Source organism: Haloarcula sp. K1 (assembly GCF_001647155.1).
Classification (GTDB): domain Archaea; phylum Halobacteriota; class Halobacteria; order Halobacteriales; family Haloarculaceae; genus Haloarcula; species Haloarcula hispanica.
Window position 1 is genome coordinate 223,779 of record NZ_LRHL01000023.1, and the last position, 49,013, is coordinate 272,791.

Sequence of the window (49,013 nt, forward strand, 5' to 3'; positions counted from 1 at the left end):
CCACTCACGTCGTACAGGTCGTCAGTGTCGGTGGCGAGCACTGCGTTGACGACGACGCCGACCATCAGGACAATCGCGGCCACGTACGTGCTCGTGAGGATGAGGATGAGCCCGCTGAGAACGCCGTAGATGGCGTACTGTCCGGCGTTGGCGGCAAAGAACTGGATTGCCGCGTGGAGAGCGGTCCAGCCCATTGCGGTCGTCATCGCGCCGGGGAGGGCATCTTGTGGCGAACTCGCGACGCGTGACGGGACGAAATACAGGGGCAGCAGCGTGACGGTCAGCGCGACGAACAGGACGGCGAACCCGACGAGTACGCTCAGCGGGCCGGTAGCAAAGAGAGCCAAGAACACGCTCTGGACAAGTATCACCAGAACGGCGGCCGTAAGCGTCCCGAGGACAGTTGCGGCGTCACACACCTGCCGCGCGAGTGGCTGCTCTGTCACCGCCTCGATACGCTCGACGACGGTCAGGACGCCGACGGCGACGTTGGCACCGCTCCACGCCAGCACGACCACGGAGAGGACAGTCGCCGCTGTCCGGCCCGTCGCCGCCGTCAATCCCTCGTACAGTAGTTGCTGTGTGTCAGGGGTGAGAAACTGCGCGCCCGTGACTGAAACCACGCCGGCCAGTTGCCGGCCGAAGACGATGAAAACGAGCAACAGCACCGGCATGAGCGAGATGAACGCGTAGTACGCCAGCGACGTCGCGATGTACCTGATGTCGCTCTCGTACGCGATGCTGGCGACTGTCTTCGCAGTTGCCACCCACTCGGCTCGTCGCACCATATCCCGAAAAGGGTGGAAGCAGGGAAACATGGTTGTGCTGAGATAACTGTGGTCGAGGGACAGCTACGACTGGTCGTCCGCAGACCGTCCTCAGCCCTCACGACGTACTGCGCCTGCAGGGCCACGTATGGTTAGCTCAGCCGTCCAATCGCTTTCGCATCTCGACGTGTGGGATGCCGGCTTCCTCGAATTCGTCGCTAACCGTTTCGTAGCCGAGTTGCCCGTAAAACGACTCGACGTGGGTCTGTGCGTGGAGTGTGAGCGTAGTCGCGCCGTCGTCGCGAGCGGCGTCTTCGACGGCTCGCATCAGCGCTGCGCCGACGCCGTCGCCCCGATAGGGCTTGCGGACCGCGACCCGTTCGACCTTGCCGACCGTTGACTCGGGGAACCGGAGTCGGGCGGTCCCGACAGGATACTCGCCGTCACGGGCCAGAAACTGGACGGCGTCCGAGTCGTTCCCGTCGAGTTCTTCGTCCTCGGAGACGCCCTGTTCCTCGACGAACACCGCTGTTCGGACGGCTGTTGCCGCGTCTTTGAACGCATCCCAGGTGCCGACACTGACTTCTAAGTCGCTCATGACCACAACTTCGAGCGGGTCCCCTGTATGTGCTGTTACTGGGAATCGCCGAAACCATCAACACAGACCCGGGTGTAGCGGGCATGCATGACGTACGACTACGCTCGCGACCACGAGCACGAACTGTCGGCGGAGTATCTGTACGCCTCTGACGCAGAGGTTCTGGGAATCTACGACTCCGATGACTCTCTACAGGTCGACGTGGCCGTCATCTGCCCCGAATGCAGCGAGACACTCTGCCTGGAAACGACCGTCGACAAAGTCACGTCGTCCGGGACGGATCTGCCACTGGACGAAGACTACTACGACTAATCGACGTATCCGCAATAATTTTTTCCGCGGCGCGAGTACGGCCGTCCGCTATGTCCGACTTCGACACGTTCGAGTGTTCGAGCTGTGGTGAGTCGTTCAAAGCGTACCCCGACGCGAATGCAGCACGGAAAGAAGCGTGTAGTCCGACCTGCGAAACCGCGGTATAATCAGCTGCGGCTTTTTACATCCCCTTCGGTTGTCAGCGTTAGCTGTCGGGGCTGTAGTTGGGCGCTTCGTCCGTAATCATCACGTCGTGCGGGTGGCTCTCCTGCTGTCCCGCGGCGGAGACACGCACGAACTCGGCGCGCTGCTTGAACTCGGGAATCGTCTCGGCCCCGACGTAGCCCATCCCGGACTGCATCCCGCCGACGAGCTGGTGGAGTTCGGAGGCCAGCGAACCCTTGTACGGCGTCGCGGCTTCGACGCCCTCGGGGACGAACTCCTCGCCCTCCTCGTCGTCCTTGAGGTAGCGCTCGCCGCCACCCTCGTTCATCGCGCCGACGCTGCCCATCCCGCGGTACTGCTTGTACTTCTTGCCGTTCATCGTGATGACGCGGCCCGGAGCCTCGTCGGTCCCGGCGAAGTACGAGCCAAGCATCACCGCGTCCGCACCCGCGGCGATGGCCTTGATGGCGTCCCCGGAGTATCGGATGCCGCCGTCGGCGATGACCGGCACGTCGTGCTGGCTCGCTACGTCAGCGACCTGCGCGACGGCGGTGATCTGGGGCATTCCCGCACCGGTGACCACGCGGGTCGTACAGATGGAACCGGGACCGATACCGACCTTGACGCCGTCGGCGAAGTCGACGACGGCCTCGGCGGCTTCCCGGGTGCCGATGTTCCCGACGACCACGTCGGCGTCTACTTCGGCCTTGATCTCGCGGGCGCTCTCGATGACGTTCGCGTTGTGGGCGTGCGCGCAGTCGATGAACAGGATGTCGACGCCGGCCTCGTCTGCGACCTGCGCGCGGTCCATCTCGAAGGGACCGACGGCGGCACCACAGCGGAGCGAGCCGTCGTCCGCGCGGGCGGCCTGGTCGTACTCGCGGCGCTGGAGGATGCCCTGCATCGTGACCAGCCCGACGAGCCGGTTCTCGTCGTCGACGATGGGGACGCGCTCGATCTTGTGGTCGTACATCAGTTCCAGCGCCTCACGGGGCGTCACGTCCTCGGGGGCGGTGACGACTTCGTCGGTCATCGCGTCCGTGACGGCGTCGTCCTCGCCGACCTCCAGATACGGCCGGATGTCCGTCCCGGAGATGATGCCCAGCACTGCGCCGTTGTCGTCGTCGACGACCGGCGCGCCGGAGACACCCTCGTGTTCCATCATCTCGTCGACCTCACTGACGGTCTGGTTCGGGCTGGCCGTCACGACGTCGCGGATGATGAGCTCGTCGGCGCGTTTGACTCGCTCGATCTCGGTCGCCATCTCGTCGGCGTTCATGTTGCGGTGGAGGACGCCGATACCACCCTGTCGCGCCATCGCGATCGCCATGTCGCTCTCGGTGACGGTGTCCATCGCCGCGGAGAGGACGGGAACGGTCAGCTCGACGGATTTCGAGACCCGCGTCGTCGTGTCTGCCTCGTCTGGTTCGACCCGGGACTCCTTGGGTCTGAGGAGTACGTCGTCGAACGTCAGCGCCTCCGGCACTCGGAGCTTCTCTGAGAAAGGCTCGGAATCGTTCGCCATGTAAATCGTCCACGACGGCCCGGCAAAAACGTTGCGAGACTCGGCGCTACGTGGGGTTCGATGCCACACTTGTCTCGGGAAGCCCGTTCCAGAAATACGCCCGTGATGCCGCACTTGTCATTCCCTGCTCTCGAAGGTGAGACATTCGTCCACAAACATCGAGGTATTTCGGAGAATCGGTGGCGTATGTGCGCAGTTCTCACGCAACGGTTATGTGGGAATGAAGGATAATTAAAAACATGCGACTCACCGAACCCGCACGGAACGGTACTGCCCGCCAGATGACGCCTACAGCGTCGGGCAACACAGCGTTCGCGTGGTTCGGTACCAAGTTCTGGCAGTTCTGTCGTGTTTGTCAGGACCGAGTGAGAACCTCCCGACGGGAGTTGGGTCACGCTCGACCGTAACACGACATGAGTATCTCCAGACACCCGATTGCACTCGACATCGAGCAGCAGGTCGGCCGCGGTGGCCGGCTTCTAGCGACAGTCATGGGTCTGCCGCTCGTCGACGGCATCTTCCCGGTGCTCGTCCTCGCGGGGGCACTCTCGACCTGGATGGGCGTCCTCGAAGTAGGCTTGCTGGTCTTCGGCGGGTCGGCCACCGTCGCCGTCGTGCTGGCCGAGCTCGAAGGCGGTCCCCGCCAGCAGGCCCGCGCGGTACTCATCATCGGAGCCGTATTGATGCCGATTGCGCTCATCGAAGCAGCGCTCGCACCGACGATTGCGGGGGTTGTCAAACTGGGCACCCTCGAACGATTCGCCGGCCTCGTCATCCTCGCCATCGCCGCACAGACCGCAAGCGCCCGGATCGGCGAGTACCTGCCGCGTCCAGCCGTCATCGTCGTGCTCGGCCTGCTGGCCAGCCTCGACCCCGCCGGCGCGACGCTGGTCACCGCCATCGAACCCGGCGTCTTGCTCCGGGCGGCCGCTACCACTGGCGTCGGTATCGGCTTCGCCCTCGCCGTCGCGCTGGCGAGCCCGTGGCTCCGCAACGCCGTCGACATAGACCGGTTCCGCTTCGGCAGCGCTGTCGCGCTCGGCGTGCTCGCCCTCTCCGTCCTCGGCGTGATGCCGACCGACGCACCAGTCGCGCTGGCCGTGCTCGCCGTCACGGCGCTGCTGTCGTTCGATCCGGAGAACGCCCGCACGCGCCACACGGAATACCGCCCCGACGCTGTGGACCTCACCGCCGCCTTCGCCGACGGCGGCGCGTCCCAGGGCGTCGCAGCCGACGAACAGACCGACGAAGGGGCCGCGGTCGAGTACGAACCGGATCAGGAACGCGCCCCGTGGCTGTGACGAGGGAGAACTTTTAGGCCTCTCAGGCCCGGTCGTCCGGTATGAGCGACAATCGCGTGGTCCAGGGCCGGATGCAGACTCCCGAGAGCCTGGCCGAACTCATCGAAGGCGAGGACGTCATGGACGCAGAACCCATCGAAGACGCCGACGACGACTGCCCGGAATGTGGTGAGAACGTCATTTCAGTGGGGTATATGCCCTCTGCGCTGGAGTTTGTTACTGGATACAAGTGCCAAGAGTGCGACTGGTCCGACACCGACCGCGACTGAGCGCCGTCTGCCAATCGAAATCCCTTTAATGCGAGTCGGCTTACGCCGGAGTGCGGGGTCGTGGCCTAGTCCGGGAAGGCGGCTGACTCCAGAGGCCACGCGCCTGGGACGACACTTCGAGGGCTGATATACTGAGCGGCCGGCTGATCACCGGTTCGCGACGATGACCCTCTGGAGTTCCGAGGCGCAGGACGGAGATATCAGCCGATCGGGGGTTCAAATCCCTCCGACCCCATTTCCTGCCGCGAGCTATAACGCGAGCGGCAGAACTGTTGAGAGGTGGATTTGAGCCACGCGAGACGAACGAAGTGAGTCTCGCAGTCAGGTAAATAATCTCCGATCCCATACTGTTACTCTTCCAGATCCGTCTGTTCGTTTGTTTTCGCCGTAGTCGTACGTCTAAGCCCCTTCAGTCTCGGTTTTCACCCTCTCGACGCAGCCAGAGCGTTCCGAACACGGCTCCGAGTCGGCGTCAGGTTTGGGAGGGCAACACTGCCCCAGTCCAATGAGTTTACTTCATGGCGGCTATCTGCCCACGCATGAGCCAGTTATTACGCGATTTACTTGCCGGAAACGCCGACCACGCGGCGGAGTTCCGGGACCGGTTCGACCAGGTCCAGAACTCGCAAACGCCCGACGCTGTCACGGTCTGTTGCTCCGATTCGCGGGTGCTCCAGGACCATATGTGGGGCAACAGCGAGCCGGGGCATCTCTTCACCTGTAGCAATATCGGAAACCGAGTCATCCAGCGGACCGCGTCCGGCGAGGCGGTCTCGGGTGACGTGTTGTACCCCATCGAGCACACGATGACCGAAACCGCCATCGTCGTCGGCCACACCGGCTGTGGAGCGGTGACGGCGACCTACGACGACCTGACGGACGGCCTCGATGAGCCGGCCGGTATCGAGCACTGTCTCGGCGTTCTCAAACCGCATCTCGAGCCCGCGCTGGAACACCTTCCCGAAGACATCGAGCGAGCGGCGGCTGTCAACCGACTCGTCGAGTACAACGTCGACAGGCAAGTCGAGTTCCTCCGCAGCAGCGACGACGTTCCCGACGCTGTGGACGTGTTCGGCGTCGTCTACGACTTTCAGGACGTGTACGGCGGCCGACGGGGCGCAGTCCACGTCATCAACGTCGACGGTGAAACCGATGTCGACGCACTCCGAGCGGCCCATCCCGATATCGACTCGCGGATTACCCGCCTCTGGGAGTACTAGTCCCGCTATCGACTCTCTCTTTGTTCGACCTTGTTCAGTTCGATCAGGAGTCGGAAAATCGCTTTCACGAGGTTCTCGTCAACGTCGAACTGCTCCGCGTTGTCGCCGGCGCGGTCCATGACGGCTTGCTCCTGTTGCTCGTCGGTCGTCGGCAGCCCCTTCTCGTCTTTGACCTGTGCGATGGTGTCGGCCACGTAGGTTCGCTGTGCGATCTTCTCGACGATCTCCTGGTCGATAGTCCGGATTTCGTCGCGCAGTTCGTCCAGCGACATGTCCTCTGGGTTCGGGTTCGTGCTCATACTGTGTGTGTTCCCTTGGTCTGTGTCGTCGTCAGCCAGGTCGCTCCGGGTCGCTCGTCCCAGGCGTCCTGTACGGCTTCGAGTGCGGCCCGCTCGCCAACGGCAGTGAACGACGGGCCCGTCCCGGACAGCGAGACACCCTCGACGTGCCCGAGCGCGTCGAGTACCGGGTCCGTCTCGAAATCTAGCGCGGCCGAGAACGCGAGGCCGTTGACCGTCATGGCCCGCTGATAGTCGCCGTCGAGCGCGAGGTCCTCGACGAGGCGGGCCATCGGTGCGATCTGGCGGCATCGCTCGACATCCGCGTCAGCACTGAACGACTGTTCCGGCGGCGTCCAGACAAGCACGTCCCAGTCGATTTCCTCGCGGGCAAGGAGCGCGTCGTCCTCGTTGTCGGTGACGGTGACACCGCCGAGCATCGACGCCGACGCGTCGTCGAAGGCCCCGGTGACGGTGACGCCCACGTCGCGGGCGGCCATGACGCCGAGGCGGGCCATGTCCTCGCGGCTCATCCGCTCAGTCGCGTCGAGTGCGTCGAGCGTCGCCATGACGGTCGCGTTTGCGGCCGCACTGGAGCTTTTGAGCCCCGACGCCATCGGGACCTCGCTCTCTGTGCGGACAGTCCCGCCGGAGACCGCCGGGACGCCCACGTTCTGTGGGCCGCCGTGGGCGTCGATGACGTACTCGACACAGCGTTCGATGAGCCGCGTGTCGGCGTCCGGAGCACCATCCACCTCGCCAGTGACACCGTCGGTCTCAGTCGAGAGCGTGACGGTCGCTGTCGTGTACTCGTCGATAGCAAACGCCGCACCGCGGCCGGTCGCGAGCGCGTTGAGGACCGTCCCTGCTGCGGGCGCTGCTGCCTTCCCTTCCATCGACGTGTACTCCCTCGCGGACCTATTTACTAACTGCGATACCCCTGTAGCGGCACGTTGACCGCAGTACGAAGCAGTAGCGTCGCAGTAAGACGGACAACACTATACCGATCAGTTCGAAGGGAACCAGCAACGGGAAATGAGCATCGGGAACGCACTCCGGGGAGTCACGGCAGGCATCGCGGTTCTGGGCTACGTCAGCCTGTTTCTGTTGTTGCAGGTCCGGGCGGCCTCAGTGTCAGTGCTGGCGGGAATTGCGGTACTCGCTACTGCTGCACTCGCCGTCGCTGGCGGCCGGCCCGCAGTTCGCCAGGTTCTGGGTCGCGGGTCGTCATCTCAGGAGGACGCGACCGGGTGGTGGCTCGCTCGCGTCGAACCCGCGCTCGAAGACGCCTGGAACACGTATGCGGACCTCGTGCTAACGGTCGGCCTGTGGGGCATCAGTATCGGCTCCTTCGGCGGACTCGTAACCTATCCCGGCGACGAACCGCCGTTTGGCCTCGCTATGACCGGGTTCCTGTCGATGGTCTGTGGACTCATCTCGCTCGGATTTCTCATCGATTCGAGGTACGAGTAGCGGCCGGTGGGACGGCTTCGACGCATACGGATTGTTTGCGCGATGTCCCGGTCTGTTCCGACGCCGGGAGCTACCCGGAAATAATCTACACCGTCCCGTCTCAGGCCGGGAAGAGGAGGTACGGGACGATGAACAGTAACAGAAACATGAACAGAAGGATGAGGCCGTAGCCGGCGAGTGTCCCGGCGGCTGTCAGCCAGGCCGGATGGTCGAACTGCTCGGTGATGTTTGCCATACCGAGCAGTTCAATCGGGGACAGTATAGTGGTTTGGGAGGAGAAGGCACTGACAGACCGAACTACCCGCAATGTCCTGCTTGTGATTGATAACGGTAGTCTTTCAACCATCGGTTCAGTACACTGGCAAAAATGTATATCGTCATCGTCGGCGCCGGTGATATCGGGTCGCCGTTGCTTGAAATCGCGACAGCAGGCGGCAACGAGGTCGTTGCCATCGAAAGGGACGAGGAGCGAGCGGAACGTGCGTCGAGACAGTACGACTGTCTCGTTATCAACGACGATGCGACGTCGAAAGACACGCTAGAGGACGCCGGTGCGGACCGTGCCGATGCGCTCATATCGACGACCGATCAGGACGCGACGAACATCATGGTCTGTCTGCTGGCACAGGAACTGGAAGTGCCGGACATCGTCTCGGTCGTCCACAACCCCGAGCACATGAACGTGTTCCGCCAGATCGGCGTCAACACGATGCAGAACCCACAGCGGCTCATCGCCGAGTACCTCTATCGGGCCGTCAAACGGCCGTCTATCGTCGACTTCATGCGCATCGGCGACCAGGCGGAAGTGTTCGAGATCACTGTCACACCCGGCGCACCGATTGCGGGTAAGACGTTGCAGGAGGCCAATACGGAAGGCCTCATCGGCGGCCAGACGCTCATCGTGGCCATCGAGCGCAACGGCGAGGGCGACCCGATAACACCCCGCGGCAATACACGTATCGAGGCCGACGACTTGCTAACGGTCTACTCGGGCGAGGGGGCGACACCGGAGGTAACCGACATCTTCGGTCACTCCGAGGACCACAACTGACATGTCGCGACGGAACGGCGGGCTACTCCCGACGGACCTGAAAACAATCGCCCGTGATATCGGCTCGCTCCTGCTGATGGAGGCCGGGCTGATGACGATTACGGCCGCCATTGCGCTCGGCTTTCAGGAGTTTCACGCCGCTCTCGGGTTCTTCACCGCGGCCGGGGTGACCGCCGCCGTCGGCGGTCTCGCGAACCGTGGGTTCACCGACGCGCCGGCCCCCCAGATGAAACACGGCATGGTCATCGCCGCCGGCGGGTGGCTGCTGGTCGCCACGTTCGGCTCGCTGCCGTTCCTGTTGACCGCGTGGTTCACGCCCCCCGCCGTCATGGATACGTTCGTTCCAGTCGGAGCGGACACGAGTACGTGGGAGCCGATCAGGGTCGGCGGGACGACGACGCTCTCCAGTCTGGCGTACTTCCGGAACCCGCTTCACGCCTTCTTCGAGAGCATGAGCGGATGGACCGGGAGCGGCCTGACGATGGCGATTCACGAGCCCTCGCTCCCCCGCGCAGTTCAGTGGTGGCGGTCGTTCATCCAGTACGTCGGCGGCGTCGGCGTCATCGTCCTGACCGTCTCCATCCTCTCGCGTCCCGGCAGCGGCAGTTACGCGCTCTACCAGAGCGAGGCCCGCGAGGAGAAGATTCACCCGAGCGTCGTCTCCACCGTCCGAACGGTCTGGAAACTCGTCGTCGGCTACACGGTGCTCTCGTTCGCGCTCCTGTTCGGTGCCATCCTCGCCAGCGATAGCGAGTACGCCGAGTCGCTCCCCCTGTGGGAGGTCGCCTGGCAGGCGCTCAACCACGCCATGACCGGGCTCACGACTGGCGGGTTCTCGGTCACGGACAACTCGATTGCGACGTACAACTCGCCGCTCGTCGAAACCGTTCTGTTGCCGATCATGATTCTCGGTGCGGTCGCGTTCCCGGTCCACTACGTCGTCTTGCACGACAGGCAGATTCGCGAACTGGTGTCGGACTTACAGACTCGCTGGCTGTTCATCCTGCTCGCGCTCGGCGTCGTCGCGCTCTCGGCACAGAACGTATGGTCCGTGCCCGCGACGACTGAGGCGTTTGCCACCCAGTCGTTCCTGCCGTTTTCGGTGCCGATGCTCGACGCCGCACAGCTTGATGCGGTCCGGGACTCGACGTTCCAGTGGGTCAGCGCCCTCAGCTGTACCGGGTTCCAGTCGGCCCCGATCGGCCGCTGGCTCGCTGGCGGGAAAGTGCTCGTGGTCGGCGCGATGGTGCTCGGCGGCGCTGCCGGGTCCACCGTCGGCGGCATCAAGATCATCCGTGGCTACACCATCGCTCGCGGCATCATCTGGCAGTTCTCGCGGGTGTTCCTCCCGACGAACGCGGTGATTACGGCCCGCATCGGGGACCGGACGCTCGACCGCGAGTCGATGGAACGGGAGTTCAGCGAAGCGGCCATCGTCACGCTGCTGTGGCTCATCATTCTGGTGACCAGCAGCGTCGTCCTCACCAACGTCGCGGGACCGGAGTTCGGCTACGCCGATGCCCTGTTTGAAGTCGCCAGCGCGCAGGGGAACGTCGGCCTCTCCTCGGGCATCACCGGCCCGTCGATGTCCCCGCTCGCGGAGGGGATGTTCGTGCTGAATATGTGGGTCGGCCGGCTGGAAATCATCCCGATACTCGTGTTCATCCGCGCTGGACTGTACGGGCTGGAACCGTAGTTGAGCGGGCGGCCCCTTACTCTCCGTCGTCGGGATAGACCTCGCCGAGGAACATCCAGCGTGCCTTCGTTCCACCCTCGGGCCGGGATTCCTGTTTGACGTGGTAGAGATACGGACCGTGGGGACAGTCGTCACAGCCCTGAGCACAGGAAGCCAGCTTTACCACCTCAGTGTAGCCGTCGCGTTCGGTTGCCCGGATGATGTCTTCGTTGGGACCCGGTTCTATCGGCGACGCCGTCTCGTCGTGGAACTGCAGCAGTTCCTGCGCGTAGATGATCGTGTTGCGGAGTTCTTCAGGCGTCAACTCCGGTAGGTCCGTCGCCACCCGGTCCGGAACCCCCTCAGGTGGTGTCGGTTCGTCTGCAGGACTGGTCATACCGAAGTCTCCGTCGGGTAGGTACATAACTGAACTGCCAGCTAGAACTGCCGACGGAACGAGTCTCCCGGACTCACTCGTTCCAGAACGCGCCGGTGAATATAACGAACACCGGGATGATCTCCAGTCGACCGATCCACATCAGGAATATCATCAGCAGTTTGCTGGTCTCCGGGAAGAGTTCGTAGGTCCCGAACGGCCCCAGAAACCCGAACCCGGGACCGATGTTCCCGATGGTCGCCAGGCTTGCGCTGATGGCTTCGAAGACAGTCAGGTCGAGCCCGACACGGCCCGCATCGAGGAGGAGAAACACTGTCGCGACACCGAACGTGAGCAGGTACAACAGCGTGAACCCGTATATCGCGTTGATGACGTCCTCGTCGATGACCTGCCCGCCGAGCCGAACTGGTTTGACAGCGCTGGGATGAGCTGTCGTGAACAGTTGGCGTCGGATGCTCTTGAGCACGACCAGCCATCGGACTATCTTGACACCGCCACCGGTCGACCCTGCGGAGCCACCGATGAACATCGCGAACAACAGGACTCCCTTTGCGGTGTTACCCCATTCGGCGAAGTTACTGGTCGCGTACCCGGTCGAGTTCAGCAGCGAGGCGACCTGGAATGTGGCTTGCCGGAGCGAGTTCTCCAGTGCTCCCTGTGTCACACCGCCGAGTTCGAGCGGCGGCGCGGACCCGGTAAAGAGCAGTCCCCAGAGGATGACGGCCACGCCGGCGTTCGCACCGAGGTACGCCTGGAGTTCGCGGTCCTGAAGGAAGGCGGCGTACTCGTCCTGTAACAGGAGGTAAAACAGCGCGAAGTTCATCCCGGCGATGAGCATGAACGGGATGACGACCCACTGGACGGCCGGTGAGAAGTAGGCGATGCTCTCGGCCTGGGGGGAGAACCCGCCGGTGGGCAGCGTCGTGAACCCGTGTGCGACGGCATTATACGCATCCATGTTCGGTGCGTAGCCCGTGTAATGGAGGCCGAGCAGAATGAGGATATACAGAACGGTAAAGCCCAGATAGAACAGCCAGAGGAGCCGTGCGGTTTCGGCTATCTTCGGCGTCAGCTTCTGGAGTTCGGGGCCGGGCGCTTCGGATTCGATCAACTGCGCCCCGTTGACGGCCGCTTCCGGAAGAATGGCGACCATCAGAACGATGATACCCATCCCGCCGAGCCACTGGGTGAGCTGTCGCCACATCAACAGCGCATGCGAGTGGCGGGCAAACGAGATTTCGTTGGTGACAGTCGCCCCGGTCGTCGTGAAGCCGGACATCGACTCGAACAGCGCGTTCACGGGTTCACCGAGCGCTGATTCGGTCCCGTACCCGGCGATAACGTAGGGGATCGCGCCGATAACCGCGACAGCACCCCAGGAGAGGCCGACGAACAGCAGCGCCTCGCGTGGCCCGAGTTCGTGACTGTCGCTGGCTTGCTCCAGCGCTATGCCGAGCGTGATGGCGATCGCGATAGAAATCAGGAAGACGACGGTATCTTCTCCGTACAGAAAACTGATCCCGAGCGGGACCAGCATTGCGACGGCGAGATACTTGATTACTGTGCCGGTCAGGGCGACACTCTGTCGCCAGTCGACGCGAACCGACATCACTGATCACCGACCATTAACTGACGCTCACACTCCCGATATGAAAAAGCCCCACGTTCCAACAGCGCTGCTTCTGACGGAGATACTCGGGAACAGCGCTGCTGTAGGGTTTTCCCTTCCGCCACGGAACTCGCTATATACTGACAGGTACCGATCCGAGTGTTCCGTTGACGACGATTGGTTTTCCGAATTCGAATATCTATATTTAAATAAGGTTCGAATATACGATATAAGTAGACACATTCTTACCGACCTATCTACTCCGTCTGTGTATGAACAGTAGCACCAACGAGACAACCACGGACATTCTTGCACATGTCTTGCTACCGGTTGCCAACGAGGACGACGGGCTTACGACGGCGACTGCGCTCGAACCGTACGAGCCGGAGCAGGTGACGGCGTTACACGTCGTCGAAAAAGGCGAGGGTGTTCCGGACAAGACGCCAGTCGAGCAGTCAGAAGAGCTGGCGGCAGAGTCGTATGCGGCCGTCAGGACGGTGTTCCCTGACGCCGACGACCACACCGCGTACGCTCGGGACGTCGTCGAGGCTATCTTCGATGTCGCCGAGGAAGTCGAGGCGAGCGCCATCGCATACCGGTCCCGCGGTGGTGGTCGCCTCATGCAGTTCCTCTCCGGTGATCTCTCGTTGAAGCTTGTGACGAACGCGGAGGTACCGGTGATTGCACTTCCACAGGCGGACTCGAAGGAATGAGCGACGAAGAACTGGCGAAAGACCTCGGGCTGGTGTCGGCGATGACCATCGGCATCGGGACGATGATCGGTGCCGGTATCTTCGTCCTGCCCGGCGTGGCCGCGAACGCGGCCGGTCCCATCGTCGTCGTCTCGTTCGTCGTTGGTGGACTGATTGCGATGGTGAACGCGCTATCGGTTTCGGAACTCGGCACGGCGATGCCGAAGGCGGGCGGCGGGTACTACTACATCAACAAGTCACTCGGGCCACTGTTTGGCTCGATAGCCGGAATGGGTGACTGGATGGGCTTGGCCTTCGCCTCGGCGTTCTACTGTATCGGGTTCGGCCAGTATCTCGCCGTCTTCGTCCCACTCCCTGAAATCGCCTTTCTCAATCCCATTCAGATAGGGGCGCTCATCGCTGGGGCGATATTCGTCGCCGTCAACTACATCGGCGCAAAGGAAACCGGTGGCATCCAGACGGTGATTGTCTTTATCCTGCTCTCTATTCTCACCGTCTTTGCCATTGCGGGCTTCTTTTCATTCGACTACGCGACCCTCGCCGGCGAGGACGGGCTCGCCCCGTTCGGGACCGGCGCGATTCTCCCGGCGACGGCGCTCGTATTCGTCTCTTTCCTGGGGTACGCAAAGATTGCGACCGTCGCTGAGGAACTCAAAAATCCGGGTCGGAACCTGCCGATTGCTATCATCGGAAGCGTCGGCATCGTGACCGTCATCTACGCCATCCTCGTGTCGATGATGCTCGGCGTCGTTCCGTGGCCGGACCTCAGTCAGGATGCCCCGGTCGCACAGGCCGCGGAGGTCGCGTTCCCGGCATCTATCGGACCGATAGGCGGCGTGGCCGCCGGTGCCGCGGCGATTATGACCGTCGGCGCACTGCTGGCGACAGCGTCCTCCGCGAACGCGTCGATTCTCGCCTCGGCCCGGATCAACTTCGCAATGGGCCGGGACAAGATCGTCACGAACTGGCTCAACGAGATCCATCCCAACTACGCCACGCCCTATCGCTCGATTCTGGTCACCGGCGGGCTCATCATCGTCTTTATCGCGTTCCTCGGACGGGACATCGAGGTGCTGGCGAAGGCGGCCAGCGTCCTCCACCTCATCGTCTACGCCCTGATGAACGTGGGACTCATCGTCTTCCGCGAGGCCGACGTGCCGGAGTACGACCCGGATTTCACCGTGCCGCTGTACCCCATCACGCCGATACTCGGTGCGGTACTCTCGCTCGGCCTCGTCGCGTTCATGGACAGTATCGAGATTGCGCTGTCGGCCGGATTCGTCCTTGTCGCGGTCGCATGGTATTTCGTCTACGCGCGCGGCAAAACCACACAGCAGGGTGTGCTCTCCGACTACATCAGCAACCGCGAGGAGCAGCTCCCGGACCAGGTGGTGAACGCCGCCGACGCGGTCGCACCGAACGGAACCGGGGGACCGACGATCATGGTGGCACTTGCAAATCCCCGCACCGAGAGCGCGCTCATCACCCTCGCAGGTGCGCTGGCGAAACACGAAGGCGGACGGGTGCTCGCGACCCACATCGCGACGGTGCCGGACCAGACCGCGCTCGAAACCGCCGCCGCGAACCGGAACCAGATAGACGCTACCTCGGAAAGCCTTCTGGACGCCGCCAAGGCCGACGCGGAGGCCTTCGACGTGCCGATAGAGACGAAGACGATCCTCTCACACCGCGGCATCGGGGAGGTGTTCGACGCGGCCCGGACGAACAACGCCGACACCGTCGTGATGGGCTACGGCGGCACCCAGTTCGCCGGCGGTCGCGCCGAAGGCACGCTGGACGAACTGGCCCACGACTTGCCGTGTGACTTCCTCGTGCTGGACGGGCAGGACCTCGACCTCAGTGACGTCCTGGTTCCGACCGCTGGCGGTCTCTCGTCGGACCTTTCCGCGGAGGTCGCCAAAGCGCTCCAAGAAACTGTCGACGTAGCCGTCGACCTGCTCCACGTCGTCGACCCCGGTGCAGAAGAGAGCGGTCGCACGTTCCTGCGCGAGTGGGCGGCGGAACACGACTTGACCGACGCCGAGATACGCATTGAAACCGGTGACATCGAGAGGACCATCGAACGGATCGGCCGCGACTACAGCCTCGTCATCGTCGGCGCGACGGAACGAGGCCTGCTATCACGCATCGTTCGCGGCTCGCTGGTGTTCGACGTCATCGAGACGCTCGATACGCCGGTCCTGCTGACCGAGCGCCCGTCGTCGCGTTCCCTCCGAGAGCGGCTGTTCGGTCGGGAGTAGCCACACGGCGTGTCAGGCGTGGCCCCGTTCTTTCGCCCCTTCGCGGATTTTCTTCGACCGCTTGCGGACGCGTGAGACGTACCGTTCGATTTTCTCCGGTTTCTCGCCGTAGAACGACGCGGCCCAGTGAACGTCGACGCCGTCCTGCGTGAGGAAGTACGCCACGAGCGTATCACGGCCAGCCTGTATGACTGTCGGCGGCACGCCGCGGTCGCCGGTCCCGGCCTCCTGGAAGCCGTTCACGTCGAAGTACACGTCGGCGTACAGCGTCGCCATCTCGGGGTCGGCGAACTCGATCCCCTGGTGGTCCGGGGCCTCGAATCGGTAGCGCGTGTCGCCGTCGCCTGTCGTTCGCTCGACGATACGTACGTCGAGGATGTACTCGCGGTAGGTCGAGCTATCCGTCGGTGCAGCGGTGGTGTCTGGTTGTGGCATGGATAGGTTGGACTGGTCTACGGTCGTCGGCTCGTTCTGGCTGCGAGCGCCGCCACCGCGGCGAGTGCGGCAATGGCCAGCGCTATCGGGAGTGAACCGTTCGCGCCGGTCGTCGACTGGTCGCCGCCGCCCGCGGAGTCGCCCTCTGTGGCACCTGCGGCGCTCGCGGTGCCGGCTGACTCGGCTGTGGACTCGCTGGCGGGTGACGATGCTTCGGTCACGGCGGCCACTGTCTCCGTCGTCGCGCCCGGTGACACTGCGAGCGCCGCCGGTTCGGTCGCTGGCTCGACTGCGCCGCCGCCGTCGGCGTCGACCTGGTTCGATGCGACGGTCACCTGCGTCTCACCGCCGTCGACGCCGGTAAGCGAGACCGTCGCGAGTACCACGTCGCTGGCTCCGGGCTCGATCTGTCCGTCGAGGTCCGCCGCTTCGAGCGTGACCGTCCCGCCGTCTGAACTGACAACGGGGTCGGTCGTGAGTCCGAACCGGTCGGGGTAGCTCGCGTTCTCGAACCGGGCGACAGCGGGGTCGTCGACGGCGAGTTCGAGCTGGTAGCCGGCCAGTCCGTCCGGCGCGCTGGTGAGGACCACCGGCACGGCCGTCGTTTCGCCGGCAGCGACGGAGCCGGCCTCGATGCTGATTGTCGGCGTGCTCTGCCCTGTGGCGAGCGCGGGGACCGTCCCCGCGAGGAGGACGAGCGCGACGAGCGCGAGGGGGCGACTGGCGGTTCGGACGCGACCGCGTATCGAACAGGTGGTGTCGTCGGTCATTGTGTTGCTGTATCGAAAGATGGGAGGATGGCTCGGTCGCGGCAGTCAGTTGACCTCTTCGTAGAGCGCTGTCACGTCCGCGAAATCGATCTTGCCGTTCTCGTTGAAGTCATACGCGCCGGTGTTCAACTGGATGCTGTCGGAGTCCATGTTCGAGAACAGCACCTGCACGTCCTCGTAGTCGAGACGGCCATTACCGTTGAGGTCCTCGAAGTGGCCGTCGCCGTCGGGATCGGTCGGCGCGGCGTCGCCGACGACCGTCTTCGGGCCGCCCACGACGATGCCGTTTCGGACCTCTGCCTCGATGGCGTTGCCGTTCTCGTCGTCCATCTGCTCGATGGAGACGGTCAGGTCGGTCGTGCCACCGCCGTTGGCGCGGACGTCGAGCGTTGCGAGTGGCACGTCCATCGCGCCGGACTGGACGTTCGTGTTGACGTCGGCAACCCGGATTGTCGCCGACGAGCCGTCGTCGCTGATGGAACTCTCGGTGAGTCCGAGCGCGTCGGGGAAGGAGACACCGGTGATAGACGCGATTTCGGGGTTCGAGACGCTGACGGTGAGCCGAGCGCCGGAGAAGCCAGCGGGGAGCGACGAGGCGGTCAGCGGGACGCTACCCGTCGACCCGCTGCCGACCGCGGCGGAGTTGGCGCTGACGACGACGTTGGGCTGGTAGACATAGAGGCCATCGTTCGGATACGAGCGGGCGGGGCCGCCGAAGCCGTCTTCACAGCAGATGACGCGGCCGTCGCGCATCGTGTAGACGTTGTCGATGTTCCGGAGCGCGTCGTTTGCGTCTTCCGGCGAGTCGGTGAAGTCGGGGCCGGTGATGACCGGTTCGAGCGTCGAGACGTTGTAGTCCGATTCCAGCACCCCGCGGTAGACAACGCCGCCGTCGACGCGGTCCATCTGGATGTCGCCCTCGTCGTCCGCGAGCGCGTCGTTGAACTCCGAAATGCCGAAGTAGATGAAATCGCCGGGCTGGGAGTCGTCGACGCTGTCGACGCCCTCGGCCTTGTTGAACTCGATTGACGCGCCGATTTCCTTGGCGGCCGCGCGGGTCTCCAAGAACGGGACGCGCCGGAGGTCCTCGTCGACGCCGTCGGGACCGTTGGCCTCGTACTGCTCGGCCCACTCGACGATGTCCTCGTTCGTGATGTAGTTCTGATTCCCGTTCTCGATGACGGAGAGATCGGCTTCCTTGATGGCCGCTTCGGTCACCTCGTCGCCGTCTTCCCAGTCAGCGTGTGCGCTGAGGTAGTCGGCCTGGGTCACGTCGTCGTACTCGGCGACCCAGGACTCGACCTCGCCGTTCGTGGCGTGGCCGAGTTCTATCCACTCGATTTCGAGCGGGGTCTGTGCAGGGGAGTTCCGCTCCCCGGCTTCGGCGGCGTTGGCCGCGTCGTTCGTGATCTTCGGTGCGTACAGCGTCCCGGCGACGTCCATTGGGTCGTCGTACTCCGGAATCGGCTCGTCGGCAACGAACTTGTAGATGCCCTTGCTGTCGCCGTCGGAACAGCCGTAGACGGTCCGCTGGTCGCCTTCGATGTCGGGTGCCTCCCACGAGGCCCGCCCCATCACGTAGTACTTGACCGCTTCGGGTTCGTCAGCGGTCGGTTCGCGGAAGTCGACGAAGTACCCGTACCGGTACGGGTTCGGATACACGTCGTCGAGCAGCGTCGTTGCGAGGTTCTCGCCGTCGCCCTGGTCATCGCGCTCCGCGCCGAGGTAGTACGCGAGGAACTCGACGCCGGTCAGCGCCCAGTAGCCCTGCGGGCCGAAGTTCTCGTCGAGGTCGCCGCTCTCGGCGTAGGACTCGATCGCGCCCGATATCTCGCTCGGATTCGGCCGGTTCCAGAACTGACATCCGCCGATGAGTCCCTCGCCCGACCCCGCCTCGACGATGTCGCTCACCGTCGCCGTCAGACTGACGCGGGGGTGTGCGTAGTTCTCTTCGGCGGAAATCATCGTCTCCCACGGACTGAGGTCCCCGTAGCAGTTGATCCGCGTCCCGCCGTGTTCACGGAGGGAGTCGGTGTTGGTCAAGTTCATTGCGTTCCCGGTGTCCGCACTCCACTCGCCGTTTTCGTCCTGGCTAAGGGGGACCCGCGAGACGCATCCGGGGCTGTTCTCCCAGTTCGTGAACAGGTATCCCTCGGTCCCCTCGTCGTTGGTCGGGACGAACTGATTACAGTCGGGGTTCGTCGCCGCACCGCCGTACTGGGTGCCAGCGAAGTTCTCCTGGGTGATATCCGTCCCGTCGGGCGTCTGGACTACACCGAGCCGTTCCGCCCCACCGTTGATGGGTTCGCGTCCCTGCACGAGGATTTCGTAGTCGCCGGCTGCGGACCGGACCTGACGCTGTTTCTCCTCGGTGTCCGGAACCCCCACCTCCGGGAAATCGTCGTTACTCCCGTCGAACTCGAACTGGAAGCCGCTGAAATAGCCCACCGCAGCCCGTCCAAACGGTTCGGGGTTCTCCCCTTCCGGGTGCTGGAGACTGTACAGTAGTGACCCGTCTTCGAAGACGAACGGGCCGGTCACCTCCGCACCGAACGCCGTCGTCGAGAAGCGTTTGAGACTCCCGGCGACGCTCGGAGCGCCCGGTGTGTCTGTCTCTTCGACCTCTTCCCCACTTGCCACGCCGATGACGCTGGCCCCAAGCGCAGCAGCCACCGACTGTGAAAGCACCTGCCGTCGAGTGAAATCGACCATGCGAGTGAGGGGTAGCAGTGATTATTAAAGCAAGTTTATAATATTCGTATGATGTTTTTAGAGCGGTCATATTGCCTCGGTTCGATACGTACTGCTAATGAATTAGACGTATCAGAAATAGTGCTATTTTGTCGGGATGGGTACTGAATAGCTCTGATTGCAGTCGTTCACGCACTGATTCGTCCTCACCTACGTACCAGTCCGCTTCGAGTAGCTGGCACAGTGTCGCCCCACTCCCGACCGAGTCACGAGTCAAACAAGTAGTCGCTGTGGCGGGCGAGCCGGGTGGCTACATCCCCATGTCGGCAGCCGGCTCTGGGACCGGAAGCACATTCGGGGATACGCCCAGCAGTTCCGCCGCGTGGTCAAGCGCCATGTCGAAGCCGTAGTATCGCTCCAGTTCGTCGCCGTCCGCGGTCGGTCGGACCTTCAGCATCGCGTACCCCTCGATGTTCTGTGCGACCGCGGCGCTCCCGCCGTCGCTCTCGAATGTCAGCAGCCGTTCCTCGTCGGTCTCTCGATAGGTGGCCGTGATACCGTCCGCTGACGCCTCGACGGGGAGTTCGGAGTCGGTCATCGGCGGCTCTAGGGAGCGGGGGTATGCGAACCTGGCGGTCCGCTCGGAACCGCAAACGCGAAACCGGACGGCTGTGACGAGACACATATGGCGAAGTGGCTTCAGAGCGGCCGTCGGCGCGATATGTGCGTCCTGCTGGCCGCCGCCGAGGACGGCGAACTCTCCGGCCAGCGGCTGAAGACGCGGCTCGAACGCCGCTACGACACGCGAATCGAACCGAAGAGCTTCTACGGCGCGCTCGACGCGCTGGAATCGGCCGGGTTCGTTACCCACCGCGAGGACGGCATCGCTGACAAGTACTCACTGACCGACGCCGGTGAGCGGCGGCTTCGAGACCAGTTCGAGTGGATGCGCGAGGCGCTTGGTGAGGACGGTTGACGGCGCTGCTTGCCAGCCTCTGCTGGATTTCGTTGCGCCGCCGTTGATGGGGTACCCTTTTTGTGACCGCTCCCACAGAACACAGGTATGTCCCTGTCCCGCTCGCTCCTCCTGGCAGGCTTGGACGCCCTCCCGTTCGCGGCGCTCGCCAGCGTCGCAACGTACGTCTTCGCACGCACAGCTGTTCAGCCGTCGGAAATTGTCGGGATGCTCGCCGGGACCGTCGGCGTGGCGGTACTCCTCGCGCTCGGAACAATCAGTGCGAACCGCTACCGTGCGGACGGAAAGCCGTTTTACTTCACGCGTGCGGTGGTCGTCGAAGGACTCCTCTCGATTCCCTAATCGAGAAGCTCGCTGGCAATGGTATTGCGGAGGACCTCGCTGGTGCCCTCGTAAATCTCGTTGAGTTTCGCGTCGCGGTAGAACCGCTCGGCCGGGAAGTCCTTCGTGTAGCCGTAGCCGCCGTGGACCTGAATGCCCTCGTTCGCCACTTCACGGGACACCTCTGAGGCGTACAGTTTGGCCTGGGCGGCCTCTTTGACGAACGACTCGCCGGCCATCTTCTTGTCGGCCGCCTGATGCATCAGCAGGCGGGCGGCCTGCGTTTTCGTGTCCATGTCGGCGAGCTTGTGCTGGATGGCCTGGAAGTCGCTGATGGGCTGGTCGAACTGCTCGCGGTCCTGCGCGTACTGCAGCGCCTCGTCCAGTGCGGCCTGGGCGATGCCGACGCCGCGGGCAGCGATAGTGATGCGGCCGCCGTTGAGCGTCTTGAGCGCGTGGACGAACCCGCGGCCTTCCTCGCCGAGCATACGGTCGGCGGGGATGCGCATATCGTCGAACCGCAGTTCGGCGGTCGGACAGCCCTTGTCGCCGAGTTTGTGCTCGGTCCCTTCGACGATGAAGCCGTCGTCCTCCTCGGGGCGGACGATGAACGAGGAGATACCCTTGTTGCCGGCCTCGGGGTCGGTCTTCGCGAACAGGACGACAGTGTCGGCGACGGAGCCGTTGGAGATCCAGAGCTTCCCGCCGTTGACCAGATAGGCGTCGCCGCCGTCGACCGGTTCGGCAGTGGTATCCATCGCCGGCACGTCACTGCCCGCGCCTGCTTCGGAGAGGGCGAACGCGCCGATCTCCTCGCCTTCGGCCAGCGGCGTGAGGTAGGTCTCTTTCTGAGCCTCGTTGCCGAACTCGTAGATCATGTTGCAGGCCAGCGAGATGTGGGCGGCGACGATTGTGCCGAGCCCGCCGCTTCCCCGCGAAATCTCTTCGAGGGCCATCGCGTAGCTGTGGTAGTCCAGTTCGGCCCCGCCGTACTCCTCCGGAATCGGCATTCCCATCAGGCCCAGATCAGCCATCTCGTCGACGAGGTCCCACGGGAACTCGTCGGTTTCGTCGATCTCCGCCGCCCGCGGCTTGACCTCGTCGTCGACGAACTCCGAGACCATTTCCTGTATCTGGCGTTGTTCCTGTGTGGGGCTAAAGTCCATGACAGATTCTAACGCGGGTTGGGTCTTTACTGTTGGCCAACGCGCGGCCCGTTGCCGGGTATGGTACTCGGCTCGCTACTATCTGTGCTCGCCACCGCAGATCTATCAGTCGTAGTCGTAGAAGCCCCGCCCGGACTTTTTGCCGAGGTCGCCGGCCGTGACTTTGCGTTTGAGCAGGTATGCGGGCTTGTAGCGGTCGCCCAGTTCCTCATACAGCGTTTCGGAGGCATCGAGGACCACGTCGAGGCCGATGTGGTCGGCCAGTTCGAGCGGCCCCATGGGGACGTTCGTTCCGAGAGTTAGCCCGCGGTCGATGTCGGCCTTATCCGCGACGCCCTCGTCGTACGCCCGGATGCCCTCGTTTATCCAGGGCATCAGCACCCGGTTCACGACGAACCCGGGCTTGTCGTCGGCCTCCCAGGTCTCCTTGCCGATGTCGTGTGCGAACTCGCGGCCCAGCGTCACCGTCTCGTCGCTCGTTTTCTCACCGACGACGAGTTCGACGCCTTTCATGATCGGTACAGGGTTCATGAAGTGCAGTCCGAGGACCTGTTCTGGCCGTTCGGTGACGCTAGCGATGGTCGTAATCGAGAGCGTGCTCGTGTTGCTGGCTAGCACCGTGTCCGGCCCGCAGACGGCGTCGAGCTCCTCGAACACGGACTGCTTGATGTCCATGTTTTCTGTTACGGCCTCGACGACGAGGTCGGCATCCGCGAGGACCTCCATCTCTGTGGTTCCGGTGATGCGGGCTGTTGCCGCTTCTGCTTCCTGTTCTGTCACTGTGTCGCGCGCAACGAGCGTCTCGAAGCTCGACTGGATCTCCTCGAACCCGGCGGCAACCAGTTCGTCTGTTACATCGCGCATGACGACGTCGTAGCCGGCCGTCGCTGTGACCTGTGCGATACCGTTACCCATCGTTCCGGCTCCGACGACGCCGACGGTGTCGACTGTTTCGAGATGCATACCCGCGCCTTCGTCCGGCGGTCGTGTAAGTCTGCCGACGGTATCGGATCGGCATGGCGGCCCCAATCCGACCGAGTCAACCTGTCACAGGCTTAGCGGCAAGCACTGCCCCGCGGCTGAATATTCACTCGAAATGTAGTAAATGTCAGCAAAAAGATACTTATGGTGTGCCGGGGAACGTACTGGTGATGAGAGACCCTGCGGGCAGCAGGCTCGGAGAAAAATTCGACTGGTCACCGGATGGCCAGTCCCTGCCCCTAATCTGACAAATGAGTAAGTCACTCGACATTTCGACCACCGAAGCCGAGCAGACAGTCACAGCAGTCATCGAGACCATCGCCGCGACGACACCGGACGTCCGCCGCGCCATCGCCGACCACCGTGGCCAGAGCAACTCCGTCAACCCCACCGGCGACGACCAGCTCGCGGCTGATCTGCGCGCCGACGAACTGTTCGAGGAGCGGGTGCTTGACATCGACGGTGTCGCCTCCTACGCCAGCGAGGAACGCGCGGACGTGAAAACGACAGACGGTCGCCTCCACGTCGCCATGGACCCGCTCGACGGGTCGAGCAACCTCGAACCCAACAGCGGGATGGGGACGATTTTCGGCGTCTACAGCGAACAGCCGCCGACGGTCGGCACCAATCTACTCGCCGCCGGGTTCGTCATCTACGGCCCCATCACCTCGATGGTCGTCGCCCGGGACGGCAGCGTCCGCGAGTACATCCTCGAAGACGGCGACAAGCGGGTCGTCGACGACGACGTGACGGTTCCGGAGGACCCCACAGTGTTCGGGTTCGGCGGCGGTGTCGACTCCTGGACGGACGAGTTCGAGCCATACGCCGAGGAGGTCCGCCACGAACTGAAGCTCCGCTACGGCGGGGCGATGGTCGCGGACATCAATCAGGTACTCACCTACGGCGGTATCTTCTCGTACCCTGCACTGGAGTCACGCCCCGAAGGGAAGCTTCGAGTACAGTTCGAGGGACAGCCGATGGCCTACATCCTCGAATCGGCCGGTGGTCGGTCCTCCGACGGCAACCAGTCGCTGCTCGAAATCGACCCCGACGGGCTACACGAGCGGACGCCGCTGTATCTCGGGAACGACGACCTGATCGACCGGCTGGAAGCGACTATCGACTGACGGCTCGGATATTGTTTCAGTAACCGAGATATATCGCCAGCGCTTTGAGAACGCCGTACAGCCCGACAGCGACGCCCAGCAGCCCGCCGAGAACGGTTCCAACGATGCCGTCGGGCCACAGCGAGAGCGGGTTCGGAATCCCGATTGACGGGAGGGCAGGAATCGGCAGGCCACCGCTGCCGCCTGTCACGTTCCCGATGCGTTGCCCGTCGACCATTAGCTCACCAGTCTTGTTTGCGGGTACCGAGCGAGCAAACTCCGTCGTTCGTGTCTCACCGGCAGGGACCGTGACCGTCCGCGTCGTCAGTATCGAGGTGTTGAGCGCGACGATCACGTTGTGGTCCCCGCTCGCAGTTCCCCGGTTTTCAAGCTCGACGGCGATGACGGTTCGCTCGCCGGGGCCGAGTTCCGATGGAACTGCCGTGGCGTTCGTGACCACGATATCCGGCTGTCCGGGTTCTTCTGTCTGTGTCTCGGTCGTCTCGGGTTCGGCCGTCGACGTTTCCGAGTCGGTTGTCGCCGCCTCCGCATCCATGTCTGTCGCTGCTGTCTGTTCGACTCCGACGACGAACGTCGAGAAGCCCGAAGAGTCAGCCCGGTAGACGATGTGTGACTCGCTCCGGCCGGCGATGTCGGTCGCTAACGGCGTCCACCCGTCGTCTTTCCGGAACAGCGTCACAGCATCGGGTTCCGCGTCGACCGCCGCCAGCGCGTCACGGTCAACAGTAAACGTGAACGTCGCGTCCTCGGCCGGAACGGAGCCGTGGTCGATATCGAACCGGCTGACGCCGGTGTGCCCGGTGGCAGTCGTAAACGCTGGCGTGGGCTGGCGGGAGCGGACGGTGAGTGTGGCGGATTCGTTACGCTGGAACGACGCGGCAAGCCGCTCCAGCGTTCCGTTCTCACTGGTGACGAGTGGCCCCTCCGAGGGCCGAATCTGCTGTGTCTGGCCGGATCCGTTCACCGAGACGTTCGCCACGGTCGCGTTCGGCTGCCGCACAGTCACGTTCCCGGCGGTTCCATTGCCCGTCACAGACACGACTCTGGTCACAATTTCCGTGTTCCCGAGCGGATCGGCGGCGGTCACTGTGACTTCGTGACTGCCGGGCGAGGCGAAGGCCACGGTGATGTTCTCGCCGGTCAGGATCGTATCGCTCCCCACCTGCCACCGGACCGACTCGACGCCCTGATCGTCTGTCGTCCCCGCCGCGGAGAAAGTCACCGACTCGCCGACCGTCGCGTTCTCCGGCCCGGCAACGGTGACGTTCGGTGCGGAATCGTCATAGAGGAACGTCCGCTGTCGGCCAAAGGAGTTCTCGTTACCGTTCTCGTCGGTCACCGACATCAGCAGCAGCGAGTACTCACCCTCCTCCGGGAACGTGTACTTTCGTGTGTACGTGATCGTGTTACCGGTGCGTTCGGTGAATCCCGAGATATTGAGTGTGTCTAGCGATGGGCCGCCGACGGAGATTCGAAGCTGCTGTATCGGTTCGTGAATCCCAACAGAGATGCGGGCGGTGGAGCTATTGACGCGGCGTACCTCGAACGACTGGTACTTCGGCACGACGGCGTCCATCCCGGTGACGGTGACCGACTCGTGGGGAAGTTCGTTCCCCGCTTCGTCGGTGATACTGGCGGTGTCACGGAGGCTGACAGTGACGTTGTCTGTGTCGACTTTTCTCTCTAGCAGCAGGGAGACGCGCACCCCGGTCCTGTTTTCGCCGGAGGCGTTGATCGATGCGACCGAGACGTTCTCCACTCGACCCGCGGTTAGCTCGAAATCCGCTGCCTGAATCGTACTCGTGTCCACCGACCCACCGTCGTCGTACAGGGACACCTCGATAGTCGTCGCGTTGCCCCGCGTCGCATTGCCCCACTCCGGCGACTCGGTGTCTTCGGCCGCGACCGTGCCAGAAGCGACTGCAATGAGCAGCGGGAACAAAAGGAATACCGCGAGAAGCAGGAGCCACCGGCGACGACGCCTGGCCGACGGCGGCGTCTCTCGGGGGTGGCCGGTGGCACTCATGGTACATGAGTAGTCCGGCACCCGATATCAATGGTGCGCCACCATTACGAGAGGTGATAATCGCACGCGGGGTAACTACTGTGATCCCCGGGTCCGTTGGGTGTGGTATGAAAGTGCATATCGCGGCCGAGGCCACGCGCGACGAGGCGTCGGCCATCGCGGCCGCCGTCGCCGAACACACCGGCCGAACTGTGGAAGTGTACGTCGGCGACGAGGAAACCCCGACGTTAGTCCGCGAGGTGACCGATGAAGATGGGGCCGAAGATACAGCCGTGGACGGCGATTCGGCGGACGCTGCACCGACGGAACGAGAGAAACGCCTCCGTGAAGAGATCGCCGACATCGAACGTGGCGGGCCGCAGAAGTACCGCGACCGCCTCACCGAGCAGGGGAAGCTGTTCGTCCGCGACCGACTCGAACTCTGGTTCGGCGACGATGGCCTGGACTTCGAGGACGGCCGGTTCGCGAACTTCGACTCGTGGCATCCCAGCAGTCCCGACGTGGACGACGAGGACGACCGGCTGCCGGCTGACGGACTCATCACCGGCGCGGGGACCTTCGAGGGCAGACAGGTACACGTCGCCGCCAACGACTTCACCGTCAAGGCAGGATCAATCGCTCGCCACGGCGTCGAGAAGTTCCTCCGACTGCAAGAGCGCGGGCTGAAGAGCGGACAGCCGTTACTGTATCTGGTCGATTCCTCGGGCGGCCGTATCGACCAGCAACGAGGCTTCTTCGCCAACCGCGAAGGGATCGGGAAGTTCTACTACAACCACTCGCTGCTATCTGGCGCGGTTCCACAGATATGCGTCCTATACGGCCCGTGTATCGCTGGCGCGGCCTACACACCGGTGTTCGCCGACTTCACCGTCATGGTCCGTGGCATGAGCGCACTGGCAATCGCATCCCCCCGAATGGTCGAGATGGTCACTGGCGAGGACATCGACCTCGAAACGCTCGGCGGGCCGGACCTGCACGCCCGTCACTCCGGCAGCGCGGATCTGGTCGCCGACGACGAGGACCACGCCCGCGAGCTCGTGGCGCAACTCATCACGTATCTGCCCGATAACGCTGACGAGAAACCGCCACGGACCGACGGAACCGCGCCGGCAGTTGACCCTGCGGGCCTCGACTCGGTCATCCCCGCAGAACCGAACAAAGGCTACGATATGCACCGAGTTATCGAACACATCGTCGACGCCGACTCCTTCTTCGAACTGCAGTCGGAGTACGGGGCCGAAATTCTGACTGGATTCGCCAGAGTCGACGGCCGGCCCGTCGGTATCGTCGCCAACCAGCCGAGCCAGCGGGCCGGCGCAATATTCCCTGATTCGGCCCGCAAAGCGGCCGGCTTCGTCTGGACCTGTGACGCCTACAACATCCCACTGCTGTACCTCTGTGACACGCCGGGGTTCATGGCAGGCTCCTCGGTCGAAAAGGAGGGCATACTGGAAGCCGGGAAGCGGATGATCTACGCTACCTCGCAGGCCACCGTTCCGAAACAGTGCGTCGTCGTCCGGAAGGCCTACGGCGCGGGCATCTACGCCATGTCAGGCCCCGCCTACGACCCCGAAGCGACCCTCGCGCTCCCGGGCAGCGAAATCGCGATCATGGGGCCAGAAGCCGCGATAAACGCGGTGTACGCGAACAAACTGGACGCAATCGACGACCCGGAAGAGCGGGCCGAGCGCGAGCAGGAGCTACGCGAGGCGTACCGCGAAGGCATCGACGTCCACCGGATGGCGAGCGAAGTCGTCATCGACGAGATCGTTCCGCCGGGTGACCTCCGAGACGAAACCGTTGCCCGGTTTGACCTATACGAGGACGTCGAAAAGGACCGACCAGAGAAGAAACACGGGACGATTCTCTGACTGTATTCGTGGCGGCCCATACACCCGTGTTTCTCGGGAGTAGACAGCCCCTACCCCTTCCGTTTCAGTAGTAAACACTGTGTATTTAACACACTGGGTGAAAACAGGATAACAGACCACGTGGGGGCGTGGTTGCGGAGGGTGACGTGTTCACAACGGACCGAACGGTCCCGATAGGGATCATCGACAGGTGGTGTAGCGCCCTGCTTGACGAACTAGCGGCCGTCGAGCGAGAGCTATGGCTGGTAGTCGCCGTGACGCTCATCGTCGACGTGTGGCTGACACACGTCGGCCTCCAGCACGGCCTCCACGAGGGAAACCCCGTGATGCGGGCCGCGATAGAGACGTTCGGGATCGCCGTTCTCGGAGCGACGAAAGTCGGCGTTCTCGGGCTTGCAGGGCTGACCCGCCAGCTGCTGAACGAGCAGCGCGGCGTCGTCGTGCCGCTCGGGCTAGCGCTCCCGTGGGTGGCGGCCGTCGTGATAAACGCGGTCCTCTTGATTAGCCTGTAGCCGTCTCGGGGTTTCCGTCCTCCGATTTCAGTCGTCTGCACGCTGGACAAAGGCCGTCCGCTCGAACGTACAGACGAGCGTGTCGCCCTTGCTGCAGCGTCGACCTGCATCGTAGCGATACCACGGCCTCGTCGCCGGTCAGTCGCTTGTACAGGACCGCCGTTTCCGCACGGATCGTATCGCCATGGACGACTGTGCTCAATCGCCAGCAATCCATGTGGCCGACTAGTGCCGTTGTGGGTATCGCTCGTCTAGAGAATCCCATGGACGGCGGTACTCTTTTGCCCACAGTCTGAGACATTCCGCGTATGTCTCCAGAGGTAAACCCGTTTGAGAGTTTACAGGAGCAGATCGACGACGCGTCGGACTATCTCGAATATTCGACCGACGTGCTCGAACGGCTGAAACACCCCGAGCGAGTGCTGGAGACGAACCTCTCCGTGGAGATGGACGACGGCTCCGTCGAGGTGTTTCGAGCCTATCGCTCACAGTTCAACGGCGACCGAGGGCCGTACAAGGGCGGAATCCGCTATCACCCGCAGGTCACACGCGACGAGGTCAAGGCGCTGTCAGGCTGGATGGTGTACAAGTGCGCCGCCGTTAACATCCCCTACGGCGGCGGGAAAGGCGGTATCGAGATCGACCCGCGCCAGTACTCGGCCGACGAGATAGAGCGGATAACGCGGTCGTTCGCGAAGGAACTTCGCCCGATCATCGGCGAGGACCGGGACATCCCCGCGCCCGATGTCAACACCGGACAGCGCGAGATGAACTGGATCAAAGACACATACGAGACGCTGGAGAACACCACCGAGCCCGGCGTCATCACCGGCAAGGCCCCGGAGTCGGGCGGCAGTGCGGGCCGCGTTGAGGCGACGGGTCGTTCCGTGATGCTCACCGCACGCGAAGCGTTCGACTATCTCGGCAAGGACATCGAGGACGCAACCGTGGCCGTGCAGGGCTACGGGAACGCCGGCTCCGTCGCGGCGAAGCTCATCGAGGACTTGGGCGCGAACATTGTCGCAGTGTCCGACTCCTCCGGTGCCGTCTACAACTCCGACGGACTCGACGCACGCGACGCGAAGGCGTTCAAAAGCGAGACCGGGTCGCTAGCCGGCTACGAGGGCGCGACGGAAGAGCTGACGAACGAGGAGCTGTTGACGATGGACGTGGATCTGCTCGTTCCGGCGGCGCTCGAAAACGCCATCGACGGCGACCTCGCACGCGACGTACAGGCCGACATCGTCGTGGAGGCGGCAAACGGCCCGCTGACACCGAACGCGGACGACGTATTCACGGAGCGCGACGTGGCCGTGTTCCCTGATATCCTCGCCAACGCCGGCGGCGTCACGGTGTCGTACTTCGAATGGGTCCAGAACCGCCAGCGGTTCTACTGGTCCGAAGAGCGGGTCAACGACGAACTGGAGACCATCATTACGAACGCGTTTGACGACCTCGTCGAGACCTACGAGGAGACCGGCGCGCCGAACTTCCGGACGGCGATGTACGTCGTCGCCATCCAGCGCGTCGTCGCTGCCGCAGAGGAAGGCGGTATCTGGCCCTGACTCCGTCCCGGCATCGGTCGTGGCTATCGCGGGTGTTTTGCCGGCGCTTCCCCTACTGCGTGTATGAACGTTTACGAGCGGCAGGTTCGCGTCGAAGCCCCGCTGTCAGAAGTCTGGAAGTTCCACGCGACGGGCGATGGGCTGGTCGCGCTGACTCCCGACTGGATGAACATCCGCATCGAGGCGGAGCGGGGACCGGATGGCGAGCCGAATCCCGAGGAACTGACCGCCGGGTCGGTTGTCGAATCCTCAATCAAGCCGTTCGGCGTGCCGCCGCGCCAGCGCTGGGTCTCGAATATCGTTGCGCGGGAGGAGGGCGAGGACGAAGCGATGTTCCGCGACGTGATGGAGGAAGGGCCGTTCCCCCACTGGGAACACACGCATACGTTCAAAGCGCTGAGCGACAGGGAGACGCTCGTCCACGACCACGTCGAGTTCGAACTGCCTGGCGGACCGCTGGGCCAGGCGCTCGGCCCCTTCGGCTGTCTGGGGATGGAGCCGATGTTTCGGTATCGCCATCAGCAGACGAAGGAACTGCTCGAAGGCTAGCGTATTCGGGTCCGCGGACGGCACGGTCCCGACTATGGTCTCCGGTGTTTCTTTATCCCCGTGTCGGATACTGCCAGAGGATGAGTAGACGCGCCGTCGCGGTAACTGATGGGGCCCTGCTGTCTCCGCGCCACAACGGAGCGAAATGGGCGTGACGGAGCCGCGTATCGACCCGCGAATCGCGCTGGCTGTCGCCGTGCTCGCAGTCAGTACGAGCGCAATTCTCGTCCGCTGGAGCGCGGCAGCGGCGTCGGTCGCGGCCTTTTATCGCGTCCTGCTGACGACCGCGCTGCTGGCCCCGCTGGCGCTGGGCCGGCATCGGTCGGCGTTCGGACGGCTCTCCCGGCGGGATGTACTGGCGGCTGCGGCGACTGGCGTCGCGCTCGCGGTTCACTTCGCCGCGTGGTTCGAGAGTCTGGCGTGGACGAGCGTCGCGGCGTCAGTCACGCTGGTCCAGTGCCAGCCGCTGTTCGTCGCTGTCGGCGCGTGGGCGCTGCTCGACGAGCGCGTCACACGCGGCACGACGGCGGGCATCCTCGTCGCTATCGGCGGCATCGTCGTGATGTCCGTCGGCGAACTGCTCGGCGGTGGCGCCATCGGCCCGCGTCCGCTGTACGGCAACGCGCTGGCCCTCGTCGGCGGTGTCATGGCCGCCGGCTACGTGCTCGCCGGGCGCTCGCTCCGCCAGCGGTTCCCCCTCATCCCCTACGTGACCGTCGTCTACGGCGTCGCCGCGTTTTGCCTCCTCGCCTTCGTCGTCGCGTCGGGCCACCCCGTGACCGGCTACCCGCCGCGGGAGTGGGTGCTGTTTCTCGCGATGGCCGTTGGCCCCGGTGTGTTCGGCCACACCGTCCTCAACTGGGCGCTGGCACACGTCGAATCCAGCATGGTCAGCGTCTCGCTGCTGGGCGAACCGGTCGGGAGCGCGCTGCTGGCGCTGCTGTTACTCGCGGAGATACCCGGGCCGTCGACCGTCGCCGGCGGGGCCGTCGTGCTCGTCGGTATCGGCGTTGTCGCAAGAAGCCGGGCGGTCGGGGCAACGCCGGCGGACTGACACTGTTCCGAGCCAGTCTATGCGCGTTTTTCCACGGCTCCACGGATTTCTGCGGCGGCGAAGTCGTGGTCCGGGCGGATGTTGACGAAGTCGAGGAACTCCTCCGCGGCCAGCAACTCGGACGTATCGTAGTGGCGTGCGGCGGCGGAGACAGCCGGCGGCGCACCGATGAGCGGCTCCAACGCGCCCAGCGCACAGGCAAGGTCGTAGGCGCGAGCGTCGCTGATCGCTTCCTCGCGCACGCTCGTGGCGTCGATGAAGTACAGGTCGTCGTGGGCCACGAGCACGTTCTCACACCGGAAATCGCCGTGAGCCAGGCCGTCCTCGTGCATCCGGTGAAGAAAGTCAAACACCGTCGGGCTGTGTCGCTCGACGGTCTCGGCCGGGAGGTCGTCCAGCGGTTCGAAGTCTGGGATGTACTCCAGCACGAGTACCCCCATCCCGTCGTATTCGAAGGCCTCTATCGGCTCGGGGGCGTTGACGCCGATCTCCCGCATCCGCCGGGTCGCCGCCAGTTCGTGTTCTGCCATCTCGTAGGGCGTCCCGAAATGCTCGAAAAAACCCTCGGTCCCTGACGAGAACGCGCCGATGTTTCGGCCGGCGGTCAACAGTGTATGAACCAGCGAGTTCTGCCCCGTGATGACTTTCACGAACCACTGATCATTGACGACCAGCGGAGTCGAGAGCCAGTTGTCCGCCTCCAGAAACGCCACATGGGCCGCGGGCTCGTCGTACCGCTCCATTACCGCTCGCACCACGCCTTCGAGTTGCTCCCAGGGGACCGTCCCGCGGAGGAGTCGCCGGAACGCCATTCCACCTGAGAAAAGCCGTGGACGGGCAAATGGCTTGTGTCTGCCTCCGTGTGCTATTTAATAACACAGGACATAGATTCGGTATGGAGTTCGACGTTCCCGGCGAACACCGGATGATACGGGATTCGGTCCGCGAGTTCTGCGAGAACGAGATTCAGCCGATAGCCCAGGAGATAGAGGACGAGCACCGGTTTCCGGCGGAAATATTCGAGGAACTGGGCGAGCTTGATGTCATGGGTGTGCCGATCAGCGAGGAGTGGGGTGGTCTGGGCGGCGATACGTTGATGTACGCGCTCGTCGCCGAGGAACTCGGGCGCGTTTCCGGGAGCATCGGGCTCTCGTACGTGGCCCATACCTCGCTCGGAAGCAAGCCCATAGAGTTGTTTGGCACAGATGCACAGAAAGAGCGCTGGCTCACACCGCTCGCTTCCGGCGAACACCTCGGCGGCTGGGCGCTGACTGAACCGGGCAGCGGGAGCGACGCCAGCGACATGGACACGACGGCCGAGCGGGACGGCGACGAGTACGTCATCAACGGCACCAAGCAGTTCATCACGAACGCCTCCGTCGCCGGGTCGGTGCTAGTCAAAGCCGTCACCGATCCTGAGTCCGGCTACGACGGCATCTCGACGTTCATCGTCGGTCCCGATGACGACGGCTGGGAGGTGACGACCGAGTGGGACAAAATGGGGCTGAACGCTTCACCGACCTGCGAACTCCAGTTCGACGACTGTCGGATTCCCGCGGACCGACTGCTCGGCGACGAAGGCGACGGCTGGGAGCAGACGCTGAAGACGCTCAACGGCGGCCGCATCTCTATTGCTGCGCTCTCGACGGGGCTCGCACAGGGGGCCTTCGAGGCCGCGAAGTCCTACGCCACCGAACGCGAGCAGTTCGACCGCCCCATCTCGAAGTTCGACGCCGTCCGGGACAAGATCGTCGAGATGGACCGCAAAATCGAGCGCGCCCGCCTGCTGACCCACAAGGCGGCGACGATGTACGACCAAGGCGAGGACGTGACGCGGCTCTCCTCGCTGGCAAAGCTCGACGCCAGCGAAATCTGTCGTGAGGTCGCCGAGGACGCCGTCCAGGTGCTTGGCGGGTACGGCTACACGACTGATTTCGCGCCACAGCGGTTCTACCGGGACGCGAAGCTCATGGAAATCGGCGAGGGGACAAGCGAGATTCAGCGAATGGTACTCGGCCGGGAACTGGGTCTGTGATACTCAGAGCGACGCTTACACGTCGGACGGGCGTTCGGGGACGATAGTAACGGGCACGTCGGCGGCGTCGATGACAGCGACTGCGGCGTCGCCTTCCCGGAGTCTGCCGGCCAGCCCCTTCGGCTCGTGGCCCATGACGATGTGCCGAACATCCACGTCGGCTGCGAGTTCCAGTAGTTCGTTGCCGATCCGCGTGCCCGAACGCATCGCGGACCGACCGACGTGTTCGATGGCGACCGTCGCCACGATGGTGGCGTCGCGGAACCGCTCGCGCATCTCGTCCCGGAGTTGCATGGCCGTGCCGTCGGCGGTGTCCTCGTCGACGAGGTGGACGACGTACAGTTCCTCGTCGAGCCCGTCAGCGAGTCGAACTGCCGTATCGATGACCGCCGGAGAGACCGAATCGTTGGCGATAGCCACGAGAATGGTCATACAGGACACAAGGCCTTCGCGTGCAAATCACTTTCTGCCGAACTAACAGGTCCGCTCACTCAGTCGCCTTCAGGTTGTGGACCGCGTCGACCCACTCGACGACCTCTGCTGTCGGCCGGAGGGCCGAGAGGATGGCCTCGGCGTCCTTGTACGCCATCGGCGCTTCGTCCCGGACACCTTTAATGACGGACTCCGAGTAGACGCCGTCCATCGCTGCGGCGAACTCGTCCATGTCGACCTCGCTGTGGGCCTGCCGGCGACTCATCACGCGACCCGCGCCGTGCGGTGCAGTCTGGTGGTACTCGTCGTTGCCTTTCCCGCGGGCGATAATCGACCCGTCGGCCATGTTGAACGGGACCAGCAGCCGCTGTCCCTCGCGGGCCGGGGTCGCCCCCTTTCGGATGGTCAGGTCCCTGAAATCGATATAGTTGTGAATCGACTGGAAGCGGTCGACGGGGTCGATCCCCAGCGCGTCGCAGACGGCGTCACTCATCAGTTCGCGGTTCCAGCGGGCGTACTGCTGGGCGAACAGCATGTCGACGAGGTAGCCGTGAGCCTCGCGGCCTTCGAGCCAGTCTAAGTCCGTGTTGCGGTCCTCGTCGTCGCTGCTGTGGATGGCGTCCTGGACCTGTCCCAGCGCGTCGAAGGCGTCCTCGATTTCCTTGCCGTCCAGTTCGCGGCGGAGGCGGTCCTTCCGGATGTAGGATTCGCCCATGCCGCCAGTGACCCAGGCGTAAAGGTCGCGGGATTCGACTGTATCGGGGTCGAACTTGAGATACTCGACGTACTCGTCGGGGATCTGCTCGCGGATCTCGCCGATGGTCCGGCGGTCCGTCGCCGTCGATTGCCAGTATTCGGCGACAGACTTACCCAGATACCGGGACCCGCTGTGGATGACCAGCCAGTAGTCGCCCGACTCGCGTGCCCGGCCGAACTCGACGAAGTGGTTCCCGCCGCCCAGCGTCCCCGCACTCTTGATTATGTACCCCATTCCCTGGCGCTGGTCGGCCAGCACGCGGTCACACAGCGACTCGAAGTACTCCTCGTCGTAGCCGTCGAAATCGAACTCTACAGGGTCGATGTGCTCGCCGAACCGCTCGGCGTAGGCCGCGTCGAACTGCTCGAAGATGCGGTTGGCCCGCTCGAACGGGAACTCCTCGACGAAATGGACCGCGTCGTCGTAGTCGTGAACCGACCGCCCCATCGGGACCGCCTCGCGGACGCGGCGCTCGCGCTCTTCGTCTTCCAGCGGGAGCTCCGGCCCGAGGTTCGTCGCGGCCATCCCACAGCCGACGTCGACGCCGACGATGTTCGGGACGACGCGGTCGCCAAGCGGCATCGTGAAGCCGATGGGTGCGCCGGCCCCCCAGTGCGTGTCCGGCATGATCCGCACCGGTTCGGTGAACGCAGGATGGTCGATGAGCGTCTCTATCTGCTCCCGACACCCAGCCTCGACGAGCGATTCGTCGTCAACCATCACCCGCGCTGTGGTGTGTTCGCCCGTCAGTTCGAGTACCATTGGTGTCCTACCGTAGTTGCATGGATGGTTTGAACCTCACGGTGGCCCGTGAGTGGGTGTCTCCCCGTCGGAGGAAATAAAAACGCAACCGAACAGGTGTCGAAACGCTAAACGGCTGATACATCCCTTCTCAGGCGCTGAGATGTGTTTTCACTCGGTGGGAACGCCCGCTCCCTTATATATCATTGCGGCGCGGAACTCCATATGTGAGGTGACACAGATGTCCTATCAAGCGGCGAACCCCCTGGCAGACGACTTCGAGCTCGAGCTCGGCGGGGCCTGGACCGCGTACTGGCTGGCGTTCCTGCGTGTCGTAACCGGCTGGTGGTTCTTCCACGCAGGCGTAACGAAGCTCATCGAGAACGGGCTGGCCTACAGCTACGGGCCGACGTATCTCAAGCAGATGACTGGCACGGCACTCGGTCCGCTCCCCGTGCTGATGGGCGAATACCTTGGCTGGCTCATTCAGGCAATGGTCCCGCTGGGCGAGACGCTCATCGGGCTGGGACTGATGGTCGGCGCGCTAGTCAGGCTCGCCTCCGTCTTCGGGGTCTTCTTCATGTCCCTGTTCTGGATCGGCAACGCGGAGTTCGGCCACGGGCTGGTCAACAGCGACTTCATGGGCCTGCTGCTGTTCATGACGATGATCGTGCTGGCTACCGGTCGCTACTACGGCCTCGACGCGATCATCGAGAAGACCAAACTGGTCAAACGACACCCGAAACTGAGGTACCTGCTCGGCTAAGGAGGTGACCACCAATGCAACAACACACCACCGTCATCGACAAAGCGGCGATGGCACTCAGCGGCGGACTGATGCTGCTGGGCGTCGTCGTCCTCGGCATCGTGGAGATACTGGCGGGTAAGCCCTACAGCGCGGCACCGCTGACGAACGACGCGGGCGAGATCATCGCAACTCCGATGATCGATCCGACGCTCCGGACCGGACTGGTCCTGGCCGGCCTCCTGGTCCTGGCCCTGTACGGGCTCTACAGGCTCGTCGCCCCAATGAAGAATCAGACGGCCACGGCACAGCAGGAAATCACGGCAGACTGAGCGGTTCTCGTTTTCGCTGTTTTGACTCGGTGTGTCGATACTGTTTACAGAAGTGATAGTGGGTGCCGCACCACCCCACCGATTCCCCACTAACAACGTATTTACTATGGGTATATTAATCAAGTGGGGTAGTTTCTCATTCTGATAGCGCCCACCACAACGCTCATTTCTGTGGTGGTGTTGATATCTATATGCCTTCGCTGGTGGTTCACTACGCCTTCGTTGGGTTACTCGCCGCAACGCTGCTGGGTGCTGCATTCGACAAGCGGTCGCTGCTCCTTTCAATACTTGTTGTCACGTTTCCCGATGTAGACGCGTTCGTGGGCCTCTACTGGCAGGCCGGCCACCGGGCTGCGACGACGAACCTCGTCATCCCCGCGGTGCTGGCGCTCCTCATCGCAGTTGACCTGTACGTGCGCGACGACTCGTATATCAGGGGACGATGGGGGGCCTACGGTGTTCGAGTCAGTTGGTTCTGTGTCGTGGTGTATGCGGTGGGCCACGTCCTGCTTGACATGATTACGGGCGGTGCGAACCTCTTCTGGCCGCTGTACGACCAGTTCTATCAGCTCAGCGGCCATCTGGAGCTGTCGAGCCAGCGCGGCATCGTCCAGACGTTCGTCGAACTGCCCGAGCCGTCCTCTCAGGCTTCCGGTGGCACCGGCACGGGCGGGAGCGGCGGGTCGACCACGCAGTCGATGGGCAACTCCAGCGAGGTACAGATGAGTACCGGCATCGACCCGAATCCGGGACAACCGGAACCAGAAAACGTCGACCGCGTGTTCCCCATCGCCCGAAGCGGCTGGGAACTGGTCGTCCTCGTCGTTGGGACGCTCGCCACCACCGCTCGCCTCGTTATCGGCCACGACCTCCCGGAGGAGTAACGCGGCCGGTCGGCACTGCGTAGCGTTCGTTTTCGAGTCCTTCATATACGCCGTGGCCAACCGGGGAACCATGGGCTTCGAGGTACGCCGACGACTCAGTGTCGCCGACACGGTGACGTTGTTCAACGCCGTCGTCGGGTTTGTCGCCGGAGCCATCGCCTTCACCGACCCGCATCTGGCCGCTCGGCTCATTCTGCTGGCGGTTATCGCTGACGCTATCGACGGAATCGTTGCCCGGAACGGCGACAGTTCGGCGGTCGGCCCGCTGCTTGACTCCGTGACCGACGTGGTTTCGTTCGGTGCGACACCGAGCCTCTTTCTCTACGTGCTGTTGACGGACGCCTACGGCGGCATCGAGTCCGCCCACCCGGCCGTGTTCGTCGGCCTCGCCCTGCTCGCCTCCGCGTACGTCGTGTGCTCTATCGTCCGGACCGCGTTCTACTCGACGTACTTCGATTCTCCCGACGAGCGGCCGGGTATGCCGAACACGCTCGGGAGTATCATCATCGCGACGGCGTATCTGAGCGGCGTCACGAACCCGCTCGTGCTGAGTGTCGGCGCGCTCGGCCTCTCGCTTGCGATGATCGCGCCCTTCGACTACCCCAAGCCAGGGCCGAAACACGCCATCCCGATGGGTGTCGTGCAGGCTGTCGCCGTCGTCGCACCAGCGGCGTTCTTCCGGGCTGGGCCGCGGGCGATGCTCGCCATCTCGCTGCTGTTTTTCGCGCTTGGGCCGTGGGTCTACTCCGGAGAGTAACCCCTCTCCAGCCGCTCAGGCCCGCTCAGACCGTGTCATCGATGAACTCCTCTAGGACGTCGTTGAACGTCTCGGCCTGTTCGACCATCGCGAGGTGTGCAGCGTCGGGAATAAACGACACCGCTCCGTCTTGGACCTCGCGGGCCAGTGTCTCGTGATACGCACGCGGGGTCAGTTTGTCGTGTTCGCCACAGACGGCCAGCACGGGCACGTCAATCTCGTCCAGTCGCTCGCGCACGTCGAAACCGTGACACGTCATGAAGTCGCGGCGGGTCATCGCCTGCCCGACCGTCTCCATCTGCTCGTGGGAGCGCGACACGGCCTCGTGGCCGGTGTCGTGGAACAGGCGGTCCCGTTCGTGCAGGAACTCGACGGCGCGGTCCCAGTCGTCCGCGAGCCACTCCTGTAATCCCTCGAACACCGGGAGTTCGGGGCCGGTCCCCAGCAACACTATCGCCTCGGGCGTCCAGTCCCGCTCCAGTGCGACCCACTGGGTGACGGCCCCGCCCAGCGAGTTCCCGACCAGCACCTCCGCGTCTGTCTCCCGCCCCACAGCGACCACGTCGTCCGCGTAGGCGTCGAGTGTCGTGGTCCCGGCGTCGGTGTCGATATCGTCCGAATCTCCGTGCCCTGACAGGTCCAGTGCGACGGCGGGGTGAGCCGGTCCGGATGGCGCGTACTGACGACCCCACACGCGGTGTGTCGCCCCGCTGCCGTGGACATACAGCGCCGTCGGCCCCGATGCCGCAGGCTGTGTCTGTCTGTACGCCGTGACTCGCCCGTCGTGATTGACCCGTTCCATGCGACACCGTTCGGAAGCGGTGTGGATAAAAGGTTGGCGCGCTCAGCTGAGGTGTGAACCGCATTCAAGCAACTACACTCATTTTTCCGCCGTACAGCGTATTTCGACGATAGATTTATATACTTGTCACGCTTACTTTGAGTTAGCATGACTTCAGAACAGCAGTTGTTCGACGAGACGCCCCTCCGCCGATTCGAGTACGACGACAGCGTCGTGTTCGCGGCGGACGTGGGACCTGCCGCCGATGCGAGTGTCGATGTGGTCGACGGGACCGTCATCGTCGTCGCAGACGGCCACCAGTACGAACAGGAGATCCCCGCTGGCGACGCACGAGCGTTTATCAACCACGGGGTTCTCACTATCGAACTGTCAGACGGCGAGGGAGATAACTGATGAGACTTACTGTTAAACCACTCAAACAGAAAGACGCTGGCCGTGGCCTCGCGGCGATTGACCGCGCCGCGATGGACGAACTCGAACTCGAGAACGGCGACTACATAGTTCTCGAGGGGAAGCAGGACAGTCGCGCTGTCGCCCGGGTCTGGCCCGGCTACCCCGAGGACGAGGGGAAGGGCATCGTCCGCATCGACGGGCAGCTCCGCCAGGAGGCCAACGTCGGTATCGACGACCCCGTCAACATCGAGAAGGCCGACGTCAACCCCGCGACCTCGGTCACCGTCGCGCTGCCCCAGAACCTTCGGGTCCGGGGCAACGTCGGTCCGATGATCCGCAACAACCTCAGCGGCCAGGCCGTCACGCAGGGCCAGACGGTTCCGGTGAGCTTCGGCCTCGGACCGCTCTCCTCGATGTCCGGCCAGAAGATCCCGCTGAAGATCGCAGAGACCGAGCCCTCCGGCACGGTCGTCGTGACCGACTCCACGGACATCCAGGTCAGCGAGATGCCCGCCGAGCAGGTCCACAGCGGCGAGGGCGCACCTGAAGCGAGCGACACTCCCGACGTGACCTACGAGGACATCGGCGGGCTCGACCGCGAACTCGAACAGGTCCGCGAGATGATCGAGCTGCCGATGCGCCACCCCGAACTGTTCCAGCAGCTCGGCATCGAGCCGCCGAAGGGCGTCCTCCTGCACGGCCCGCCCGGCACGGGCAAGACGCTGATGGCCAAGGCCGTCGCCAACGAGATCGACGCGTACTTCACCACTATCTCCGGGCCGGAGATCATGTCGAAGTACTACGGCGAGAGCGAGGAGCAACTCCGTGAGGTCTTCGAAGAGGCCGAGGAGAACGCCCCCGCTATCGTCTTCATCGACGAGATCGACTCCATCGCCCCGAAGCGTGGCGAGACCCAGGGCGACGTGGAGCGCCGCGTCGTCGCCCAGCTGCTCAGCCTGATGGACGGGCTCGAAGAGCGCGGACAGGTCATCGTCATCGGCGCGACCAACCGCGTCGACGATATCGACCCCGCCTTGCGCCGTGGCGGCCGCTTCGACCGCGAGATCGAAATCGGCGTCCCGGACAAGAAGGGCCGCAAGGAGATCCTGCAGGTCCACACCCGCGGGATGCCCCTCTCCGAGGAGATCAACATCGAGAACTACGCCGAGAACACCCACGGCTTCGTCGGCGCTGACCTCGCGACCCTCACGAAAGAGAGCGCGATGAACGCCCTCCGGCGCATCCGCCCCGAACTCGACCTCGAATCCGACGAGATCGACGCCGAGGTGCTCGAACGCCTGGAGATCAGCGACAAAGACTTCCGCGAGGCGATGAAGGGCATCGAGCCCTCCGCGCTCCGGGAAGTGTTCGTCGAAGTCCCGGACGTCACCTGGGACTCCGTCGGTGGACTCGAAGACACCAAGGAACGGCTCCGGGAGACCATTCAGTGGCCTCTGGAGTACGAAGACGTGTTCGAGTCGATGGACCTCGAAGCCGCGAAGGGCGTACTGATGTACGGCCCGCCCGGCACCGGGAAGACGCTCTTGGCGAAGGCCGTCGCCAACGAGGCCCAGTCCAACTTCATCTCCGTGAAGGGGCCGGAACTCCTGAACAAGTTCGTGGGTGAGTCCGAGAAGGGCGTCCGCGAAGTGTTCAGCAAGGCCCGCGAGAACGCCCCGACCGTGGTGTTCTTCGACGAGATCGACTCCATCGCCGGCGAACGTGGCGGCGGCACGACCGACTCCGGCGTCGGCGAACGCGTCGTCTCCCAGCTCCTGACGGAACTGGACGGGATCGAGGACATGGAGAACGTCGTGGTCGTCGCGACCACGAACCGGCCGGACCTCATCGACGACGCGCTCCTGCGCCCCGGCCGACTCGACAGGCACGTCCATGTGCCCGTCCCGGACGAGGAAGCGCGCCGCGCCATCTTCCAGGTCCACACCCGCGACAAGCCGCTGGCCGACGGCGTCGACCTCGACGAACTGGCCAGCCGCACGGACGGCTACGTCGGCGCGGACATCGAAGCGGTCGCCCGCGAGGCGTCGATGGCCGCGACCCGGGAGTTCATCAACAGCGTGGACCCCGAGGACATCGGCGACAGTGTCAGCAACGTCCGCGTGACGATGGACCACTTCGAGCACGCGCTCTCCGAAGTCGGCCCCAGCGTCACCGAGGAGACCCGCGAGCGCTACGACGAAATCGAGCAGCGCTTCGACCGGGCCGAACCCGGCGTCACTGACGAGAGCACGGCCAGTCGCACCTTCCAGTAGCGACGGTCGGCACTCGATAGCGACGGTCGACACACCGACGCTGATTGTTACGTCTTACAGGCGATTTTCTCGCTGCGTTATTCGTCGTCAGCCCTGTCCAGCGTGATCTCGCGACACTCGTAGGCTTCCTTCGTCGCACCGGCCCCGCCGACAGTGACCGGTCCGGCATCGGTCTCGATAGTGAGTGACCGTTCGGCCGGGTTCGTGCTCGATGCGGGATAGACGACGCTCTGCCGGACGTTTATCACCGGTCCCGATATCGTCGTCTCCGTCCGGTCCGCAGTCGAGATGACCCGAGCGCGAGCAGTGATCGCCGTCCCCGCGCGCAACGCCAGCGCCGCCATGAGTACCGCGAACTGGAACGCGGAGAACGTCCGCGGGAACGCACACACGCTAGCGATGTAGTGTTCCGTCCCCATCAGCCAATGAGTGCCGAGAAACATCGCGAATTCGTCGTGAGCGAGGTTTTCGTTGTCGAACTCGGTCGCCTGATATTCTGCTATCGAGTCGGTCAACAGTCCGGAATGCCCAGTGAGTCCGCGCTGGATATCTGCGGTCACGAGCAGTGGGGTAATACCGCTCTCGATTGTCCTGACCGCCGTTGCGATATCCTCGTATGCGGGCGTCGGTGCCGTCGCATCGCCGTGGACCAGTAACAGTACCAGTACATCCCGCTCGATAGCGGCGCTGAGTTGCGGGACAAACTCCGGGAGGGACGATTTCGGGACCGCAACCGTGAGGCTCTCCTCGGCACTGTCGATAAGAGATTGTATCGCATCGATGACTGCCGACTGGGTCCGATGGATTTCCAGCCCCGGTTGTGCCATCATCAAAGGATACAGTGCCGTGTGTATAAATCGTCCCCTGAAATGGGCAATAGCGTCGCTGAGATGGTAGAGGTGTCAACAATGGAGTGTTTCGTGGTGTAACTTCTTTATGCGTGTGTCTCCTCGGAAGGGTGATGAAGTCACAGCCCACCGTCCTGTTTGTCCGTAGTCCGAGCCAGGACAGGGCCGCGATTTCGATGCTCCGGGACAGTGATCTCACCGTCCACGAATTCGACGGTGTTCGCGATCTGGAGTGTGCGCTCGGCGACTACGACACGGACTGTGTCGTCACGAACTGCGAAGTGGAGAACCCGGACGGGACACAGTATCTCGGTGGGTTGACCCTTATTGATCGACTGCAACGAAATCACCCCGAACTCCCGGTCGTCCTCTTTGCCGAGGTGACAAACGGCGACATCGCCCGCGAGGCCTACAGCCGCGACGTGTTCGGCTACGTTCCGAGCACAGTGAGCGACGCTCACCAGCGGCTTCTGGCGCGGGTCGACGCCGCCGTCGCTTCCAGCCCGGCCCGTCAACGGGCGAACAAGCGAAAACAGCTCAACGAGGCCGTCCGGCTGGTCAATCAAGCGCTCGTCCGCTCACAGTCGCGGGTGGATATCGAACGCGACGTCTCGGCGGTTCTGGCGGGCACAGCCAGATACAGCGAAGCCTGTACGGTGACCTGTCAGCACGACAGGCCGGTCGTTCGAGCGCTGGGTTCACAGCGGGACCGCGTCTCCATCACCGTGCCGGAGCCGTTGTGCCGCGCCGAGTCGGAGGACCGACTGGTCGTTGCGGATATCGACCCAGCAACGTTCGCAAATGACACAGACGCACTGGAAACGGACTGCGCCCGAGTTCTCGCTGTCCCACTGGTGTACGATGGGACATCGTACGGCGTCCTCGGAGTGTACGCCGACCGCGTCGATATCTTCGACACGGAAGAACAGGACACGTTCCGGGAAGTCGGCCACAACATCGCGCTGGCTATCGACGCGAGCCAGACGAAAGACGCGCTCCAGCAGCGGACGACGGAACTGGAACGACAAAAAGAGCGACTCCGAGAGCTCGCACAGATAATCTCACACGAGCTCCGGAACCCGCTTCAGGCGGCGATGGGACGAGTCGAACTGCTAGCCGCGGAACACGCCGCCGAGGAGTTCGACGCCATCCAGCGCAGCCACACCCGCATGTCGTTTCTCATCGACGACCTCATGGAAATCGCCCGTCAGGGTGGCCGACAGTACACCGTCGAGCCGGTAACACTCTCAGACGTGATGGCGAACGCCTGGACGACGGTCGACACCGACGGGTCGACCATCGAAATCGACTGTACCGAGACGATACTGGCCGATAGTGGCCGACTGTGTCAGCTCGCGGAGAACTTCTTCCGGTTCGCGACGGAGCAGGGCAATACCGAGAAGATAACGATCACGGACACGGTCGACGGGTTCGCCCTCGAACACGACGGCACCCCGTTGGAGACGGGAAACGAGAAACCGTTTGAACTCTACTACGCCTCCAGTGACGAAGGGGTCGGGCTCCACCTCGCCGTGATCCGGGAAATCGCACACGGTCACGGGTGGGAAACCGCCCTCTCCAACGACTCGACGGGACGGGTCCGACTGGACGTAACCGACGTCGAGCGGCCGGCAGCGAAAACCACGTAGCGACCCCGCCTCGCCGTACGTGACTCGAAACCGTATTTTGCGTCCAGTCCGGAGTTGTGGTATGGATCTTCAGGCTCGGTATCGCGTGCCAGCACTCACTGGCCTGTTGACGGTCGTGTCGCTCGCGCTCGTGTTCGGGGCCGTTCTCGGGGCGATTCCACAGTCCGCTCTCCCGGCTGCGCCCGCGAGCGTACTCGGGGCGATCCCCCACGCCAACGCCGTGGTCAGCGCCCTCGCTATCGGAACAATCGTCGGCGGTATCCGAGCGATCCGCCGCGGCGATGTCGCCCGACACCGGAAGCTGATGCTCTCCTCGTTCGGCCTGTTCGCTCTGTTTCTCGTCCTGTACCTCTACCGGATAACGCTTGAAGGGCCGACGGACTTCACCGGCCCGGCAGTCGTCGAGACGTACTTCTATCTCCCCTTCCTCGCTATCCACATCCTGCTTGCCATCATCGCCATCCCGGCGGTGTACTACGTCCTGCTGCTGGCCTACACGTACCCCGTCTCGGAACTGCCGTCGACGAACCACCCGCGGGCCGGAAAGCTGGCCGCGGGGCTGTGGCTGATCTCCTTCTCGATGGGGATCGCCGTCTACGCGATGCTGTATCTGGTCTGGTAACGTCATAGTGATTATTGCGAGTCAGTACCACATCGACCGCACGACAGCGTGCGGTCGGAGCGGCAACCAGTCGCAATACTCACTATCAGTCGCTCTCCGTTCGGAGCAACCCAAACCACAACATGTCACGCCACGCGCCGTCGAGATACCACTCTTCGCGGTGTGTCCCTTCCTTCGTGAATCCAAGCCGTTCGACCACCGCGACGGAGCGGTCGTTCCCGCCCACAATCTTTGCCGACCACTTCCGGAGCGCCCGCTGGTCGAAGCCGTACCGGACCAGTCTGCCCGCCGCCTCAGTGGCGTACCCCTCGCCCCAGGCGTCCGGGTCAAGCCAGTAGCCCAGTTCGGCTGTGCCCCGCTCCGGGTCGTGGTCAGTCATGGCGACGAGCCCGACCGGTTCGGTTCGGTCCTCGACCCGTCCGGGACTCCCGGCCGGGTCGACACAGACCAGCAGATGAACCGAGTCCTCATTGGAAAGTGTCTCCTCATAGAACGTCTCCAGTTGGTCGGCGGTTGAGGGTTTCGCGTACGTCCCCAGCCCCCAGACCTGTTCGTGGTGGAACACCTGCCGTATCCAGTCGAGGTCGTCGCGGTCTGGTGACCGGAGGGCTGTCCGCTCGGTTTCGAGAAACGCGGGACCAGGCATGGCTGGACGCTCACCCGGAGGCAGTAAAAACGTGATGTCTTTGTGGCCGCTCACAGCCGCCTTAGTCGTCAGCTGGGCGCGACTGCGTGCCGATATCCGGGCGGGTAACGTCTCGGTCCGTCGCCTCGCCGTCGATATCGTAGGGATACTCGCCGGTGACACAGCCGAGACAGAGGTCAGCCCGGCTCTTGTCCAGCGTTTCCGCGATGGCATCGATAGAGAGATACGACAGCGAGTCCGCCTCGATTTCCTCACGGATTTCCTCGACGGACTGGTTCCCGGCGATGAGTTCATCGCGGGAGGCCATGTCGATGCCCATGTAGCACGGGGCGACGATGGGCGGCGCGCCGATGCGGACGTGGACCTCCTCGGCACCGGCGTCTTTCAGCAACTGAATCAGTTGCGTCGAGGTGGTCCCGCGGACGATAGAGTCGTCGATGATGGTGACGCTTTTCCCCTCGATGGTCGATTTGATGGGGTTGAGTTTCAACCGGACGGCCCGTTCGCGCTCGTCCTGAGTCGGCATGATGAACGTCCGGCCGACGTACCGGTTTTTCATCAGCCCCTCTGCGAACTCGATGTCCGAGCCGTCGTCCTGTGCGGCCTCTGCGTAGCCCGAGGCAAACGCGCGCCCGGAGTCAGGAACCGGGAGCACGACATCGGATTCGACGCCGGACTCCTCCCAGAGTTTCCGGCCCAGTTCGCGCCGGACCTCGTAGACGAGGTTCTCGTCGATGGTCGAGTCCGGTCGCGCGAAGTAGACGTGCTCGAAGAAGCAGTGGGCCGTGTTCTCGGGCTCGACGAGCTGGTAGGTGTCGTAGCCGGTGCCGTCGGCGTGCAAGACGACGAGTTCGCCGGGCTTGACGTCCCGGATGAGTTCGCCGTCGAGCGTATCGATGGCGGCTGATTCGGAGGCGAGGACGTAGCCGTCCTCGAGTTCGCCGATACACAGCGGCCGGTTCCCCTGCGGGTCGCGCACGCCGAGCACCGTCTCGTCGTGCATAATCGTCAGCGAGTACGACCCGTGGATACGGTTCATCGTTCGCTTGACAGCCCGAACCAGGTCCTCCTCTAAGAGATTACGCGCGAGGTCGTGGGCGATGACCTCGGTGTCGCCGTCTGAAGTGAAGGCGTGGCCGAGGTCGGCCAGTTCGTCGCCGATCTCGTCGGCGTTGACGAGGTTCCCGTTGTGGGACAGCCCCAGCGACCCCGACTTGAACGAGACGGAGAACGGCTGGGCACAGCAGGCGTTGACGCTCCCGGCGGTCGGGTATCGGACGTGGCCGATACCGTTCGCGCCGTTGAGCGATTCCAGGTCACCGGGGTCGAAGGCGTCACCGACGAGGCCCATCTCGACGTGGCTGTACTGCTGGAACCCGTCGTGGGTGACGATACCGGCTGATTCCTGACCGCGGTGCTGGAGCGCGTACAAGGAGTAGTAAAGCGGTCGGGCGGCGTCACGGTCCTCCAAAGAGATGCCAACAACGCCGCACTTCTCGTGCATTTGTGTTGAGTGTGTTATTCGCCCGCTTTCGACTGCCACTCGTAGTCACGCCGCTTGGCCGACTTGCCGAAACCGCACGACGAGCAGACCTTCTTTTTCGTGTGATACGACTTTTCGCCACACCGTCGACACTTCGTGTGCGTCGTGGTGTTTTTCTTGCCCTGACTCGGAGTTCCTGCGCCAGTCATGGAGTAATTGAGACGACGTTATCGCCGCGTATAATCGTTGTGTCTTCATCCTCGACGACGAGGTTCATGTGTTGATCGTAGCCGGTGAGTTCTCCTTCAAAGAGTTCGCCACCTTTCAGCTGTACGGTGACCGTCTCACCGAGGGACGCTTCGAGTACATCCAGCGGTCGTCCACTCATGTACGGTTTGGATAGTGACGGGCGCTTAAACGTACCGTTTGTATGGTGGCACGCGCGAGGCCGGTCTGCTTCCCTACACGTCGACGCTAAAGGGCGCTCGGTCGGCCGCTCGGACGGCGAAGCCGGCCAGCAGGTCCGCGAGCGCGTCGAGGTCGTCGGGATCGATGACCTCGACCGGCGTGTGCATGTAGCGGTTCGGAAGTCCGACGTTGACCGACGGAATCCCACCCCGAGAAGTGTAGAAGGCGTCCGCGTCGGTTCCGGTCCTGCTGCCCGTCGCCTGCAACTGAATGTCGATGTCCTCCTCTTTGCCGGTCTCTCGGAGAGCGTCGACGGCGACCGGATGGTTCGCGCTCCCGCGAGCGACGACCGGTCCCGCACCGAGTTCGACGCCGGTGTCGGCTTTGCCCGGCGAACCCGGCGAGTCCGTCGCGTGTGTCACGTCAGCAGCGATGGCGACATCCGGCGCGAGATCGAACCCGACCATCTTCGCCCCCTGGACGCCGACCTCTTCCTGCACCGTGGAGACGGCGTACACCGTCGCGTCCGCACCGGCCTCCGCCGCGCGCCGAAGCCCCTCAGCGGCCGCCCAGATGCCGATACGGTTGTCCATTCCTCGGGCCGCGAGGCGGCCGTTCTCCAGTTCGCTCAGCGTCTGGACGAACGTCACCGGGTCGCCGCGGTCGACGAGTGATTCCACCTCGTCACCGTCCTCGGCCCCCACGTCGACGTGCTGTTCGGCGATCTCCGGCACGGAGTCGTCGTCCGAATCCCGGAGGTGAATCGCGGTCTGGCCCACGACGCCCGATACCGGCCCGTCGGCCGTGTGAATGGTGACGTGTTGCCCGCGCGAGACGGTCTTGTCCGAGCCGCCGATGCGGCCCAGTTTGACGAAGCCGTCGTCGGTGAGGTCCCGGACGATGAAGCCGATTTCGTCGCCGTGGCCCGCGAGCGCGACGGTCGTGTCGCCACCTTCGACCTTCGCGACGGCGTTGCCGTAGTCGTCCGTTCGGGCCTCGTCGGCGAACTCGCTGACGTAGTCGAGCCACACCCGCTGGCTGTCGGCCTCGTACCCCGACGGGCCGGGCGTCGTCAGAAGCGATTCCAGGAACTCGCGGCGTCGTGTGTCCATACGCGGGATAATCACCCCGTGGTCATGAAAACAGCGGACGGCACGCGGTCTGGGACCGTCCCACCGTGGCTCTGGTACCGCCACGGCTAAGAGTCACGGCGTCGAACTGTCAGTATGGCCGAATTCACTCTCCTCGAACTGCATCTCGACGGCGCTGAGTTCACTGCCAACGCCCCGTTCAGTTCCACCGACGATGACGACGAATCGGAGCGCAAATCACGGTGGTCGCGGTCCCGGACGGACGAGCAGAGCGACGAGACGGACGTTGAGGCTGACGGTGGCCGTAACGTCGGTCGCTTCGCGCTCGCGGTATTCGGTGCCGTCGCGCTCGTCGCGGTCGTCCTGCGTCTGTACCTCGGTGGGTCAGACGGCGACGACAGCGACGAAGCCCTTTGACCTCCTCCCACGCCTGAAGGCGCGGGATTCCCGCGGCACC

The 49,013-nt window shown here is 63.7% G+C and carries 52 protein-coding genes and 1 tRNA gene (1 of these 53 only partly in view); 28 read left to right on the forward strand and 25 right to left on the reverse strand.

Annotated elements, in window-relative coordinates; all coding sequences use genetic code 11:
* Both AV929_RS08600 and AV929_RS08605 read right to left on the reverse strand, forming a co-directional pair.
* A protein-coding gene (locus tag AV929_RS08600; RefSeq protein ID WP_014040245.1) for a YihY/virulence factor BrkB family protein crosses the window boundary here: on the reverse strand, nucleotides 1-788 show its 5' portion. The gene continues 4 nt to the left of window position 1, outside the view; 788 of the gene's 792 nt are visible here — the first part of the coding sequence; its start codon is at nucleotides 786-788; the stop codon falls past the left edge of the window.
* 136 nt (nucleotides 789-924) lie between these two features.
* Nucleotides 925-1,365: a GNAT family N-acetyltransferase gene (locus AV929_RS08605; protein ID WP_064288002.1), complete on the reverse strand. Its 441-nt coding sequence runs from the start codon at nucleotides 1,363-1,365 to the stop codon at nucleotides 925-927.
* A gap of 87 nt (nucleotides 1,366-1,452) precedes the next feature.
* Here AV929_RS08605 and AV929_RS08610 point away from each other — a divergent pair, with 87 nt between their 5' ends.
* Nucleotides 1,453-1,677: a hypothetical protein gene (locus tag AV929_RS08610; RefSeq protein WP_014040247.1), complete on the forward strand. Its 225-nt coding sequence runs from the start codon at nucleotides 1,453-1,455 to the stop codon at nucleotides 1,675-1,677.
* A gap of 205 nt (nucleotides 1,678-1,882) precedes the next feature.
* Here AV929_RS08610 and guaB read toward each other — a convergent pair whose 3' ends face one another.
* A complete protein-coding gene (gene guaB, locus AV929_RS08615; RefSeq protein WP_050037996.1) occupies nucleotides 1,883-3,367 on the reverse strand; it encodes an IMP dehydrogenase in 1,485 nt (494 codons plus the stop codon).
* A 413-nt stretch (nucleotides 3,368-3,780) separates the two neighbouring features.
* On the opposite strand from guaB, the gene AV929_RS08620 reads away from it, so the two are divergent.
* The 4 genes from AV929_RS08620 (at nucleotide 3,781) to AV929_RS08630 (ending at nucleotide 6,157) form a co-directional block, all read left to right on the forward strand.
* Nucleotides 3,781-4,668, forward strand: coding sequence for a DUF5794 domain-containing protein (locus AV929_RS08620; RefSeq protein WP_014040250.1), 888 nt, complete (start codon nucleotides 3,781-3,783; stop codon nucleotides 4,666-4,668).
* Between the two features lie 41 nt (nucleotides 4,669-4,709).
* A complete protein-coding gene (locus tag AV929_RS08625) occupies nucleotides 4,710-4,937 on the forward strand; it encodes a DUF5795 family protein (protein WP_050037997.1) in 228 nt (75 codons plus the stop codon).
* Between the two features lie 54 nt (nucleotides 4,938-4,991).
* Nucleotides 4,992-5,172, forward strand: a tRNA-Trp gene (locus tag AV929_RS21855).
* A 304-nt stretch (nucleotides 5,173-5,476) separates the two neighbouring features.
* Nucleotides 5,477-6,157, forward strand: a complete 681-nt coding sequence (locus tag AV929_RS08630; RefSeq protein ID WP_044951817.1) for a carbonic anhydrase — start codon at nucleotides 5,477-5,479, stop codon at nucleotides 6,155-6,157.
* 5 nt (nucleotides 6,158-6,162) lie between these two features.
* Here AV929_RS08630 and AV929_RS08635 read toward each other — a convergent pair whose 3' ends face one another.
* Nucleotides 6,163-6,456 carry a chorismate mutase gene (locus tag AV929_RS08635; protein WP_008309354.1) on the reverse strand — a complete coding sequence of 98 codons (294 nt, stop codon included), beginning with the start codon at nucleotides 6,454-6,456 and terminating at the stop codon, nucleotides 6,163-6,165.
* Entirely contained in the window at nucleotides 6,453-7,331 is an 879-nt protein-coding gene (locus tag AV929_RS08640) for a shikimate kinase (protein ID WP_064288003.1), read from the reverse strand. The genes AV929_RS08635 and AV929_RS08640 overlap by 4 nt, the downstream gene beginning before the upstream one ends.
* A gap of 139 nt (nucleotides 7,332-7,470) precedes the next feature.
* Here AV929_RS08640 and AV929_RS08645 point away from each other — a divergent pair, with 139 nt between their 5' ends.
* The gene (locus tag AV929_RS08645) at nucleotides 7,471-7,908 is read left to right on the forward strand and encodes a hypothetical protein (protein ID WP_014040254.1); all 438 of its coding nucleotides are present in this window, start codon (nucleotides 7,471-7,473) and stop codon (nucleotides 7,906-7,908) included.
* Between the two features lie 100 nt (nucleotides 7,909-8,008).
* On the opposite strand, the gene AV929_RS22785 is transcribed toward AV929_RS08645, so the two are convergent.
* Complete coding sequence (locus AV929_RS22785; RefSeq protein ID WP_014040255.1) at nucleotides 8,009-8,143, reverse strand: hypothetical protein; 135 nt, start codon at nucleotides 8,141-8,143, stop codon at nucleotides 8,009-8,011.
* 132 nt (nucleotides 8,144-8,275) lie between these two features.
* Between AV929_RS22785 and AV929_RS08650 the strand changes: the two genes are divergently transcribed.
* Together AV929_RS08650 and AV929_RS08655 are read left to right on the forward strand one after the other, a co-directional pair.
* Nucleotides 8,276-8,959 carry a TrkA family potassium uptake protein gene (locus tag AV929_RS08650; protein ID WP_014040256.1) on the forward strand — a complete coding sequence of 228 codons (684 nt, stop codon included), beginning with the start codon at nucleotides 8,276-8,278 and terminating at the stop codon, nucleotides 8,957-8,959.
* Between the two features lies 1 nt (nucleotide 8,960).
* Nucleotides 8,961-10,655 (forward strand): potassium transporter TrkG, encoded by a 1,695-nt coding sequence (locus tag AV929_RS08655; protein WP_064288004.1) that lies wholly within the window; start codon nucleotides 8,961-8,963, stop codon nucleotides 10,653-10,655.
* A 16-nt stretch (nucleotides 10,656-10,671) separates the two neighbouring features.
* On the opposite strand, the gene AV929_RS08660 is transcribed toward AV929_RS08655, so the two are convergent.
* Nucleotides 10,672-11,031, reverse strand: a complete 360-nt coding sequence (locus tag AV929_RS08660; RefSeq protein ID WP_014040258.1) for a hypothetical protein — start codon at nucleotides 11,029-11,031, stop codon at nucleotides 10,672-10,674.
* A gap of 73 nt (nucleotides 11,032-11,104) precedes the next feature.
* Nucleotides 11,105-12,640 (reverse strand): TrkH family potassium uptake protein, encoded by a 1,536-nt coding sequence (locus AV929_RS08665; protein WP_050038002.1) that lies wholly within the window; start codon nucleotides 12,638-12,640, stop codon nucleotides 11,105-11,107.
* A gap of 272 nt (nucleotides 12,641-12,912) precedes the next feature.
* Between AV929_RS08665 and AV929_RS08670 the strand changes: the two genes are divergently transcribed.
* Nucleotides 12,913-13,353 (forward strand): universal stress protein, encoded by a 441-nt coding sequence (locus tag AV929_RS08670; protein WP_064288005.1) that lies wholly within the window; start codon nucleotides 12,913-12,915, stop codon nucleotides 13,351-13,353.
* Entirely contained in the window at nucleotides 13,350-15,614 is a 2,265-nt protein-coding gene (locus tag AV929_RS08675; RefSeq protein WP_050038003.1) for an amino acid permease, read from the forward strand. The genes AV929_RS08670 and AV929_RS08675 overlap by 4 nt, the downstream gene beginning before the upstream one ends.
* A 12-nt stretch (nucleotides 15,615-15,626) precedes the next feature.
* Here the strand turns inward: AV929_RS08675 and AV929_RS08680 are convergent, their stop codons facing one another.
* The 4 genes from AV929_RS08680 to AV929_RS08695 all read right to left on the reverse strand — a co-directional run bounded on the left by AV929_RS08680 (nucleotide 15,627) and on the right by AV929_RS08695 (nucleotide 20,108).
* Nucleotides 15,627-16,049, reverse strand: a complete 423-nt coding sequence (locus AV929_RS08680) for a hypothetical protein (RefSeq protein ID WP_050038004.1) — start codon at nucleotides 16,047-16,049, stop codon at nucleotides 15,627-15,629.
* Nucleotides 16,050-16,066: 17 nt separating this feature from the next.
* On the reverse strand, nucleotides 16,067-16,819 hold the full coding sequence (locus AV929_RS08685) for a hypothetical protein (RefSeq protein ID WP_064288006.1): 753 nt from the start codon (nucleotides 16,817-16,819) through the stop codon (nucleotides 16,067-16,069).
* A gap of 45 nt (nucleotides 16,820-16,864) precedes the next feature.
* The gene (locus AV929_RS08690; protein ID WP_064288007.1) at nucleotides 16,865-19,531 is read right to left on the reverse strand and encodes an alkaline phosphatase PhoX; all 2,667 of its coding nucleotides are present in this window, start codon (nucleotides 19,529-19,531) and stop codon (nucleotides 16,865-16,867) included.
* A 289-nt stretch (nucleotides 19,532-19,820) separates the two neighbouring features.
* A complete protein-coding gene (locus AV929_RS08695) occupies nucleotides 19,821-20,108 on the reverse strand; it encodes a hypothetical protein (RefSeq protein ID WP_014040264.1) in 288 nt (95 codons plus the stop codon).
* Between the two features lie 87 nt (nucleotides 20,109-20,195).
* On the opposite strand from AV929_RS08695, the gene AV929_RS08700 reads away from it, so the two are divergent.
* Both AV929_RS08700 and AV929_RS08705 read left to right on the forward strand, forming a co-directional pair.
* Entirely contained in the window at nucleotides 20,196-20,486 is a 291-nt protein-coding gene (locus AV929_RS08700; RefSeq protein ID WP_023843250.1) for a PadR family transcriptional regulator, read from the forward strand.
* 87 nt (nucleotides 20,487-20,573) lie between these two features.
* Nucleotides 20,574-20,828 (forward strand): hypothetical protein, encoded by a 255-nt coding sequence (locus AV929_RS08705; RefSeq protein WP_064288008.1) that lies wholly within the window; start codon nucleotides 20,574-20,576, stop codon nucleotides 20,826-20,828.
* Here AV929_RS08705 and AV929_RS08710 read toward each other — a convergent pair.
* Together AV929_RS08710 and AV929_RS08715 are read right to left on the reverse strand one after the other, a co-directional pair.
* Nucleotides 20,825-21,973: an acyl-CoA dehydrogenase gene (locus tag AV929_RS08710; RefSeq protein WP_050038008.1), complete on the reverse strand. Its 1,149-nt coding sequence runs from the start codon at nucleotides 21,971-21,973 to the stop codon at nucleotides 20,825-20,827. The genes AV929_RS08705 and AV929_RS08710 overlap by 4 nt on opposite strands.
* Nucleotides 21,974-22,078: 105 nt before the next feature.
* Nucleotides 22,079-22,936 carry a 3-hydroxyacyl-CoA dehydrogenase family protein gene (locus tag AV929_RS08715; RefSeq protein ID WP_064288009.1) on the reverse strand — a complete coding sequence of 286 codons (858 nt, stop codon included), beginning with the start codon at nucleotides 22,934-22,936 and terminating at the stop codon, nucleotides 22,079-22,081.
* Nucleotides 22,937-23,205: 269 nt separating this feature from the next.
* On the opposite strand from AV929_RS08715, the gene AV929_RS08720 reads away from it, so the two are divergent.
* Entirely contained in the window at nucleotides 23,206-24,081 is an 876-nt protein-coding gene (locus AV929_RS08720; protein ID WP_064288010.1) for a class 1 fructose-bisphosphatase, read from the forward strand.
* Between the two features lie 16 nt (nucleotides 24,082-24,097).
* Here AV929_RS08720 and AV929_RS08725 read toward each other — a convergent pair whose 3' ends face one another.
* Nucleotides 24,098-26,107 (reverse strand): PKD domain-containing protein, encoded by a 2,010-nt coding sequence (locus AV929_RS08725; protein ID WP_064288011.1) that lies wholly within the window; start codon nucleotides 26,105-26,107, stop codon nucleotides 24,098-24,100.
* Nucleotides 26,108-26,214: 107 nt separating this feature from the next.
* On the opposite strand from AV929_RS08725, the gene AV929_RS08730 reads away from it, so the two are divergent.
* The 5 genes from AV929_RS08730 (at nucleotide 26,215) to AV929_RS08750 (ending at nucleotide 31,658) form a co-directional block, all read left to right on the forward strand.
* Nucleotides 26,215-27,978 carry an acyl-CoA carboxylase subunit beta gene (locus AV929_RS08730; RefSeq protein WP_064288012.1) on the forward strand — a complete coding sequence of 588 codons (1,764 nt, stop codon included), beginning with the start codon at nucleotides 26,215-26,217 and terminating at the stop codon, nucleotides 27,976-27,978.
* A gap of 128 nt (nucleotides 27,979-28,106) precedes the next feature.
* Nucleotides 28,107-28,490 (forward strand): DUF5658 family protein, encoded by a 384-nt coding sequence (locus AV929_RS08735; RefSeq protein WP_050007112.1) that lies wholly within the window; start codon nucleotides 28,107-28,109, stop codon nucleotides 28,488-28,490.
* Between the two features lie 308 nt (nucleotides 28,491-28,798).
* Nucleotides 28,799-30,055 (forward strand): Glu/Leu/Phe/Val dehydrogenase, encoded by a 1,257-nt coding sequence (locus AV929_RS08740; protein ID WP_014040272.1) that lies wholly within the window; start codon nucleotides 28,799-28,801, stop codon nucleotides 30,053-30,055.
* Nucleotides 30,056-30,118: 63 nt separating this feature from the next.
* Nucleotides 30,119-30,604: an SRPBCC family protein gene (locus AV929_RS08745; protein WP_014040273.1), complete on the forward strand. Its 486-nt coding sequence runs from the start codon at nucleotides 30,119-30,121 to the stop codon at nucleotides 30,602-30,604.
* A 145-nt stretch (nucleotides 30,605-30,749) separates the two neighbouring features.
* The gene (locus AV929_RS08750; RefSeq protein ID WP_064288013.1) at nucleotides 30,750-31,658 is read left to right on the forward strand and encodes a DMT family transporter; all 909 of its coding nucleotides are present in this window, start codon (nucleotides 30,750-30,752) and stop codon (nucleotides 31,656-31,658) included.
* 17 nt (nucleotides 31,659-31,675) lie between these two features.
* On the opposite strand, the gene AV929_RS08755 is transcribed toward AV929_RS08750, so the two are convergent.
* Nucleotides 31,676-32,470: an RIO1 family regulatory kinase/ATPase gene (locus AV929_RS08755; RefSeq protein ID WP_014040275.1), complete on the reverse strand. Its 795-nt coding sequence runs from the start codon at nucleotides 32,468-32,470 to the stop codon at nucleotides 31,676-31,678.
* 83 nt (nucleotides 32,471-32,553) lie between these two features.
* On the opposite strand from AV929_RS08755, the gene AV929_RS08760 reads away from it, so the two are divergent.
* Nucleotides 32,554-33,693, forward strand: coding sequence for an acyl-CoA dehydrogenase family protein (locus AV929_RS08760; RefSeq protein ID WP_014040276.1), 1,140 nt, complete (start codon nucleotides 32,554-32,556; stop codon nucleotides 33,691-33,693).
* Nucleotides 33,694-33,708: 15 nt separating this feature from the next.
* Here the strand turns inward: AV929_RS08760 and AV929_RS08765 are convergent, their stop codons facing one another.
* Both AV929_RS08765 and AV929_RS08770 read right to left on the reverse strand, forming a co-directional pair.
* Nucleotides 33,709-34,125: a universal stress protein gene (locus AV929_RS08765; RefSeq protein ID WP_014040277.1), complete on the reverse strand. Its 417-nt coding sequence runs from the start codon at nucleotides 34,123-34,125 to the stop codon at nucleotides 33,709-33,711.
* Nucleotides 34,126-34,180: 55 nt separating this feature from the next.
* On the reverse strand, nucleotides 34,181-35,644 hold the full coding sequence (locus AV929_RS08770) for an RtcB family protein (RefSeq protein ID WP_064288014.1): 1,464 nt from the start codon (nucleotides 35,642-35,644) through the stop codon (nucleotides 34,181-34,183).
* Nucleotides 35,645-35,864: 220 nt separating this feature from the next.
* On the opposite strand from AV929_RS08770, the gene AV929_RS08775 reads away from it, so the two are divergent.
* From AV929_RS08775 to AV929_RS08790, 4 genes are all read left to right on the forward strand, one after another.
* Nucleotides 35,865-36,389, forward strand: a complete 525-nt coding sequence (locus AV929_RS08775; RefSeq protein ID WP_064288201.1) for a DoxX family membrane protein — start codon at nucleotides 35,865-35,867, stop codon at nucleotides 36,387-36,389.
* A 14-nt stretch (nucleotides 36,390-36,403) separates the two neighbouring features.
* Nucleotides 36,404-36,700: a hypothetical protein gene (locus AV929_RS08780; protein ID WP_050038015.1), complete on the forward strand. Its 297-nt coding sequence runs from the start codon at nucleotides 36,404-36,406 to the stop codon at nucleotides 36,698-36,700.
* Between the two features lie 191 nt (nucleotides 36,701-36,891).
* Nucleotides 36,892-37,584: a metal-dependent hydrolase gene (locus AV929_RS08785; protein WP_023843252.1), complete on the forward strand. Its 693-nt coding sequence runs from the start codon at nucleotides 36,892-36,894 to the stop codon at nucleotides 37,582-37,584.
* A gap of 70 nt (nucleotides 37,585-37,654) precedes the next feature.
* Nucleotides 37,655-38,341: a protein sorting system archaetidylserine synthase gene (locus AV929_RS08790; RefSeq protein ID WP_014040282.1), complete on the forward strand. Its 687-nt coding sequence runs from the start codon at nucleotides 37,655-37,657 to the stop codon at nucleotides 38,339-38,341.
* A 25-nt stretch (nucleotides 38,342-38,366) separates the two neighbouring features.
* Here AV929_RS08790 and AV929_RS08795 read toward each other — a convergent pair whose 3' ends face one another.
* Nucleotides 38,367-39,143 (reverse strand): alpha/beta fold hydrolase, encoded by a 777-nt coding sequence (locus tag AV929_RS08795; RefSeq protein WP_064288015.1) that lies wholly within the window; start codon nucleotides 39,141-39,143, stop codon nucleotides 38,367-38,369.
* Between the two features lie 147 nt (nucleotides 39,144-39,290).
* Between AV929_RS08795 and AV929_RS08800 the strand changes: the two genes are divergently transcribed.
* Both AV929_RS08800 and AV929_RS08805 read left to right on the forward strand, forming a co-directional pair.
* On the forward strand, nucleotides 39,291-39,536 hold the full coding sequence (locus tag AV929_RS08800) for a hypothetical protein (RefSeq protein WP_014040284.1): 246 nt from the start codon (nucleotides 39,291-39,293) through the stop codon (nucleotides 39,534-39,536).
* Nucleotides 39,536-41,809 (forward strand): CDC48 family AAA ATPase, encoded by a 2,274-nt coding sequence (locus AV929_RS08805; RefSeq protein ID WP_014040285.1) that lies wholly within the window; start codon nucleotides 39,536-39,538, stop codon nucleotides 41,807-41,809. The genes AV929_RS08800 and AV929_RS08805 overlap by 1 nt, the downstream gene beginning before the upstream one ends.
* Nucleotides 41,810-41,886: 77 nt before the next feature.
* Here AV929_RS08805 and AV929_RS08810 read toward each other — a convergent pair whose 3' ends face one another.
* Complete coding sequence (locus AV929_RS08810; RefSeq protein ID WP_050038019.1) at nucleotides 41,887-42,639, reverse strand: TrmB family transcriptional regulator sugar-binding domain-containing protein; 753 nt, start codon at nucleotides 42,637-42,639, stop codon at nucleotides 41,887-41,889.
* A 131-nt stretch (nucleotides 42,640-42,770) separates the two neighbouring features.
* Here AV929_RS08810 and AV929_RS08815 point away from each other — a divergent pair, with 131 nt between their 5' ends.
* Nucleotides 42,771-44,306: a histidine kinase dimerization/phospho-acceptor domain-containing protein gene (locus AV929_RS08815; protein ID WP_050007108.1), complete on the forward strand. Its 1,536-nt coding sequence runs from the start codon at nucleotides 42,771-42,773 to the stop codon at nucleotides 44,304-44,306.
* 61 nt (nucleotides 44,307-44,367) lie between these two features.
* Nucleotides 44,368-44,928 carry a DUF420 domain-containing protein gene (locus AV929_RS08820; RefSeq protein ID WP_014040288.1) on the forward strand — a complete coding sequence of 187 codons (561 nt, stop codon included), beginning with the start codon at nucleotides 44,368-44,370 and terminating at the stop codon, nucleotides 44,926-44,928.
* Between the two features lie 85 nt (nucleotides 44,929-45,013).
* On the opposite strand, the gene AV929_RS08825 is transcribed toward AV929_RS08820, so the two are convergent.
* From AV929_RS08825 to AV929_RS08840, 5 genes are all read right to left on the reverse strand, one after another.
* Complete coding sequence (locus AV929_RS08825) at nucleotides 45,014-45,574, reverse strand: GNAT family N-acetyltransferase (RefSeq protein WP_050038021.1); 561 nt, start codon at nucleotides 45,572-45,574, stop codon at nucleotides 45,014-45,016.
* Between the two features lie 61 nt (nucleotides 45,575-45,635).
* Nucleotides 45,636-47,078: an amidophosphoribosyltransferase gene (purF, locus tag AV929_RS08830; protein ID WP_064288016.1), complete on the reverse strand. Its 1,443-nt coding sequence runs from the start codon at nucleotides 47,076-47,078 to the stop codon at nucleotides 45,636-45,638.
* A 14-nt stretch (nucleotides 47,079-47,092) separates the two neighbouring features.
* Nucleotides 47,093-47,266, reverse strand: a complete 174-nt coding sequence (locus AV929_RS21385; protein ID WP_004517916.1) for a 50S ribosomal protein L37e — start codon at nucleotides 47,264-47,266, stop codon at nucleotides 47,093-47,095.
* Nucleotides 47,263-47,445, reverse strand: a complete 183-nt coding sequence (locus tag AV929_RS08835; RefSeq protein WP_004517917.1) for an LSM domain-containing protein — start codon at nucleotides 47,443-47,445, stop codon at nucleotides 47,263-47,265. Before AV929_RS08835 ends, AV929_RS21385 begins: the two co-directional genes overlap by 4 nt.
* A 73-nt stretch (nucleotides 47,446-47,518) precedes the next feature.
* Nucleotides 47,519-48,577 carry a M20/M25/M40 family metallo-hydrolase gene (locus AV929_RS08840; RefSeq protein ID WP_064288017.1) on the reverse strand — a complete coding sequence of 353 codons (1,059 nt, stop codon included), beginning with the start codon at nucleotides 48,575-48,577 and terminating at the stop codon, nucleotides 47,519-47,521.
* Between the two features lie 114 nt (nucleotides 48,578-48,691).
* On the opposite strand from AV929_RS08840, the gene AV929_RS08845 reads away from it, so the two are divergent.
* A complete protein-coding gene (locus tag AV929_RS08845; protein WP_050038023.1) occupies nucleotides 48,692-48,973 on the forward strand; it encodes a hypothetical protein in 282 nt (93 codons plus the stop codon).
* The last annotated feature ends 40 nt before the right edge of the window (nucleotides 48,974-49,013 follow it).

What these genes read in the sequence shown, in the direction of transcription:
- AV929_RS21385 (WP_004517916.1), bottom strand. Translation starts at nt 47,266, where the DNA reads ATGACTGGCGCAGGAACTCCGAGTCAGGGCAAGAAAAACACCACGACG.
- AV929_RS08760 (WP_014040276.1), top strand. Translation starts at nt 32,554, where the DNA reads ATGGAGTTCGACGTTCCCGGCGAACACCGGATGATACGGGATTCGGTC.
- AV929_RS08675 (WP_050038003.1), top strand. Translation starts at nt 13,350, where the DNA reads ATGAGCGACGAAGAACTGGCGAAAGACCTCGGGCTGGTGTCGGCGATG.
- AV929_RS08805 (WP_014040285.1), top strand. Translation starts at nt 39,536, where the DNA reads ATGAGACTTACTGTTAAACCACTCAAACAGAAAGACGCTGGCCGTGGC.
- AV929_RS08730 (WP_064288012.1), top strand. Translation starts at nt 26,215, where the DNA reads ATGAAAGTGCATATCGCGGCCGAGGCCACGCGCGACGAGGCGTCGGCC.
- AV929_RS08825 (WP_050038021.1), bottom strand. Translation starts at nt 45,574, where the DNA reads ATGCCTGGTCCCGCGTTTCTCGAAACCGAGCGGACAGCCCTCCGGTCA.
- AV929_RS08625 (WP_050037997.1), top strand. Translation starts at nt 4,710, where the DNA reads ATGAGCGACAATCGCGTGGTCCAGGGCCGGATGCAGACTCCCGAGAGC.
- AV929_RS08780 (WP_050038015.1), top strand. Translation starts at nt 36,404, where the DNA reads ATGCAACAACACACCACCGTCATCGACAAAGCGGCGATGGCACTCAGC.
- AV929_RS08720 (WP_064288010.1), top strand. Translation starts at nt 23,206, where the DNA reads ATGAGTAAGTCACTCGACATTTCGACCACCGAAGCCGAGCAGACAGTC.
- AV929_RS08740 (WP_014040272.1), top strand. Translation starts at nt 28,799, where the DNA reads ATGTCTCCAGAGGTAAACCCGTTTGAGAGTTTACAGGAGCAGATCGAC.
- AV929_RS08845 (WP_050038023.1), top strand. Translation starts at nt 48,692, where the DNA reads ATGGCCGAATTCACTCTCCTCGAACTGCATCTCGACGGCGCTGAGTTC.
- AV929_RS08700 (WP_023843250.1), top strand. Translation starts at nt 20,196, where the DNA reads ATGGCGAAGTGGCTTCAGAGCGGCCGTCGGCGCGATATGTGCGTCCTG.
- AV929_RS08605 (WP_064288002.1), bottom strand. Translation starts at nt 1,365, where the DNA reads ATGAGCGACTTAGAAGTCAGTGTCGGCACCTGGGATGCGTTCAAAGAC.
- AV929_RS08690 (WP_064288007.1), bottom strand. Translation starts at nt 19,531, where the DNA reads ATGGTCGATTTCACTCGACGGCAGGTGCTTTCACAGTCGGTGGCTGCT.
- AV929_RS08705 (WP_064288008.1), top strand. Translation starts at nt 20,574, where the DNA reads ATGTCCCTGTCCCGCTCGCTCCTCCTGGCAGGCTTGGACGCCCTCCCG.
- AV929_RS08765 (WP_014040277.1), bottom strand. Translation starts at nt 34,125, where the DNA reads ATGACCATTCTCGTGGCTATCGCCAACGATTCGGTCTCTCCGGCGGTC.
- AV929_RS08815 (WP_050007108.1), top strand. Translation starts at nt 42,771, where the DNA reads ATGAAGTCACAGCCCACCGTCCTGTTTGTCCGTAGTCCGAGCCAGGAC.
- AV929_RS08655 (WP_064288004.1), top strand. Translation starts at nt 8,961, where the DNA reads ATGTCGCGACGGAACGGCGGGCTACTCCCGACGGACCTGAAAACAATC.
- AV929_RS08645 (WP_014040254.1), top strand. Translation starts at nt 7,471, where the DNA reads ATGAGCATCGGGAACGCACTCCGGGGAGTCACGGCAGGCATCGCGGTT.
- AV929_RS08695 (WP_014040264.1), bottom strand. Translation starts at nt 20,108, where the DNA reads ATGACCGACTCCGAACTCCCCGTCGAGGCGTCAGCGGACGGTATCACG.
- AV929_RS08820 (WP_014040288.1), top strand. Translation starts at nt 44,368, where the DNA reads ATGGATCTTCAGGCTCGGTATCGCGTGCCAGCACTCACTGGCCTGTTG.
- AV929_RS08610 (WP_014040247.1), top strand. Translation starts at nt 1,453, where the DNA reads ATGACGTACGACTACGCTCGCGACCACGAGCACGAACTGTCGGCGGAG.
- AV929_RS08835 (WP_004517917.1), bottom strand. Translation starts at nt 47,445, where the DNA reads ATGAGTGGACGACCGCTGGATGTACTCGAAGCGTCCCTCGGTGAGACG.
- AV929_RS08635 (WP_008309354.1), bottom strand. Translation starts at nt 6,456, where the DNA reads ATGAGCACGAACCCGAACCCAGAGGACATGTCGCTGGACGAACTGCGC.
- AV929_RS08810 (WP_050038019.1), bottom strand. Translation starts at nt 42,639, where the DNA reads ATGATGGCACAACCGGGGCTGGAAATCCATCGGACCCAGTCGGCAGTC.
- AV929_RS08650 (WP_014040256.1), top strand. Translation starts at nt 8,276, where the DNA reads ATGTATATCGTCATCGTCGGCGCCGGTGATATCGGGTCGCCGTTGCTT.
- AV929_RS08795 (WP_064288015.1), bottom strand. Translation starts at nt 39,143, where the DNA reads ATGGAACGGGTCAATCACGACGGGCGAGTCACGGCGTACAGACAGACA.
- AV929_RS08785 (WP_023843252.1), top strand. Translation starts at nt 36,892, where the DNA reads ATGCCTTCGCTGGTGGTTCACTACGCCTTCGTTGGGTTACTCGCCGCA.
- AV929_RS08840 (WP_064288017.1), bottom strand. Translation starts at nt 48,577, where the DNA reads ATGGACACACGACGCCGCGAGTTCCTGGAATCGCTTCTGACGACGCCC.
- AV929_RS08710 (WP_050038008.1), bottom strand. Translation starts at nt 21,973, where the DNA reads ATGGACTTTAGCCCCACACAGGAACAACGCCAGATACAGGAAATGGTC.
- AV929_RS08770 (WP_064288014.1), bottom strand. Translation starts at nt 35,644, where the DNA reads ATGGTACTCGAACTGACGGGCGAACACACCACAGCGCGGGTGATGGTT.
- AV929_RS08670 (WP_064288005.1), top strand. Translation starts at nt 12,913, where the DNA reads ATGAACAGTAGCACCAACGAGACAACCACGGACATTCTTGCACATGTC.
- AV929_RS08790 (WP_014040282.1), top strand. Translation starts at nt 37,655, where the DNA reads ATGGGCTTCGAGGTACGCCGACGACTCAGTGTCGCCGACACGGTGACG.
- AV929_RS08755 (WP_014040275.1), bottom strand. Translation starts at nt 32,470, where the DNA reads ATGGCGTTCCGGCGACTCCTCCGCGGGACGGTCCCCTGGGAGCAACTC.
- AV929_RS08725 (WP_064288011.1), bottom strand. Translation starts at nt 26,107, where the DNA reads ATGAGTGCCACCGGCCACCCCCGAGAGACGCCGCCGTCGGCCAGGCGT.
- AV929_RS08660 (WP_014040258.1), bottom strand. Translation starts at nt 11,031, where the DNA reads ATGACCAGTCCTGCAGACGAACCGACACCACCTGAGGGGGTTCCGGAC.
- AV929_RS08665 (WP_050038002.1), bottom strand. Translation starts at nt 12,640, where the DNA reads ATGTCGGTTCGCGTCGACTGGCGACAGAGTGTCGCCCTGACCGGCACA.
- AV929_RS08685 (WP_064288006.1), bottom strand. Translation starts at nt 16,819, where the DNA reads ATGACCGACGACACCACCTGTTCGATACGCGGTCGCGTCCGAACCGCC.
- AV929_RS08800 (WP_014040284.1), top strand. Translation starts at nt 39,291, where the DNA reads ATGACTTCAGAACAGCAGTTGTTCGACGAGACGCCCCTCCGCCGATTC.
- AV929_RS08775 (WP_064288201.1), top strand. Translation starts at nt 35,865, where the DNA reads ATGTCCTATCAAGCGGCGAACCCCCTGGCAGACGACTTCGAGCTCGAG.
- AV929_RS08680 (WP_050038004.1), bottom strand. Translation starts at nt 16,049, where the DNA reads ATGCCACAACCAGACACCACCGCTGCACCGACGGATAGCTCGACCTAC.
- guaB (WP_050037996.1), bottom strand. Translation starts at nt 3,367, where the DNA reads ATGGCGAACGATTCCGAGCCTTTCTCAGAGAAGCTCCGAGTGCCGGAG.
- purF (WP_064288016.1), bottom strand. Translation starts at nt 47,078, where the DNA reads ATGCACGAGAAGTGCGGCGTTGTTGGCATCTCTTTGGAGGACCGTGAC.
- AV929_RS08630 (WP_044951817.1), top strand. Translation starts at nt 5,477, where the DNA reads ATGAGCCAGTTATTACGCGATTTACTTGCCGGAAACGCCGACCACGCG.
- AV929_RS22785 (WP_014040255.1), bottom strand. Translation starts at nt 8,143, where the DNA reads ATGGCAAACATCACCGAGCAGTTCGACCATCCGGCCTGGCTGACAGCC.
- AV929_RS08715 (WP_064288009.1), bottom strand. Translation starts at nt 22,936, where the DNA reads ATGCATCTCGAAACAGTCGACACCGTCGGCGTCGTCGGAGCCGGAACG.
- AV929_RS08620 (WP_014040250.1), top strand. Translation starts at nt 3,781, where the DNA reads ATGAGTATCTCCAGACACCCGATTGCACTCGACATCGAGCAGCAGGTC.
- AV929_RS08750 (WP_064288013.1), top strand. Translation starts at nt 30,750, where the DNA reads ATGGGCGTGACGGAGCCGCGTATCGACCCGCGAATCGCGCTGGCTGTC.
- AV929_RS08640 (WP_064288003.1), bottom strand. Translation starts at nt 7,331, where the DNA reads ATGGAAGGGAAGGCAGCAGCGCCCGCAGCAGGGACGGTCCTCAACGCG.
- AV929_RS08745 (WP_014040273.1), top strand. Translation starts at nt 30,119, where the DNA reads ATGAACGTTTACGAGCGGCAGGTTCGCGTCGAAGCCCCGCTGTCAGAA.